General features: G+C 38.8%; 62 protein-coding genes, 1 pseudogene and 1 other annotated feature (2 of these 64 running past the window's edge). Of the genes and pseudogenes, 25 read left to right on the top strand and 38 right to left on the bottom strand.

Going from position 1 to position 57,671, the window contains the following annotated elements:
- The 3 genes from QGM71_RS14220 to QGM71_RS14210 form a co-directional block, all read left to right on the top strand.
- A protein-coding gene (locus QGM71_RS14220; protein ID WP_327608232.1) for an ABC transporter ATP-binding protein crosses the window boundary here: on the top strand, positions 1–405 show its end. The gene continues 525 nt to the left of window position 1, outside the view; the window shows 405 of its 930 coding nt (coding positions 526–930); its start codon lies off the left edge, out of view; the stop codon is at positions 403–405.
- The gene (locus QGM71_RS14215; protein ID WP_327608231.1) at positions 398–1,345 is read left to right on the top strand and encodes an ABC transporter permease; all 948 of its coding nucleotides are present in this window, start codon (positions 398–400) and stop codon (positions 1,343–1,345) included. Before QGM71_RS14220 ends, QGM71_RS14215 begins: the two co-directional genes overlap by 8 nt.
- A gap of 117 nt (positions 1,346–1,462) precedes the next feature.
- Positions 1,463–1,642, top strand: coding sequence for a hypothetical protein (locus QGM71_RS14210; protein WP_327608230.1), 180 nt, complete (start codon positions 1,463–1,465; stop codon positions 1,640–1,642).
- Between the two features lie 231 nt (positions 1,643–1,873).
- On the opposite strand, the gene arsC is transcribed toward QGM71_RS14210, so the two are convergent.
- The 10 genes from arsC to QGM71_RS14160 all read right to left on the bottom strand — a co-directional run bounded on the left by arsC (position 1,874) and on the right by QGM71_RS14160 (position 13,940).
- Positions 1,874–2,296 (bottom strand): arsenate reductase (thioredoxin), encoded by a 423-nt coding sequence (arsC, locus tag QGM71_RS14205; RefSeq protein ID WP_327608229.1) that lies wholly within the window; start codon positions 2,294–2,296, stop codon positions 1,874–1,876.
- 21 nt (positions 2,297–2,317) lie between these two features.
- On the bottom strand, positions 2,318–3,616 hold the full coding sequence (locus QGM71_RS14200; RefSeq protein WP_327608228.1) for an arsenic transporter: 1,299 nt from the start codon (positions 3,614–3,616) through the stop codon (positions 2,318–2,320).
- A gap of 27 nt (positions 3,617–3,643) precedes the next feature.
- Positions 3,644–3,976: an ArsR/SmtB family transcription factor gene (locus tag QGM71_RS14195; RefSeq protein WP_327608227.1), complete on the bottom strand. Its 333-nt coding sequence runs from the start codon at positions 3,974–3,976 to the stop codon at positions 3,644–3,646.
- 226 nt (positions 3,977–4,202) lie between these two features.
- The gene (treR, locus tag QGM71_RS14190; RefSeq protein ID WP_327608226.1) at positions 4,203–4,919 is read right to left on the bottom strand and encodes a trehalose operon repressor; all 717 of its coding nucleotides are present in this window, start codon (positions 4,917–4,919) and stop codon (positions 4,203–4,205) included.
- A 12-nt stretch (positions 4,920–4,931) separates the two neighbouring features.
- Positions 4,932–6,593: an alpha,alpha-phosphotrehalase gene (gene treC / locus QGM71_RS14185; protein ID WP_327608225.1), complete on the bottom strand. Its 1,662-nt coding sequence runs from the start codon at positions 6,591–6,593 to the stop codon at positions 4,932–4,934.
- 30 nt (positions 6,594–6,623) lie between these two features.
- Positions 6,624–8,555 carry a PTS system trehalose-specific EIIBC component gene (gene treP / locus QGM71_RS14180; protein ID WP_327608224.1) on the bottom strand — a complete coding sequence of 644 codons (1,932 nt, stop codon included), beginning with the start codon at positions 8,553–8,555 and terminating at the stop codon, positions 6,624–6,626.
- A gap of 116 nt (positions 8,556–8,671) precedes the next feature.
- Positions 8,672–9,787 carry a PQQ-dependent sugar dehydrogenase gene (locus QGM71_RS14175; RefSeq protein WP_327608223.1) on the bottom strand — a complete coding sequence of 372 codons (1,116 nt, stop codon included), beginning with the start codon at positions 9,785–9,787 and terminating at the stop codon, positions 8,672–8,674.
- Between the two features lie 211 nt (positions 9,788–9,998).
- Entirely contained in the window at positions 9,999–11,825 is a 1,827-nt protein-coding gene (typA, locus tag QGM71_RS14170) for a translational GTPase TypA (RefSeq protein WP_327608222.1), read from the bottom strand.
- Positions 11,826–11,919: 94 nt separating this feature from the next.
- A complete protein-coding gene (locus QGM71_RS14165) occupies positions 11,920–13,251 on the bottom strand; it encodes a sensor histidine kinase (protein WP_327608221.1) in 1,332 nt (443 codons plus the stop codon).
- The gene (locus QGM71_RS14160) at positions 13,251–13,940 is read right to left on the bottom strand and encodes a response regulator transcription factor (protein WP_327608220.1); all 690 of its coding nucleotides are present in this window, start codon (positions 13,938–13,940) and stop codon (positions 13,251–13,253) included. Before QGM71_RS14160 ends, QGM71_RS14165 begins: the two co-directional genes overlap by 1 nt.
- Positions 13,941–14,903: 963 nt before the next feature.
- On the opposite strand from QGM71_RS14160, the gene QGM71_RS14155 reads away from it, so the two are divergent.
- On the top strand, positions 14,904–16,163 hold the full coding sequence (locus QGM71_RS14155; RefSeq protein ID WP_327608219.1) for a S1C family serine protease: 1,260 nt from the start codon (positions 14,904–14,906) through the stop codon (positions 16,161–16,163).
- Between the two features lie 226 nt (positions 16,164–16,389).
- On the top strand, positions 16,390–17,187 hold the full coding sequence (locus QGM71_RS14150) for a zinc ribbon domain-containing protein (RefSeq protein ID WP_327608218.1): 798 nt from the start codon (positions 16,390–16,392) through the stop codon (positions 17,185–17,187).
- Between the two features lie 78 nt (positions 17,188–17,265).
- Here QGM71_RS14150 and QGM71_RS14145 read toward each other — a convergent pair whose 3' ends face one another.
- Together QGM71_RS14145 and QGM71_RS14140 are read right to left on the bottom strand one after the other, a co-directional pair.
- The gene (locus QGM71_RS14145; protein WP_327608217.1) at positions 17,266–17,949 is read right to left on the bottom strand and encodes a TraR/DksA C4-type zinc finger protein; all 684 of its coding nucleotides are present in this window, start codon (positions 17,947–17,949) and stop codon (positions 17,266–17,268) included.
- 70 nt (positions 17,950–18,019) lie between these two features.
- Complete coding sequence (locus tag QGM71_RS14140; RefSeq protein ID WP_327608216.1) at positions 18,020–18,466, bottom strand: GNAT family N-acetyltransferase; 447 nt, start codon at positions 18,464–18,466, stop codon at positions 18,020–18,022.
- Between the two features lie 180 nt (positions 18,467–18,646).
- Between QGM71_RS14140 and QGM71_RS14135 the strand changes: the two genes are divergently transcribed.
- Positions 18,647–19,522: an NAD(P)-dependent oxidoreductase gene (locus QGM71_RS14135; protein WP_327608215.1), complete on the top strand. Its 876-nt coding sequence runs from the start codon at positions 18,647–18,649 to the stop codon at positions 19,520–19,522.
- 95 nt (positions 19,523–19,617) lie between these two features.
- Here the strand turns inward: QGM71_RS14135 and QGM71_RS14130 are convergent, their stop codons facing one another.
- The 3 genes from QGM71_RS14130 to QGM71_RS14120 all read right to left on the bottom strand — a co-directional run bounded on the left by QGM71_RS14130 (position 19,618) and on the right by QGM71_RS14120 (position 20,924).
- A complete protein-coding gene (locus QGM71_RS14130) occupies positions 19,618–19,920 on the bottom strand; it encodes a hypothetical protein (protein ID WP_327608214.1) in 303 nt (100 codons plus the stop codon).
- A 1-nt stretch (position 19,921) separates the two neighbouring features.
- Positions 19,922–20,608, bottom strand: a complete 687-nt coding sequence (locus tag QGM71_RS14125) for a class I SAM-dependent methyltransferase (RefSeq protein ID WP_327608213.1) — start codon at positions 20,606–20,608, stop codon at positions 19,922–19,924.
- A 118-nt stretch (positions 20,609–20,726) separates the two neighbouring features.
- Positions 20,727–20,924 (bottom strand): cold shock domain-containing protein, encoded by a 198-nt coding sequence (locus QGM71_RS14120; protein ID WP_327608212.1) that lies wholly within the window; start codon positions 20,922–20,924, stop codon positions 20,727–20,729.
- Between the two features lie 333 nt (positions 20,925–21,257).
- Here QGM71_RS14120 and QGM71_RS14115 point away from each other — a divergent pair, with 333 nt between their 5' ends.
- The 4 genes from QGM71_RS14115 (at position 21,258) to QGM71_RS14100 (ending at position 23,813) form a co-directional block, all read left to right on the top strand.
- Positions 21,258–21,542: a hypothetical protein gene (locus tag QGM71_RS14115; RefSeq protein ID WP_327608211.1), complete on the top strand. Its 285-nt coding sequence runs from the start codon at positions 21,258–21,260 to the stop codon at positions 21,540–21,542.
- A gap of 18 nt (positions 21,543–21,560) precedes the next feature.
- Positions 21,561–21,959 carry a spore coat protein gene (locus QGM71_RS14110; protein WP_327608210.1) on the top strand — a complete coding sequence of 133 codons (399 nt, stop codon included), beginning with the start codon at positions 21,561–21,563 and terminating at the stop codon, positions 21,957–21,959.
- A 241-nt stretch (positions 21,960–22,200) separates the two neighbouring features.
- On the top strand, positions 22,201–23,172 hold the full coding sequence (gene trhO, locus QGM71_RS14105) for an oxygen-dependent tRNA uridine(34) hydroxylase TrhO (RefSeq protein ID WP_327608209.1): 972 nt from the start codon (positions 22,201–22,203) through the stop codon (positions 23,170–23,172).
- A 161-nt stretch (positions 23,173–23,333) separates the two neighbouring features.
- Positions 23,334–23,813: a glutathione peroxidase gene (locus QGM71_RS14100; protein ID WP_327608208.1), complete on the top strand. Its 480-nt coding sequence runs from the start codon at positions 23,334–23,336 to the stop codon at positions 23,811–23,813.
- Positions 23,814–24,012: 199 nt separating this feature from the next.
- Here the strand turns inward: QGM71_RS14100 and QGM71_RS14095 are convergent, their stop codons facing one another.
- The 9 genes from QGM71_RS14095 to QGM71_RS14055 all read right to left on the bottom strand — a co-directional run bounded on the left by QGM71_RS14095 (position 24,013) and on the right by QGM71_RS14055 (position 32,483).
- Positions 24,013–24,735 (bottom strand): amino acid ABC transporter ATP-binding protein, encoded by a 723-nt coding sequence (locus QGM71_RS14095; RefSeq protein ID WP_327608207.1) that lies wholly within the window; start codon positions 24,733–24,735, stop codon positions 24,013–24,015.
- Positions 24,728–25,387, bottom strand: coding sequence for an amino acid ABC transporter permease (locus QGM71_RS14090; RefSeq protein ID WP_327608206.1), 660 nt, complete (start codon positions 25,385–25,387; stop codon positions 24,728–24,730). Before QGM71_RS14090 ends, QGM71_RS14095 begins: the two co-directional genes overlap by 8 nt.
- Positions 25,388–25,417: 30 nt before the next feature.
- The gene (locus QGM71_RS14085) at positions 25,418–26,185 is read right to left on the bottom strand and encodes a transporter substrate-binding domain-containing protein (RefSeq protein WP_412081021.1); all 768 of its coding nucleotides are present in this window, start codon (positions 26,183–26,185) and stop codon (positions 25,418–25,420) included.
- A 74-nt stretch (positions 26,186–26,259) separates the two neighbouring features.
- Complete coding sequence (locus QGM71_RS14080) at positions 26,260–27,420, bottom strand: M20 family metallopeptidase (RefSeq protein WP_327608204.1); 1,161 nt, start codon at positions 27,418–27,420, stop codon at positions 26,260–26,262.
- A gap of 482 nt (positions 27,421–27,902) precedes the next feature.
- Positions 27,903–29,342 carry a proline--tRNA ligase gene (proS, locus tag QGM71_RS14075; RefSeq protein WP_327608203.1) on the bottom strand — a complete coding sequence of 480 codons (1,440 nt, stop codon included), beginning with the start codon at positions 29,340–29,342 and terminating at the stop codon, positions 27,903–27,905.
- A gap of 379 nt (positions 29,343–29,721) precedes the next feature.
- Positions 29,722–29,955, bottom strand: a binding site (T-box leader).
- Between the two features lie 47 nt (positions 29,956–30,002).
- Complete coding sequence (locus QGM71_RS14070) at positions 30,003–30,536, bottom strand: GNAT family N-acetyltransferase (protein WP_327608202.1); 534 nt, start codon at positions 30,534–30,536, stop codon at positions 30,003–30,005.
- Positions 30,537–30,564: 28 nt separating this feature from the next.
- Positions 30,565–31,116: a cysteine hydrolase family protein gene (locus QGM71_RS14065; protein WP_327608201.1), complete on the bottom strand. Its 552-nt coding sequence runs from the start codon at positions 31,114–31,116 to the stop codon at positions 30,565–30,567.
- 16 nt (positions 31,117–31,132) lie between these two features.
- Positions 31,133–31,966 carry a bifunctional hydroxymethylpyrimidine kinase/phosphomethylpyrimidine kinase gene (gene thiD / locus QGM71_RS14060; protein WP_327608200.1) on the bottom strand — a complete coding sequence of 278 codons (834 nt, stop codon included), beginning with the start codon at positions 31,964–31,966 and terminating at the stop codon, positions 31,133–31,135.
- A 31-nt stretch (positions 31,967–31,997) separates the two neighbouring features.
- Positions 31,998–32,483 (bottom strand): DUF456 domain-containing protein, encoded by a 486-nt coding sequence (locus QGM71_RS14055; protein WP_327608199.1) that lies wholly within the window; start codon positions 32,481–32,483, stop codon positions 31,998–32,000.
- Positions 32,484–32,653: 170 nt separating this feature from the next.
- Between QGM71_RS14055 and QGM71_RS14050 the strand changes: the two genes are divergently transcribed.
- Together QGM71_RS14050 and QGM71_RS14045 are read left to right on the top strand one after the other, a co-directional pair.
- Positions 32,654–33,223 (top strand): M15 family metallopeptidase, encoded by a 570-nt coding sequence (locus QGM71_RS14050; RefSeq protein WP_327608198.1) that lies wholly within the window; start codon positions 32,654–32,656, stop codon positions 33,221–33,223.
- 86 nt (positions 33,224–33,309) lie between these two features.
- Positions 33,310–33,902: pseudogene (locus QGM71_RS14045) on the top strand (VOC family protein); the annotation flags it as partial.
- On the opposite strand, the gene ytzI reads toward QGM71_RS14045, so the two are convergent.
- On the bottom strand, positions 33,899–34,075 hold the full coding sequence (ytzI, locus tag QGM71_RS14040; protein WP_327608197.1) for a YtzI protein: 177 nt from the start codon (positions 34,073–34,075) through the stop codon (positions 33,899–33,901). The pseudogene QGM71_RS14045 and the gene ytzI sit on opposite strands and share 4 nt — an antisense overlap.
- A 455-nt stretch (positions 34,076–34,530) precedes the next feature.
- Between ytzI and ehuB the strand changes: the two genes are divergently transcribed.
- The 4 genes from ehuB (at position 34,531) to ehuA (ending at position 37,732) form a co-directional block, all read left to right on the top strand.
- Positions 34,531–35,421: an ectoine/hydroxyectoine ABC transporter substrate-binding protein EhuB gene (gene ehuB / locus QGM71_RS14035; RefSeq protein ID WP_327608196.1), complete on the top strand. Its 891-nt coding sequence runs from the start codon at positions 34,531–34,533 to the stop codon at positions 35,419–35,421.
- 201 nt (positions 35,422–35,622) lie between these two features.
- Complete coding sequence (locus QGM71_RS14030; RefSeq protein WP_327608276.1) at positions 35,623–36,252, top strand: amino acid ABC transporter permease; 630 nt, start codon at positions 35,623–35,625, stop codon at positions 36,250–36,252.
- Positions 36,249–36,962: an ectoine/hydroxyectoine ABC transporter permease subunit EhuD gene (gene ehuD / locus QGM71_RS14025; RefSeq protein ID WP_327608195.1), complete on the top strand. Its 714-nt coding sequence runs from the start codon at positions 36,249–36,251 to the stop codon at positions 36,960–36,962. Before QGM71_RS14030 ends, ehuD begins: the two co-directional genes overlap by 4 nt.
- Positions 36,962–37,732, top strand: a complete 771-nt coding sequence (gene ehuA, locus QGM71_RS14020; RefSeq protein ID WP_327608194.1) for an ectoine/hydroxyectoine ABC transporter ATP-binding protein EhuA — start codon at positions 36,962–36,964, stop codon at positions 37,730–37,732. Before ehuD ends, ehuA begins: the two co-directional genes overlap by 1 nt.
- A 522-nt stretch (positions 37,733–38,254) precedes the next feature.
- Here ehuA and murB read toward each other — a convergent pair.
- The 7 genes from murB to QGM71_RS13985 all read right to left on the bottom strand — a co-directional run bounded on the left by murB (position 38,255) and on the right by QGM71_RS13985 (position 44,654).
- Positions 38,255–39,220 carry a UDP-N-acetylmuramate dehydrogenase gene (murB, locus tag QGM71_RS14015; protein ID WP_407703034.1) on the bottom strand — a complete coding sequence of 322 codons (966 nt, stop codon included), beginning with the start codon at positions 39,218–39,220 and terminating at the stop codon, positions 38,255–38,257.
- A gap of 38 nt (positions 39,221–39,258) precedes the next feature.
- The gene (locus tag QGM71_RS14010) at positions 39,259–40,071 is read right to left on the bottom strand and encodes an alpha/beta fold hydrolase (protein WP_327608193.1); all 813 of its coding nucleotides are present in this window, start codon (positions 40,069–40,071) and stop codon (positions 39,259–39,261) included.
- 14 nt (positions 40,072–40,085) lie between these two features.
- The gene (locus QGM71_RS14005; protein WP_327608192.1) at positions 40,086–40,466 is read right to left on the bottom strand and encodes a YbaN family protein; all 381 of its coding nucleotides are present in this window, start codon (positions 40,464–40,466) and stop codon (positions 40,086–40,088) included.
- A gap of 135 nt (positions 40,467–40,601) precedes the next feature.
- The gene (locus QGM71_RS14000) at positions 40,602–40,898 is read right to left on the bottom strand and encodes a hypothetical protein (RefSeq protein WP_327608191.1); all 297 of its coding nucleotides are present in this window, start codon (positions 40,896–40,898) and stop codon (positions 40,602–40,604) included.
- A 117-nt stretch (positions 40,899–41,015) separates the two neighbouring features.
- Positions 41,016–42,137 carry an IS200/IS605 family element RNA-guided endonuclease TnpB gene (gene tnpB / locus QGM71_RS13995; protein ID WP_327608190.1) on the bottom strand — a complete coding sequence of 374 codons (1,122 nt, stop codon included), beginning with the start codon at positions 42,135–42,137 and terminating at the stop codon, positions 41,016–41,018.
- A gap of 110 nt (positions 42,138–42,247) precedes the next feature.
- A complete protein-coding gene (locus tag QGM71_RS13990) occupies positions 42,248–43,273 on the bottom strand; it encodes a methyl-accepting chemotaxis protein (RefSeq protein WP_327608189.1) in 1,026 nt (341 codons plus the stop codon).
- 595 nt (positions 43,274–43,868) lie between these two features.
- Entirely contained in the window at positions 43,869–44,654 is a 786-nt protein-coding gene (locus QGM71_RS13985) for a histidinol-phosphatase HisJ family protein (protein ID WP_327608188.1), read from the bottom strand.
- Positions 44,655–44,772: 118 nt separating this feature from the next.
- Here QGM71_RS13985 and hisZ point away from each other — a divergent pair, with 118 nt between their 5' ends.
- The 9 genes from hisZ to hisC are packed head-to-tail and all read left to right on the top strand — an operon-like array spanning position 44,773 to position 52,306.
- Positions 44,773–46,023 (top strand): ATP phosphoribosyltransferase regulatory subunit, encoded by a 1,251-nt coding sequence (gene hisZ / locus QGM71_RS13980; protein ID WP_327608187.1) that lies wholly within the window; start codon positions 44,773–44,775, stop codon positions 46,021–46,023.
- Positions 46,024–46,650 (top strand): ATP phosphoribosyltransferase, encoded by a 627-nt coding sequence (gene hisG / locus QGM71_RS13975; RefSeq protein WP_327608186.1) that lies wholly within the window; start codon positions 46,024–46,026, stop codon positions 46,648–46,650.
- Positions 46,651–46,656: 6 nt separating this feature from the next.
- Positions 46,657–47,979 (top strand): histidinol dehydrogenase, encoded by a 1,323-nt coding sequence (gene hisD / locus QGM71_RS13970; protein ID WP_327608185.1) that lies wholly within the window; start codon positions 46,657–46,659, stop codon positions 47,977–47,979.
- Complete coding sequence (gene hisB, locus QGM71_RS13965; protein WP_327608184.1) at positions 47,933–48,517, top strand: imidazoleglycerol-phosphate dehydratase HisB; 585 nt, start codon at positions 47,933–47,935, stop codon at positions 48,515–48,517. The genes hisD and hisB overlap by 47 nt, the downstream gene beginning before the upstream one ends.
- Before the next feature lie 21 nt (positions 48,518–48,538).
- Complete coding sequence (hisH, locus tag QGM71_RS13960) at positions 48,539–49,144, top strand: imidazole glycerol phosphate synthase subunit HisH (protein WP_327608183.1); 606 nt, start codon at positions 48,539–48,541, stop codon at positions 49,142–49,144.
- The gene (hisA, locus tag QGM71_RS13955; RefSeq protein WP_327608182.1) at positions 49,141–49,860 is read left to right on the top strand and encodes a 1-(5-phosphoribosyl)-5-[(5-phosphoribosylamino)methylideneamino]imidazole-4-carboxamide isomerase; all 720 of its coding nucleotides are present in this window, start codon (positions 49,141–49,143) and stop codon (positions 49,858–49,860) included. The genes hisH and hisA overlap by 4 nt, the downstream gene beginning before the upstream one ends.
- Positions 49,850–50,617 (top strand): imidazole glycerol phosphate synthase subunit HisF, encoded by a 768-nt coding sequence (gene hisF / locus QGM71_RS13950; protein WP_327608274.1) that lies wholly within the window; start codon positions 49,850–49,852, stop codon positions 50,615–50,617. The genes hisA and hisF overlap by 11 nt, the downstream gene beginning before the upstream one ends.
- The gene (hisIE, locus tag QGM71_RS13945) at positions 50,614–51,255 is read left to right on the top strand and encodes a bifunctional phosphoribosyl-AMP cyclohydrolase/phosphoribosyl-ATP diphosphatase HisIE (RefSeq protein WP_327608181.1); all 642 of its coding nucleotides are present in this window, start codon (positions 50,614–50,616) and stop codon (positions 51,253–51,255) included. Before hisF ends, hisIE begins: the two co-directional genes overlap by 4 nt.
- Positions 51,248–52,306, top strand: a complete 1,059-nt coding sequence (gene hisC, locus QGM71_RS13940) for a histidinol-phosphate transaminase (RefSeq protein WP_327608180.1) — start codon at positions 51,248–51,250, stop codon at positions 52,304–52,306. The genes hisIE and hisC overlap by 8 nt, the downstream gene beginning before the upstream one ends.
- A 45-nt stretch (positions 52,307–52,351) precedes the next feature.
- Here the strand turns inward: hisC and QGM71_RS13935 are convergent, their stop codons facing one another.
- From QGM71_RS13935 to QGM71_RS13910, 6 genes are all read right to left on the bottom strand, one after another.
- On the bottom strand, positions 52,352–53,071 hold the full coding sequence (locus tag QGM71_RS13935; protein WP_327608179.1) for a SurA N-terminal domain-containing protein: 720 nt from the start codon (positions 53,069–53,071) through the stop codon (positions 52,352–52,354).
- 633 nt (positions 53,072–53,704) lie between these two features.
- On the bottom strand, positions 53,705–54,424 hold the full coding sequence (locus QGM71_RS13930; RefSeq protein WP_327608178.1) for a DsbA family oxidoreductase: 720 nt from the start codon (positions 54,422–54,424) through the stop codon (positions 53,705–53,707).
- A 93-nt stretch (positions 54,425–54,517) separates the two neighbouring features.
- On the bottom strand, positions 54,518–55,378 hold the full coding sequence (locus QGM71_RS13925) for an MBL fold metallo-hydrolase (RefSeq protein WP_327608177.1): 861 nt from the start codon (positions 55,376–55,378) through the stop codon (positions 54,518–54,520).
- 576 nt (positions 55,379–55,954) lie between these two features.
- A complete protein-coding gene (locus QGM71_RS13920) occupies positions 55,955–56,422 on the bottom strand; it encodes a DUF2188 domain-containing protein (protein ID WP_327608176.1) in 468 nt (155 codons plus the stop codon).
- Between the two features lie 128 nt (positions 56,423–56,550).
- A complete protein-coding gene (fni, locus tag QGM71_RS13915; protein ID WP_327608175.1) occupies positions 56,551–57,600 on the bottom strand; it encodes a type 2 isopentenyl-diphosphate Delta-isomerase in 1,050 nt (349 codons plus the stop codon).
- A gap of 1 nt (position 57,601) precedes the next feature.
- Positions 57,602–57,671 carry the end of a DMT family transporter gene (locus tag QGM71_RS13910; RefSeq protein ID WP_327608174.1) on the bottom strand. It continues 902 nt past the right edge of the window, so only the last 70 of its 972 coding nucleotides appear in the window; the start codon falls outside the window, past its right edge — the gene reads right to left on this strand; it ends in the stop codon at positions 57,602–57,604.

The raw sequence follows: 57,671 nt of genomic DNA, 5'->3' as shown, positions 1-57,671 counted from the left end.
ATAAGAAGGTTAGCGGAACAGGAAAATGTGGCTGTAATTATCTCCAGTCATCTTTTATCAGAGATTGAACTCATGTGTGATCGCATTGGCATTATAAAAAATGGGGAACTTGTAGCCATTCAATCGGTAAATGGTGGTGTCGATTCGGATCTGGAGACCCTAAATCAGCAGATTAAAATGGAAGTAACTCCACTCAATCAAGCAATTGATCTTATAAAAAAGCATCACAATATTGATGCGACAACTGCAAGTAATTCTCTTTCCTTCACAAGTGAAAAAGAATCTATTCCCTTAATTATTCAAACACTGGTAAACCATAATATCTCTATTTACCAAATAGGTATATCTAAGTCTACCCTGGAGGATAAATTTTTTGATTTGATTGGAGAGAATACAATTGAGTAACTTTTTCAAGCTAATTTATAATGAACTGATTAAAACATATATACGTAAATCTACTTGGGCTATGTACATCATACTCGCTCTATTAATTATCGGTCTGGGTTTTTTAACGAATACATATGAGAAAACTGCAGATAACTACGACCAGGACAATTGGCGAGAGGTATTACACGAGGAAAATGAAGTATATGTTAAAGAAGAAGAAGAGTATTTTGATGGTATGAATTCGCATCTCATTGAAGAGAACAATTATTACCTAGAGCATGACATACAGCCTACTGGCTTTGGAACATGGCAATTTGTACTGGAAAATCAGTTATTGTTATCACTAGTGAGCTTGCTTACAATAATTATTGCAGCCGGAATTGTAGCCAATGAGTTCAGATGGGGAACAATTAAGCTCCTGCTTATCCGTCCAATATCACGAACAAAAATCCTGCTATCCAAGTATATATCTGTACTGGTGTTCGCTCTCTTTACGTTGCTATTTGTTTTATTTTTTTCGTTAATTATCGGGGCTATTTTCTTCGGTCTAGATGGCCTCAATCCATCAATTGTTATAGAGAAAAGTACTGGTTTGGCATATGTTCCTGTGATTGGTGAAATTGTTTCAGGATATGGCTATAAACTAGTTAACTTGGTTATGATGGCTACATTTGCATTCATGATATCAACCATCTTTCGAAACAGTGCGCTTGCAATTGGAACTGCCATTTTCCTAATGATGGCCGGCAATCAAATTGTTGTGTTTTTCGCTGAGCGGAGTTGGGCAAAGTATATTCTGTTTGCAAATACAGATTTAAGTCAGTATACGCATGGAAATGCCCCTTGGATTGATGGGATGACTCTAGGTTTTTCCATACTAATGTTGATCATTTATTATGCCTTTTTCCTTCTTTTATCTTGGATATTCTTTACAAAAAGAGATGTTGCTGGAAATTAATTAAGCCAGTCTATTTAAACTTCACCTATTATTATGGTATAAATAGAGATAAACATATCTATAAATAGAGTGGATAGGAAATTTAGCACGATCATACCTAACATTGGGGTGTTATACGTGAAACGTTATTTGACAGCTTTCTTTATCGCTCTCAGTGGAATCATTTTATTAATTGGCTTGCGAACAGATTTCCAGTGGAATGGAATTGTATCATGGGGGTTATCTTTTATCTCCTTGTTATTCGCAGCATATTACACAAAGTACATTCCTAATGAAAAGAAGAGCAAAAAATCGTAAACTTTAGTTGCAGAAGAGACTGTGATGAGCAGTCTCTTTTTTATCTATGCTGAAATGGGCACATCCTGGTACAGTTTCGAGTTCATTGTTCCAAGCTGGTTTTTAGGTAATTGCAATTGATTTTTCAGAAATCATTAAATCCGGAGGCTCATTTCGTTGCTGTACATTGCTATTACAAAGAAATAACAAAAGCGTCAGCTGGTTAATTACTCCAACTGACGCTTTTATACGTTATTTCCCTGTTTCTTTGAATTGAATAATACGTGCCTCTATTTGATCCCGGACCCGCTCAAACACTTGCCATTTTTCTTCATCGGTACCTTCCGCTTTCGCTGGGTCATCAAAACCCCAATGCTCCCTTTTTACATGGGATGGCGTCACCGGACAATTATCCCGTGCATCCCCACATAAGGTAACTGCGAATTCTGCATTATTTAAAATTTCCTGATCAATCACGCTTGATTCCTGATCTTTAATATCAATGTCTACTGCGCTCATTGCTTTGACTGCTAATGGATTCAAACCGTGTGCTTCAATACCTGCACTTCTTACATCCCATCTTTCACTAAGGTGCTTTTTGCCAAAACCTTCCGCCATTTGGCTACGGCATGAGTTTCCTGTACACAGAAAATATAGTATAGGCTTTTTAGACAACTAAATCACTCCTCTTGATTTTTAGAATAGAATTAAGGTTAAATACAACCCGATTAATGTTATAAATAATGTTGGTATAGTTAAGATTAATCCGACTTTAAAGTAGTATCCCCATGAAATTTTCACTCCTTTTGTTTTCAGTACGTGAAGCCATAGAAGTGTCGCAAGTGAGCCAATTGGTGTAATCTTCGGCCCAAGGTCACTACCAATAATATTTGCATAAATCAGCCCTTCTTTTACTACTCCCGTAGCATTCGTGTCTGCAATGGCCAATGCGTCTATCATAACTGTTGGCATATTATTCATTAAGGAAGATAAGACAGCGGCGATGAAGCCCATTGACATTGTTGCAACAAATAAACCTTGATCGACTGCAAGATTGAGTACATTAGCAAGCAAATCAGTCATTCCAACATTTCGCAGTCCATAAACAACTACGTACATACCAACGGAGAAAAATACGATCGACCACGGAGCTCCTTTAACTACCTTAACGGTTTCAACTGCTTTACTGTTTCGACCCATCAATAAGAAAATAATGGCAACTGCCCCGGCCACAAAGGATACTGGAATGTTCAGGAATTCACTGGTAAAGTAACCAATCAGTAATACACCTAAAACTACCCAGGATATTCGGAACATCTTTTCGTCTTTGATAGCACTTCTCGGCTCTTTCAATTCGTTAGTATCATAGTTTTTCGGTATGTCTTTCTTAAATACCAGATAAAGTACCGTAATACTTGCCAGTAATGAAAAAATGTTAGGAATAACCATACGAGATGCATATTCGATAAACCCGATGTCAAAAAAGTCTGCAGAAACGATGTTAACTAAATTACTCACAACAAATGGCAGTGACGTGGTATCAGCAATGAATCCGCTGGCCATAATAAACGGCAAAATAAATGTATCTTTAAACTTCAGCGCCCGGACCATCGCCAGTACAATTGGTGTAAGAATGAGTGCAGCACCATCATTTGCAAATAAAGCAGCAACAACTGCACCTAGTACAGTAATATAAATAAACATTTTCACACCGCTGCCATTAGCTAAACGGGCCATATGTAATGCAGCCCATTCGAAAAATCCTATCTCATCCAAAACCAACGAGATGATAATGATGGCAACAAATGCCAGGGTTGCGTTCCACACAATATCTGTTACTGCAACCACATCTTCAAATGTAACAACGCCTGCGATTAATGCAAGAATAGCTCCAAATAGTGCTGAATAACCAATCCCCAGGTTCTTCGGTTGCCAAATAACTAATACAAGTGTTATTAAAAATATAAGTAGTGCTAAAACTGTTAATACATCCAATCTGTTAATCCTCCCACGTAATACAGACTAACATCCCTTAGCCTGTTTCATTTTTTCTATAAGATCAGGCTGATCAGGAACGAACTTCAACACATGTTCAACTAGTAAATAATGTGTTGTTTCTTCATTTATCGAATAATAAATCCATTGGCCTCTTCTCTCTTCTTTCACCAGCTTAGCATCTCGTAATTTACGTAAATGCTGACTTATGGATGGCTGGGACATTTCAAGTGCTTCTACTAATTCACATACACATGCCTGTTTCGTACGTAGTAAGCTGAATATAGTTAAACGAGTTCGATCACCTAGTAATTTTAAAATCGGAACCATTTCTTCCAGGGTTATTTCCGTTTTCAGCATATACATCATCCCCTTTTAGCAACTATATAATTAAGTGCTTATATAAGCATATAATATAAATATGAGGGCAGCAACCGTTTTAAGTTATTTTTTATAAAATTTACATATGCTTAATAAAGTGAGGGGCGCCCGCGCTGGACTTGGCTCTTGCTGTCAGAGCGTTTTATAGATGCAAATTAAAATAAAAAGCCGCTCTGTATACGAATAACAGAACGACTTTTCGATATTAATTTTTAATTCTTCTAGCAAAGTCCACGAATCTGAATTTATCAGGACGATGTCTTGACTCTGTATATTGAAACAAGCTTGTATCCTCTAGATACACCAAACTTTTGATAACCACAACATTTGAATAACCTTCTAAGTCCAATAGCATCCGATCTTCATCTGTTGGCTCTTCCACAATGATTTCCTTTTGGGCAAAGCTTATGCTTAAGCCCAGCTCATTTTCTAAATGCGCATAAATAGAGTTCTCACAAATAGATTCGGAAAGCATAGGTACATATTTTTCGTTGAAGTAATCTTTATCTAAAATTACCGTTTCACCAGAAATTCCACGAACGCGAAATACCTTCCAAATCTTGTGCTGTTCCTCACTACCCAACACTTTATGAACATTACTTGCCGATTCCAGGTACGATAACTCAGTGACAGTAGTTTTCGTGTCTAACCCCAGATTGTCCGTTAATTCTTTAAAGCTGACTATCCCAGACACTGGGAAATCCACTTTATTTACATCAATAACTACGGACCCTTTACCGCGCAATTTTTGAATATATCCGTTTTGAGACAGTAGATTTAATGCTTTTCTTATCGTCTCACGTGAAGTGGAATACATTCCTGTCAACTCATTTTCGGATGGTAGCATCGTTGACGTGGGCCATTCCTCTGTCTGGATTTTTTTAACTAATTCATAATAGATTGCCATATATTTTTTTTGCATACTCATACCTCATTATCTCACATAATACACAACAGACTCATAGGGTCTTAACGTTAAGCTTTTCAGTTCTAATCCAGAGTCTTCATAGTTTGAAAGCAGAATTTCTGCACGTTCAGCCTTATCTATAGGGAGATGTACTGTAACTTCTTCTGTATAGAAGTTATTTACGACTACTAAAGTCTCTTCCTCCCACTTGCGTGTATATGCAAATAGTTGTGGATTATCCTTATAAAGCAGTTGAAAGTCCCCATAGGTAATAATATCATACTTCTTACGTAATGAAATCAACTGCTGGTAATGGCTGAAGACAGAGTTCGGTTCCTCTAAAGACTTTTTAACATTAATTTCGGGGTAATTAGTTGATACTGGTATCCACGGTTCATCAGCACGTGTAAAACCACCGTTTTTATCAGCAGACCACTGCATAGGCGTTCTGGCATTATCACGGGATTTCTGTTGCAGGATTTCTATAATTTCCTGTTCAGATTTACCTTCCAGACGAAGATTTTCATATGCGTTAAGTGACTCCACATCACGATATTCATGGATTGATGTGAAATTGGGGTTAGTCATCCCAATTTCTTCTCCCTGATAGATATAAGGTGTTCCGTTCATCATATGCAATGTTGTTGCAAGCATTTTTGCTGACTTTACATGATACTTTCTCTCATTGCCAAACCTGGAAACTGCGCGTGGTTGGTCATGATTGCACCAGAACAGAGCATTCCAACCCTTCCCCTCATGCATTCCTGACTGCCAATGGGATAAAATTTTCTTCAACTCCAAAAAGTCAAATGGTGCCTTGGTCCATTTTTCACCATTTGGATAGTCTACTTTTAAATGGTGAAACTGAAATGTCATATCAAGCTCCTGACGATCTGGCCTTGTGTATAATATACAATTTTCTAGTGTGGTAGAAGACATTTCACCAACAGTCATCATGTTGTATGGCGTAAGGACTGCTTGGTTCATTTCATGTAAAAATTCATGAACGCGTGGACCGTCTGTGTAAAACCTCCGACCATCTCCATGCTCATCATTAGGAAAACGCTGATCCTTGGAAATTAAATTTATAACGTCCAAGCGAAAACCGTCAATTCCTTTCTTTGCCCAGAAGCGTATCATGTCGTACAATTTTTCTCGAAGTTGTTCATTTTCCCAATTTAAATCTGCTTGCGTCCGGTCAAATAAATGCAGATAATATTGTTCAGTCTTTTCATCAAATTGCCACGCTGAACCACCAAATTTGGATTGCCAGTTAGTTGGCTCTGCCCCATTAACAGCGTCCTTCCATATATAGTAATCACGGTATTCATTATCTTTAGAGGTCACTGCTTTCTTGAACCACTCATGCTCTGTTGACGTATGGTTTATAACAAGGTCCATAATTAATTTCATACCACGTTCATGTGTTTCATCCAATAACTGTTCGAAATCATCCATCGTTCCATACATCGGTTCAATGGTATAATAATCGCTAATATCATACCCATTATCTTTTTGCGGAGACTGATAAACGGGTGTCAGCCAAATGACGTCGATACCTAATTTTTTGATGTAATCCAATTTCTGAATTATGCCCTGAATATCACCTATTCCATTACCTGTTGTATCGTTGAAGCTTTTCGGGTAAATTTGATAAACAGTTGCCCTCTTCCACCACGATTCGCTCATTGCCTCACCTCTATATTCTAGTTGTATTAATTAGTTCCTGAGTTTACGTTTAGCGATAATATACGTAATGACAAATGGTACTACTATAACGATAATCATCCCAATTCCAAATGAAATCCAACTTTCTGGAACAATGGAAAGAATACCTGGTACTCCTCCTACGCCAATAGAAGTAGCTAATACATTTTGCATTGTAATAAATGCACCCGCAATGGATGAACCTATTACCGCAGCAACAAATGGATATTTAAATCTTAAATTAACTCCAAACATAGCGGGTTCGGTTATGCCCAACCATGCAGATATACCTGAAGTTCCAGCCAGACCTTTTAACTTTTCGTCTTTTGCTACTTTCATCATGGCAAAGGCCGCAGCTCCTTGAGCAATATTTGATAGTGCAAGAATTGGCCATAAGAATGTTGTATCCGTACTTCCAATTAATTGGAGGTCTACTGCCAAGAATGTATGGTGCATCCCAGTAATAACCAACGGTGCATAAAGCGCTCCATAAACAAGACCACCAAGAATAGCAAATTGATCAAATACTGCAACTAATCCATCTGTTACCCAATTACCAATTACAAATGTTACTGGTCCGATAATAAGGAATGTAAGAAAGCCGGTTACTAATAGTGCAACTGGGGCAACAATTAATAACTGAAGTGAATCCATTACACGTTTTCTTAGAAAAATTTCTATTTTTGCTAATAACCATGACGCAAATAAAACTGGTAGAACTTGGCCTTGGTAGCCAATCTTATCAATTTCCATTCCAAACAGATTCCAGGTAGGGATTCCGCCTTCTTCTAATGCGTCACCATATGCCCAGGCATTTAGTAAATCCGGGTGAACTAAAATCAGACCGAGAACAATCCCGAGTAATTCATTTCCACCAAACCGTTTCACTGCAGACCAGCCGATTAAAGCTGGCAAAAATACGAAGGCTGTATTCGCGATGATGTTTATCATGTCAGCTAAGCCAGCCCACTGTGGATACATCTCAATAACCGATGGTGCATTTCTACCAAAGATACCAGGGTTGGCCAGAATATTATTAATCCCCATCAACAGACCTGCTGTTACAATTGCTGGGAGAATTGGAATAAATATATCAGCAAGAACTTTGATCGCCCGCTGCAATGGGTTTTGTTTCTTACCACTGGCGGCTTTTACTTCTTCTTTAGAAGCTTCACCAACCCCTGTTTCTTCAACCATCGCAGCGTACACTTTATCAACAGTTCCTTGTCCGATAACTACTTGAAATTGCCCGTTTGTTGTAAATGTTCCTTTAACAATATCCATATTATCGAGAACGTCACGATCTACTTGGTCATCATCATCGAGGGCAAAGCGTAATCTTGTTACACAATGTGTTGCTGCATTGATGTTATCGATACCACCAACTGCTGCCACAATTTCTTCTGCTTCCTTCCCATACTGCATAGAGTTTTCCTTTTTTACCTTTCCTGATTGTTTTGCAGATTCATCTTTATCTTTCATTTTCACTTGGAAAAGCGTAGATTCTCCTGCAGTCACATGATCATCACGTACTATCTCAAAGGAATCGAAATCTGCTCCATTCGTAATGATTATTGGAGTAATGTGACTAGCTGCTTTTTCTTTTATATATTCCAGGTCGAATGTAACTAAGGGATCTCCAACTCTAACTTTATCCCCTTGCTTTACATGCGCTTCGAAACCCTCGCCGTCCAAAGATACTGTTTCCAGTCCAATATGAATCAATACTTCAATCCCAGATTTGCTTTGAAGGCCGATCGCATGTTTCGTCGGGAATAGTTGTACAACTTCGCCATCTATCGGGGCCAGTACACTTCCGTCACTGGGTTCTATTGCTAAACCGTCTCCCATCAGTTTTTGTGAAAAGGTAGGATCTGGCACATTCTCAAGTTGTATAACACTTCCACTTAGTGGGGAGTAAATTACTTCTGGTTTGCTATTCAATGCATAACCTCCTTGTATACTTACCTTACTTGTATATACATGTATTAATTAGTAGTATAACTTGTATATACAAGTTATACAAGGGCTTACAGTAAATTTAATCTCTACTTCACTCTTTAATGTAATTGGCTTTTTGGAATAGGTATGAACAGTAATTGATCATCATTTTCAGAGGGAGTGCCACGCCCGTCTGTATTATTCGTAATAATATATATTCCATCATCAGTAGCTAACGCATCACGAACACGCCCTACATCTGAGACAATTAGTTCCTCACTTTTATTCATCGGGTCGAATTTTCTCAATGCTTCTCCTCTTAGAGCAGCAAAATAAAAATTACCATTGAAATAAGTCATACCAGATGGTGCCCAAGTTTCATTCCCCGAATGAATAACAGGAGGTTCCATTCCCTCTCCTGTTTCATCTCCTTCGATAGCCGGCCATCCATAGTTACCACCTGCTTCTACACGGTTGATTTCATCATGAGCTTCTGCTCCATGCTCTGTAGCATAAAATTCTCCATTTGGCCCCCAGGCAAGTCCTTGAGGATTACGGTGGCCATAAGAATAAACGAAAGAGTTATCGAATGGATTATCTTCCGGAATAGAGCCATCCAAGTTCATGCGAAGTATTTTACCGGCTAGACTATTCAAGTCTTGTGATAATTCGGGATTAGCAGCATCACCTGTTGTTATATAGAGCTTATGATCAGGGCCAATTTCAATTCTGCCCCCCTGATGAAATTGTCCACCAGGAATTCTATCCAGTAATACATCCGTCTCCACCCACTGCTCACTTGATTCTTCAATTCTTACAACCCGTTGAAAATAGTCGTCGCCATTCTGATAGGAATAATAAGCGATTGCTTCATTTGTTTCCGGGTAGTCATCGGAGAAGGCAATACCTAAAAGTCCAGCCTCTGGTTGTTCAGCAAGATTTTTGTCAAACTGTACTGATTTTCTCGAATAATCGCCATCAGAAATTGTAACAATTGCCCCATTTCGCTCACTAACATGAATCTCGTCGTCAAGGATCGCTATTGCCCATGGTTCCTGAAGGTTTTCAGCGATGACTTTTCGGTCTGTATCCGCCGCATCTTGCTCCGGATTTTTATTTTTTTGTTCCCCCTGATGAGTATCTCGTTCTGTTGGCTGATCTGAATTTTCACATGCAGTTAATACAACTACGGCTGATACAATAAAGAAAAAATATCGAATAGCAGAACACCTCACAGTAGTTTATTTTGCTTTTAGTGTATATATGATTCATAGAAAGCACAAAGAATGGAGACTAGCTTATCCTTTACTGATGACGTGTTTTTATCTGTATACCACGAATTTTCTACACCTACTCCTTTAATTTTTACAGATTACAAATTAGTCCCTCTTAAAAAGCAAAAAACCGGCAGATGCCTAAAGGCTCCTACCGGTCTCTATACTGTTGTTATACACTTGATTTCTTTGATGCCTTTTCCCGCTCGTTTTTGTTTAAAATCTTCTTACGCAAACGAATGGACTCTGGTGTTACTTCGCAATATTCATCATCAGCAAGATATTCAATTGCTTCTTCCAAAGACATTTCTCGGGTTTTTCTAATTGTAGAAGTTTGGTCTTTATTCGCCGAACGAACATTCGTTAAATGTTTTTCTTTCGTGATATTAACAGTTAGATCATTCTCACGGTTATGTTCACCAACAATCATTCCGGCATAAATTTCGGTACCAGGTTCTACAAAAATAGTTCCACGGTCTTCCAATTGCATTATGCCATATGTTGATGCTTTGCCATTTTCCAATCCAACAAGAACACCCTCACGTCTTCCACCAACCTGACCTTTAATAATTGGTTCATAGGCTTCGAAGGTATGATTAATAATTCCATAACCACGTGTCTGTGACATAAATTCCGTAGAATAACCAATTAAGCCGCGAGATGGCACCTTAAACTCCAATCGGACCTGTCCATTACCATGGTTGACCATGTCCTGCATTTCGCCTTTTCGCGCTCCAAGTGACTCCATAACAGCCCCTTGATATTCTTCAGGTACATCTACTTGTACACGTTCGACAGGCTCACATCTTACACCATCAATCTCCTTGACAATAACCTGTGGCTTGGAGAGCTGTAGTTCAAAGCCTTCTCTGCGCATGTTTTCAATCAAAATCGACAGGTGTAACTCACCCCGTCCTGATACAGTCCAAGCATCTGGTGAATCAGTTGGTTCTACCCGTAAACTAACATCTGTCTCCAGTTGCTTCAATAAGCGTTCTTCAATTCTTCGTGAGGTAACGTATTTACCCTCACGCCCAGCAAAAGGACTGTTATTAACTACAAATGTCATTTGCAGGGTTGGTTCATCAATTCGCAACAACGGCAATGCTTCTGGATGACTTGGCGGACAAATCGTCTCACCTATGTTTATATCTTCCATTCCAGCAAGGGCTACGATATCCCCTGAGATCGCCTCTTCAATTTCGATTCGTTTTAATCCTGTAAAACCAAATAATTTGCTGATACGGAATGGTTTTTTCGTACCGTCTTCCTTCATCACAACGACCTGTTGTCCTAAACTAATCTTACCCCTGAACACTCGCCCAACTCCTATACGTCCAACATAGTCGTTATAATCAAGCAAGGTGACTTGGAATTGTAACGGCTCGTCTTCTGTATTTGCTGGTGCAGGAATATGTTCTAAGATAGTTGTAAAGATAGGATCCATCGTTTCTTTCTGGTCATCCGGCTCTAATCCTGACGTACCATTTAGTGCAGATGCGTAAACAACAGGGAATTCCAATTGTTCATCATCAGCGCCAAGCTCAATAAATAGATCAAGAACCTCGTCAATAACCTCTGTTGGTCTAGCGTTCGGACGGTCTATTTTATTCAAAACAACGATTGGTGTCAGTTTTTGCTCTAACGCTTTCTTCAACACGAAGCGTGTTTGGGGCATAGTCCCTTCATAGGCATCAACAACTAAAGCTACACCATCAACCATTTTCATAATTCGTTCCACTTCGCCACCGAAGTCTGCGTGACCAGGTGTATCCAAAATATTGATAGCAGTATCATTATATTTAATTGCTGTATTTTTTGCCAAAATTGTTATACCACGTTCTCTTTCAATATCGTTAGAGTCCATAGCTCGCTCATTCACTTGTTCATGTTCATGAAAAGTTCCTGAATATTTTAACAGCTGATCCACCAGTGTCGTTTTACCGTGGTCAACGTGGGCAATGATAGCAATGTTACGAATATCTTCTCTTAAATGCATAAAAAGTACGCTCCTCTATAATTACGGGATGTTTCAAACCATATAATTATATCATAAAATCCCTTGTTATTTAGAATTTTTTGCAAAAAAAACACTACAAATGAAAAATAACCTCAAATTTTGCTCCTCCAAGCCCAGATTCACCTACATTAATTTCTCCGCCTGATTGTTCTACAATGGCACGTGCGATAGCCAGTCCTAGACCAGTTTCCCCATTCTTACCTTTTACAAACCGGTGGAAAATATGTGGAATTAAATTGTCGGCTATTCCTTCCCCATCATCTTCAACTGTAATTATAACCGCCCGGTTCTTTTTATAAACATGAATACCTACCTGACTTTTGGCATGACGAATCGCATTAAATGTTAAATTCAATAAAGCTCGCAATAATTTTTCTTCGTCGGCAAATAATGTAATATCATCATCTACATCCTGCTTGATTAGAATTTCTTTCTCATTGACTAAAGGCATCGTCCGGTCAATAACCTGATTAATCAATTCAGATGCATCAATCTTCTTAGGGTCATAGACATCAGGTTCACTATCAAGCTTAGCCAGGAGAATCATCTCATTAATAATCGCTTTCAAACGATTTACCTCGGTTACCATTACCTCTAATCCCTTTTCTTCATCCTTTTCATCAAAAATTTTATCCCGGATACCTTCAGCATAACCCTGAATTGTCATAAGAGGTGTTTTCAATTCATGACTGGCATTTTGAAAGAATGTCTGCTGTGACTTCATATACCTTTGTAATTCCTCAGACATTTCAAAAATGCTTTGTTCGACCTCCTTAATCTCTCCAGTTGCTTGAATTCGTTCAACTTCATCAAACTGTCTTTTTTCAATCTTTTTTAATTGTTGTTTTAGTTGTGATAAAGGAGTTACTAATTTATTTGTTAAAAAATAACTAAGTAACACTGCCGCAGCTGCTCCGATAAGAAATACAATAAACAAACGGAATATAAAATTTTGTTGTACTACCTGCAAATCATTCATCGGTGTCAGTAGGATCAGTTCAAGCCCAGTTGCTTCCGGATAAACTACTATCCTTGATGTTACATATTTATCATTTCCGTATTCCCACAGCATTTCACTCGTATCTTCAAAATTATTAGCTTGAAAAAAACCAGCAGTAACCCGACTTGACATAGTTGAATAAAATACTGCATTCTGATTTCTGTCATAAAGAAATAACTGTAAATCCTGATCTTGCAGAAAATCACTATATTGCTGAATATCCTGCCTCGTACCATATCGTTCATTTAAAACATCTACTAGAATTTCACCTTTTTGTTTCAGCTGCCTTTGTTCATCCTGAATCAACAAGTCTAATATTAATGAATAAATAACATAACCAGTAACAGTCATGATGACAAGAAGCAGGGTTGTAAACGCTGCGTTTAACTGATATTGGAGTTTCATTAGTGAGCCTCTTCATTCCGCAAACGATATCCATAGCCCCATACCGTTTCCAATGGAAGCGTTGCAAACTTTTTGCGTATTCGTTTAACTAAATCATCCACAGCCCGGTCACTTCCGAAATAATCATCTCCCCATACCTTTACTAATAATTCTTCCCGTGAAAAGGCTCTATTAACATTTTCCGCAAAGATCAGCAACATATCAAATTCCTTTGTCGTTACTTCCTGCTCCCGGTTATCCCAGAAGATACGCCTGTCATTTTTATAAATGAGTAAATCATCTACTTTTATTTTTTCCTGAGTGACCTCTTCAGCAACAGGTGATTGATTTATACGTTTAAACAATCGTTTGACACGCGCGACTAATTCCCTGGGACTGAATGGTTTCGTTAAATAATCATCTCCACCTAATTCTAATCCAAGTATTTTATCAATCTCTTCATCCTTTGCTGAAATAATCACAATAGGTACTTCGCTTTCGTTTCTTATTTTCCGGCAAAATTCGTAGCCATCCATTCCAGGAAGCATAATATCCAAAATCCACATATCAGGAGGGTTAGTTTCCCAGACCTTCCATGCAGCTTCAGCTGATCCTAAGACGGTTACGTAAAACCCTTCTTTTTTCAAATAGGCTGATACAATATTTTGGATATTTGAATCGTCCTCAACAACGCCAATATGATATCGCAACAAAATCACCTTTTTCGCTAATATGATTACTCAACTTTCGCACCACTGAAATATGTTCAAACAGTTAGTTGGATTAGACTTAGAACCCAAGTCTTTACGTTACTTTTTATCATCGCATTAGATATAAAGTGCGACGTAACATCGACGTTGATTTCCACTTCAGGCAGTCGCTTTCCGCGGGCAACGCTTCAGCCTCCTCGCGGAAGGCCACCGCTGCGGGGTCTTCAGACACGTGCTGTTCTAAGCACGAGTCGACCGATTTGTCATGACCGCTGCACCTACTTTCATTCAGCGATTACTTCACTTAATCGCGCGTTCGGCTTGGTTTATTCAGCGTTCGGACCGATTTATTCAGCGATTGCTTCACTTAATCCCGCGTTCACCCCGGTTTATTCAGCGATCACCTCTTTGAGCGAAGTATATTTCCAGAGCGGTTAGCTATTCCAGTGACAAGTTACTTCGTCTTATATATGTTTTGTGTAGAAAACAACATTTCTTTTCGGTGGGACGAGTAACCGCAATAGCTTTATTAGAGAAATTTTATGTGTATCCACACTGCTTAGAGCATCAAACAAGAACAGTTAATTCCAATTAAAAGACGACGTGAGCAGTGTTCTCCAGCCTTGCTAATTCTTTCAAGTCTATTTATCAATTTCAAGCTTGCGAAAGCTGAGTGATTATATATATTTTTACATAAGTCACTGAATGTGAACACTAATACGTTTTTTTACACAATTCTTCCACACTTATACCAAATTTATCCCTTTATCTAGCTATAAAATATAACCTACAGTTAAGTTATTCTACGCGATCCCACGTATCCGAATAACTCTTAACTTTGATGGCCTTATCGGGAGCAGACTGCTTGAGCACCCCCTCTATACCCCTTGAAAAAAATGCAATGGTAAGTCTGCTGCCCGTTATTGCTGGTTAAAAACATTGGAAAGGAAGGGCGGTCATAGTATGGAAAATAATGAGAATAAGTATGGTGATACACAGAACCGTTCTGAAGAAAATAATTCAATCCCTTTAGAAGAATCCATTCACAGCAATTCAACCAAAATTAAAAAAAACTATAAAAGCAAATCAGGACTGCATATTCTACTGGCCGGTATTGTTGGTGGAGTAATATCAGCCAGTATAATTGTTTTGTTAATGACAGCGAATATTTTACCACTTCAGCATTCATCGAATACATCTGCTTCAACACAGGAAAATACGACTCCGGATATGGTGAGGACTCTAGCGTCAGATAATGCAGAGCTAGCAAGTAATATTGCTGAAGTATCCGAGGCAGTCGTAGGTGTTATAAATCTTCAGCAACAGAGTGTCTGGACTCAAAGCGAGGAACAAGGCTCAGGTTCAGGTATTATCTATAAAAAGGAGAACAACAAAGCCTACGTTGTCACGAACCAACATGTTGTTGATGGGGCAAAAGAAGTCGAAATTGCACTGAATAATGATGAACGGATCCAAGCAACTGTTTTAGGAACTGATCCTCTTACGGATTTAGCCGTTTTGGAAGTGGATGGAGATAAAATTAATACTGTAGCAACCATGGGTTCATCTGAAGATTTACTCGTTGGCGAAACAGTTGCGGCTATTGGAAATCCTTTAGGTCTGGATTTTGCGAATACAGTGACAAAGGGTATCATCAGTGGGTTGAATCGATCTATTAGCGTGGATACAAATGGAGACCGACAGCCCGACTGGATTACTGAAGTAATTCAGACAGATGCTGCTATAAACCCGGGTAACAGTGGCGGGGCATTAGTGAATTCAAAGGGTGAGGTAATTGGAATTAACTCAATGAAGGTTGCCCAGCAAGAGGTAGAGGGGATTGGCTTTGCAATTCCTGTTAACGCTGCATTACCCATAATGGAGCAACTGGAAACGAATGGGGAAATTGAAAGACCATTAATTGGAATTAGTACTGCCCCTATTAACCAAGTTCCGCCTCAATACCGAAATGAAATTAACCTGCCGGATGATTTGGCAGGTGGAATGGTAGTCGCAGAAGTTCAAGCTGGTTCAGCCGCTGAAAAAGCCGGACTGCAACAATTTGATGTGATAACTAAAATTAATGATAATGAAATTACTTCAATACTCGAATTAAGAAAGTTTCTATATTCAGAAACCAACATAGGTGACGATATTCAGTTAGAGTTTTATCGGAACGGTGAACCGGAAAAAGTTAGCCTCGAGCTGCAAAAGCAGGATTAAATTCTTAATTAGCTCACCAAATATTACTCATTATTAACTTGAAGAAGGGAAAAGTTTCCCTTCTTTTTTTATTTTCTATCGTAAAATTTATTAAGTACACTACCGGTAATTTTAAGTATTTATTAAAATATTGCATATAAACAGGGATTTTATAGACTTGTGTCGAATAGGAATACGAAAAGGATAGTAAAAAATACTATCTTAAATAGTATAGAGGAGTGGTTACATGATATGTCCTAATTGCGGACAACATACGGAGAATGCGAAGTTTTGTACAAATTGCGGTGCAGTATTATCAGCTGAATCTGAAGCTGCAGCTGCCAGTCAAACGGAGGACAGCAAGGTTAGACCTGAATCATTATCAGGGACAGAAACTCAACAGACAACAGAAAAAGATCAATCAAAATCAAACGATACCGTTGATAATCTAAAAAGTGAGGTATTTAAATTTGGCAACTATTTTTTTAATACGCTAAAGAAACCGAGCGAAGCTCATAAGTCGAATGGCACGAATATGATTTCTGGCATTGCTACTATGGTTATTTTTTCTGTTCTTTACGCATTAGGCATTCATTTAGCCAGTAGAGAAATGAGTGTAATTTTCCAAATCTCCTTTTTTGATAGCTTCATTTTACCATTACTGCAATTTATTCTTTTATTTGCCTTATTAGCAGGACTAACTTTTGGAGGTACTAAGTTTGCAGCTCAAGCTGTTTCTTTTAAAGATGTTTTAGCTAAATTTGGTGCATATTCTGTTCCTTTTTTAGTTTTATCAGTGATTGGAGGCATATTCAGTGTTATTGGTCTTCCGTTAGCTGGAACAATCTTAATCTTAAGCCTGGTAGGTCCCTTGTTGCTAGTACCAACTTTTATACTTTTGGAACAGCCTGCAGCTGGATTTGATCGAATTTATGTGTTACTTGGAATTTATATTGTTTCATTAATTATAGCGGGATTCCTGGTACAGAATATCTTCGGCGTCTTTATGGGGGGTATGATGGACGGTTTCCTGGGCAGTTTCTGAATCTAGCTCGTATTATAGGTTTCACCAACCTCTAAGAACAGGAGTACCTACAGTTCTTGTGAACGTACTCCTGTTTAACTAATCCTCCTGATTACTTTCATAATCTTCCTCGTATTTAGTATGATTTGGCATAACGCCTTGAAATTTACCATCTCGATCTGCAGCCAAAAACCCCTCTAAATCTTCTGCATTTCCTACATTTTCTTCACTATTGGGATACATTTCATTATAATGATCCTGGTCTCCATATAAATCTGATGGTGTATCAGAAGTACCATAGCGACTTACCTCCTGCCAGGCGTCCTCAGCATCATAATTTACTTGTTCTTCTGCTGTTACTTCATCGGGATTTATATTCGGGCTGAAGACTTCTTCTTCAACTGTTCGACTCTGTTCAAATGTATTATCCGCAGCATGTTCCACGCAACGATCTGCTGTGGGCACTGCCATCAAACGATCATAAGGTATATCTTCCCCACATTTACTGCATATACCATAGGTCCCTTCTTCGATGGCATGAAGTGATTCATTGATCTCTTCCAGCTCTTTTTCAGCATGTTCGTTTAAAGCAATATCCTTTTCTCTTTCGAATAATTCTGTACCCATGTCTGCAGGATGGTTATCGTAATTGGAAAGCTCACTCATTGACTCTTTAACCAGTTCACGAGTCATACCAAAATGGTCCTGAACATGATTTATTAATTCTGTTTGGCGTTCTAGTAATACAGCTTTAAAGTGCGATAATTGCTCGCTTCTGATCATGAAGATCATCCTCCAATTTATTGATACTAATTAATAATTATACTATGTGTAAAACCTTTAATATGATTCTTTATTTTCTCTCCCAAATCATGTCAATATGAAGAATGTTATCCTCCAGATAGCTGTCCGAGACTTGTTTGAATCCCAAGTCTTTATAGAACTCTTTGAGGTAGACCTGTGCCTGAATCTTAATTTTGTCCTGACCCCAATCCGTTGTTACATAGGAAATTGCTTTTTGCATAATTTGCTTGGCATAACCTTTTCTCCGGTACTTTTTTACTACCATAACTCTGCCAATTGAAGGTTCAGCATATTTACTGTTGGCTGGAAGTATACGGACATTGGCTGCAACCTCATCATTAATTGTCAAAAAATAATGAATGGACTGTTGATCATAATTATCTAATTCAGGATAAGCACACGTTTGTTCCACTACAAACACATCGATTCGCGCTTTTATCAGCTGATATAATTCCTCATTTGTTAACTCGTTAAATGACTTTATATGCCATTTCATTTTCCACTACACTCCCTGTAATCCTGAGTTCATTGACCCCAAATTGATATTGATTATTGTACACTTTTTAACTATTTTTATCATTTCGAATACGCGTAATTCAGATGTATTTTTATATCAGGAAGGAATTAAGGAAGATTCTGTCGAATTTAGAACTAGAATAGAAAGGGGGAATATTCCATGGTAACAAACAAAACTAAAATCGGTTTCATAGGAACTGGCGTTATGGGAAAAAGCATGATATTAAATTTAATCCATGCTGGCTATTCCATAAGCATTCATACAAGGACGAAGCAAAAAGCTGAGGAACTAATAAATAATGGCGCAACCTGGAGGAATTCTGTTGCCGAATTATCCCAATCAGCTGAAGTGATAATTACGATGGTAGGTTATCCATCTGATGTCGAGGCGGTATACTTTGGAGAAAACGGCATTCTGGAGAATGCTAAACCCGGTACCTATGTAATTGACATGACAACTTCCAGTCCATCCTTAGCAATAGACATCTTTAACCAAGCACATCATAAGGGTATTTATGCGCTTGATGCACCTGTTTCAGGTGGAGATGTCGGCGCTCGAAATGGCACTCTAGCCATAATGGCGGGTGGTGATCAGCAAACCTTTGATACCATCTTGCCTATATTTGAAGTTGTTGGCCACAATATACTTTTACAAGGTAATGCAGGTGCTGGTCAGCATACAAAGTTAGCCAATCAGATTACAATAGCCTCGAATATGATCGGCGTTTGTGAAGCCATTCTTTATGCAAAAAAAGCCGGTCTAGACCCTGAACGTGTATTAAAAAGTATTACAACAGGTGCTGCCGGAAGCTGGTCATTATCCAATCTTGGGCCACGGATGATTCAAGGCGATTATGCGCCGGGTTTTTATGTGAAACATTTCATTAAAGATATGACGATCGCACTTGAATCCGCAGAAGAAATGGAACTAACAACACCCGGTCTTTCACTTTCATTAGAACTATATAAGGAACTTGCAGAAAACGGTGAAAATGACAGCGGCACACAGGCGCTAATTAAACTTTTTTCAAGCTAAGTAAGGACTTGGTAATATGAGTTAATGAATCGAGCGCAGAATTGTTATTCGCTCGATTCACTTAGCCTCATGCTCTGGTTACTAATGTTCAGCATCTATTTATTTTTTCTTTTTTCTATTTCTCCTTGTACAAGGAAAGCCAAATCATCATTTCCGAATAATTGCAGCACATTCAGCACTGCCAAATCGGATATCTCATCGGAATCTTTTGCTGGCACAGTTAATTCCAGGGCTTCTGTTAGCGCATTATTATTTATTTGATTCGGGTAAGCATTTTTGTACAACGTCCCTGGATCAATATCATTATTAATGCACCACTGCGCATAGATTAAAATCATCATCTTTTCATCTTTTTGGTAGTTTTCTATTATCTGTCTTTCCATTTCACTTTTATCCATATTATTCACCTACTTTTCGCAGCATAAAAACCCACATAAACGTTAATGCCTGCCTTAACTCCATTGGCAAGTCTTTATAATGATGCTCTTTAACACCTTCTTTATATACACCAAATCCATCAACATAATCCAGCCCGTTTTCAGAAGCAAGTTTTTGAAATTCCCATGGCATCATGGTATTTGCAATCGACTTTTCTCCATATACGCGTGGGTAACTAGTAGTTCTTGGACCTGCCGTAGGACCAAGCAACCCCACAAACAGAAAACCGTCTTTTCTTAAGACTCGTTTCACTTCGTTTATGGCTTCGTAAGGCACTTCCGTCCATTCAAGTACGTTAATGGCCATAATTCCATCAAAACTGTTATCTTCAAATGGCAAGGAACCTATATCACTTTGTGAAAACGTAATTTCCTCTTCTGCTAATTGCTGCTGGGCACGGGTAATCATTTCACTGGAAAGATCCACACCTGTAACACTGTAACCTGCCAAATGCAGCCTGAGGGAACCATACCCATCCCCACACCCTACATCGAGAATTCCGCTGCCTTTTTTAAGATTCTTTTCAATAAAAGGTACAATGTCCTTCCTACTACCACTATCCCACATGCTTTTACTTCGTTCATTCCAAAAGGCCGCCCTGCTGTCCCACTGGGATTCTGATTCTTTCTTCCAATTAAATGATTTCATTGCGCTGCCTCCACTTCTAATACATAGCTAACCTAAGATTTCGACATAGGTTTAAGTTAATCCTTCATAACCAAAAAAAGGTTTATCTCAACATGAGATAAACCTTTTATATTCTCTATTATAGACGAGTTACATTAGCTGCTTGTGGTCCACGGTTACCTTCAACGATTTCAAACTCAACTTCTTGACCTTCTTCAAGAGTTTTGAAACCTTCTGATTGAATAGCTGAGAAATGTACGAATACATCGTCCCCATCTTCACGTTCGATGAAACCGAAGCCTTTTTCTGCGTTAAACCATTTTACTTTACCAGTCATTTAAATGACCTCCTTATACAAATATCGTGCAAAGCAATTGAATCTTAAATACTTTTACACCACTTTGATAAGAGATCGTAAAGGTATTATTCAAATTTCAATTTTCTTTTGCTCTTATAACTTTAACCTTATCCAAAAAAAAATGCAAGTAATTTACAGGTTTTTTATAAAAATTATGCAGTAAAAAATCCGACTGTACGCCTACAGTATTTTCTCATTAAAATAGTGTTCTATTGCACAAATACCCATTTTCTTTATAACCACGGTAAACGCCCTGCCCGATATAGACTAATTCTATATAGTATCCTATGACCTCAGAAAGGAGAGATGACTATGACAAAAGAGAACTTGAACGGCAACTTAAACGAAATATCAAAGAGTTTGATTAACATGCATGTATCTGACTTATTAAACAAATACAATATTTCTAAGGAGAGTAATAAACTTAGAAAACTTTCTAATACCGAAAAAACGGAGCTTGCTGATTCAGTCAGAAATCTCCAAACACAAGCAGAAGCTTTTTTAAATGATACACGTAATAAGAATGGAAAAATAATAGCTCCTACACCAGAATCTCTGCGGAGAAGATTTGACAAAATCCAAAGAAATAAAAAGTAAATTTAAGGAGGGATATTTATGAGTAATAACACAACAAAATATTCAAATAAAGTAAGCCAGTTTGCTAATCAGATTTCAAAGCTGGAGCAATCTTCGAAGGAAGCAATCTTCGTTATTGATTCCAAAGACGTTACGGTTGATACCACGGACACACAAGTAGCTGTTTCATTGCAGGCTGCTCTCCAGGTAGCTATTGCTATCGTAATCAATATCTCCATTGAAGATGATGCACGAGCATCTAAAATTACTGAAGAGCTTATGAGTTATTCAAAAGTGGATCAGTCCAATAAACAGTTAATTGTAGTTGAAGGTTCTGAGGGAGTAACAGTAACTACAACCGATACTGATGTTGCAGTTTCCATTCAAGTTCTACTTCAAGTTCTTATAGCCTTGGTTGGGCAATTAGACCTTTTTTAACCTTGCAACCGCTAAATTATCAAGGAAGAAACATCTAACTGCCTCAAGAACATCTTATGCTTTCTTTGGGTGAATGACACTAATAAAGATAACTAATGCTAACCCTATTTGTACGGGGTTAGCATTTTTATGTTGAAATTCAGACTAATACTTGATAAAATATTATCTTGCAAGATTATAAAAAAATACCGACTACCAAACATTTATATCTTGCAAATATGAATGATAGGTGGTAATAGATATGGAAAGCAGTAAAAGTTATCAGGTTTTATTGTACTATAACTATGTTCACATTGAAGATCCCGAAGGCTATGCTAAAGAGCATCTTCAATTTTGTAAGGACTTAGAGTTAAAAGGAAGAATCCTTATTGCTCACGAGGGAATCAACGGTACCGTTTCTGGAACTGTTGAACAAACTGAAAAGTACATGACAGCAATGAACAATGATCCGCGTTTTGCTGATATGGTATTTAAAATAGATGAGCATGAAGGACATGCGTTTAAGAAAATGCATGTGCGTCCACGCAGTGAGTTAGTAACACTTCGCTTAGAAGATGATATTAACCCATTACAAACAACAGGTAAGCATTTATCCCCAAAGCAATTCTTTGAAGCAATGCAGGAGGAGGATACCGTTGTTATTGATGCACGGAACGACTATGAATATGATCTAGGTCATTTCCGGGGTGCAATTCGCCCAGACATTGAGGCATTTCGCGAATTACCTGATTGGATCCGGAAAAATAAGGACCAAATCAAAGGTAAAAAAGTCTTAACCTACTGTACTGGTGGTATCCGATGCGAAAAATTCTCCGGTTGGTTAGTCGAAGAAGGCTTCGAGGATGTAGGTCAGCTCCATGGTGGTATTGTTACGTATGGTAAGGATCCGGAAGTTCAAGGTGAATTATGGGATGGGCAATGCTATGTATTTGATGAGCGAATTGCAATTCCCATCAATCGAAAAGAACATGTTGTAGTCGGCGTAGACTATTTCGATGGAAAACCTTGTGAACGCTATGTAAACTGCGCGAATCCTGTATGTAATAAACAAATTCTCTGCTCAGAAGAAAATGAGCATAAATATATGCGTGGCTGCACACATGAATGCAGGGTCAGCCCACGAAACATGTATGTGAAAGAACATGATCTAACAGAAAAAGAAATCAATCACAGACTTGAGTTACTTGGTGAAAGCATGATACAGGAAGCGTGAAAAAAGACGGCCATAGGGTCGTCTTTTTTTTAGTAGGCAGCACATTTGAAAGAGGAAAGGAGAATGCGGACTTCGTGAACGGAATAGCGCACAATTTTAAATCCATTATTTTGACAGGTTATCACTCCATTGCTATCCTTTGGGAAAGGAGGTCCATACACATGAGTGTCTATGATTTTTCTGCTAAAACAATGCTTGGGGAAGATAAACCCCTATCTGATTATCAAGGCAAAGTACTTCTTATCGTAAATACGGCAAGTGAATGTGGATTTACTCCACAATTCAAAGGACTCCAAGAGCTGTTTGAAACGTACAAAGATCAAGGCTTTGAAGTACTTGGCTTTCCATGTAACCAGTTTAATAATCAAGATCCTGGTTCAGATTCCGAAATCTCTCACTTTTGTCAGAAGAACTATGGTGTGTCCTTCCAAATGTTCAGTAAAGTTGACGTAAAAGGCGAAAACGCTCACCCGCTTTTTGTCTATTTAACTGAAGAGGCGAAGGGGATGCTGACGAAGCAGATAAAATGGAACTTCACGAAGTTTCTGATCGACAAAAATGGTAATGTAATTGACCGGTATGCTCCACAAACAAAACCGGAAAGTATTGAGAATGATATCGAAAAAGTGCTGAACGCCTAATAAAAACACGCAATGAATTTAGTGAATAAATTCATTGCGTGTTTTTAGTTCTACTGGAAAGGTCTACACCACAGTTTATATTAACAACTAGGTGGGCGGAGTAAGCGCAAAATGCTTCACTGAAATATACTGCCCTGCTTTTGTACCGAGTAATGGGCAGGTACAGGTATAGTCCCAATCTTTCAGTAAACAACCTTCATTAAAGTACTTTAGCCAGAAAATCCTTTGCACGTGCAGTTTTGGGGTGATTAAAGAAAGTTGCTGGCTCGCCTTCTTCCATTAAATTCCCGTCATCTAAAAACATAACTCGGTCAGCAACTTCTTTAGCAAAGTTCATTTCATGTGTAACAACGACCATGGTCATCCCTGTGTTCGCCAAATCCTTCATAACGTCCAGCACTTCTTTAACCATTTCGGGATCCAGTGCAGAAGTGGGTTCATCAAATAACATGATATCTGGTTCCATTGCCAAGGCTCTTGCTATAGCAACACGTTGCTTTTGTCCTCCGGATAATCTATTTGGATAAGCTTCCTCTTTATCGGTTAAACCAACTTTTGCAAGCAGCTGCTTCGCTATATCCTCTGCATCCTCTTTTTTTGTTCCTTTTACTTTTTGTGGTGCATAAGCTACATTTTCCAACACTTTCATATGAGGAAATAAATGAAAATGCTGAAAAACCATCCCAATATTTCTTCTAACTGCTAACTTATCCACATTTGGATCTGTTATTACTTTTTCATCTATTTTAATTTCTCCAGAAGTGGGCTGTTCCAATAAGTTCAGACACCTTAAAAAGGTTGATTTACCAGACCCGGACGGCCCAATAACAGCTACTACTTCTCCCTGTTTTATTGTTGTCGTAATATTTTTCAATACCGTGTTTTTGCCAAATACTTTTGTTATATTTTCTGCTTTAATCACTTTGTCTGAGCCTCCGTTCGATAACTTTACCGATCTGCGTCAGTACATAAACTATTACCCAATAAATTAAACCAGCAAATAGTAATGCCTCAAAATTACGGAAAAGCCCTGCGCCGGCTATTTGAGCCCGCCGCATAATATCCAAATAACCAATAGTGGATACAAGTGCAGATTCCTTTGTCAGGGTAATAAATTCATTCATTAATGCTGGCAGAATATTTTTAAACGCTTGTGGTAAAATGATGTTCTGCATCATTGGTTTGTAAGGAACACCTAGTGCCTCTGCAGCTTCTGTCTGTCCTTTATCAACCGCCAATATTCCACCACGGATTATTTCTGATACATATGCCGCAGAATTTAATCCAAATGCCAGTACTGCAGATAAAAAGGCGGATATATCATACTCTGTTAACTGCGGTACGGCAAAATAAATAATCATTAATTGCAGAATTAACGGAGTTCCCCGAAAAATCGATGTATATGCATCAGCTACCCATTTCAATAAAGGTTTCTTAGTAATCTTACATAATGCCAGTAGTATTCCTAGTATAAATCCAAACACAATTGACACACTTACAAATTTTAATGTGGCCCATATCCCCTCTAAAATAAAAGGAATATAAGGCACGATTTGGGCAAAGTCCAAGTTCATGCCTTAACACCTCGTTCCTCTCTATAGCTGTTATTTATCGTCTGATAACCATTTATCTTTTAACTTTTGCATTTCTCCGTTTTCTTCCAATTCATTTAAAATATCATTTATATCGTCAACTAAGCCCGCATCTTTTGGAAATGCAATTCCCATACCTGGTGAACTAGTTGTAGGATCATCAAATCCAGTAACACCTTGTTCCTCTATATAGCCAACGGCAACGGTCTTGTCCATATAAGCTACATCAATTCTATTTGAGTTTAGTTCCTGTATTAAAAGTCCAGAATCGTCAACCTTCTTAATTTCAAAACCATATTCTTCTCTCAGTGCTTCAGCGCCTTCTTCCTGGATAGTCCCAAGCTGCACACCGATGATTTTTCCCTTCAGGCTTTCTAGATCATCAATATCTGAATCAGCTTTCGTTAAAAACATTTCACCGGAATGATGATATTCGTTGGAGAAGTCCACATTTTGCTTACGATTTTCCGTTGCAGTCATTCCCGACATTACCATATCAACACGGCCGGACTGTAAGGCACCTATTAATCCGTCAAATTTCATATCCTCAATTTCAAGTTCATATCCTAACTCTTCTGCAATCAACTTCGCTAAGTCTATATCAAAACCTTCAAAGTCTCCTTTTGTATCACGTGATTCAAATGGCGGAAAGTCTGCTGATGTGGCCATCTTCAGTACCTTCTTATCTTCAGCCTTGTCAGATCCAGAGCTAGCTTCATTGTTTTCTCCACAAGCTGCAAGTAACCCGATTAATAAAACAAACATAATAACTTTAACCATTGAAAATTTCATACATCTCGCTCCCTCATATTTATACTTTTATTTGTATTTTTATACATTATAGTGAATAAAAATTAGTGCTTATTTTTAAATTCGGATCTTATTTTTTCCAGTAAAGATTTATCTGTTATAACATCATACCCCGTGTTGGCTAAAGCCAGTGCTCCAAGAGCAATAGTTTTATGCCCCTCTTTTGTTACTGTTTTATCGGCGAATTCCTTTGTATGAGCAATCAATCCTTGTTCATTCAACCCGATATATGGGTGAATCGCTGGAATAACCTGACTGACGTTCCCCATATCAATAGATCCGTAGCTTAATTTTGATGAATGAATTGGTTGATTACTGATTTTCCTAAGGTTATTCGTAAAAGTCTCCGATAGTGTCTGGTTCGTAATCATATTGTCATAGCTTAATTCATAATTGGATACTTCCAATACTGCACCTGTCATCAGTGCTGCCCCATGAGCAATGTTTGTTACTTTATCCACAACTTCATTTAAATATCTACGCTCTTTTGCTCGAATATAAAATTGGGCAACTGCTTTATCGGGAACTACATTTGCAGCGACGCCACCTTCTGAAATAATTCCATGCATCCGCACATCTGATGTAACATGCTCTCTTAGTGCATTAACACCATTAAATAATTGAATAACACTGTCTAATGCATTAATTCCCTTTTCTGGTGAAGCTGCTGCATGAGAAGATTTCCCCGAATATGCAAACTGCACGGCATCCATTGCAAGTGAATCACCACTCTCATATGACTGATCACCAGGATGAACGATCAATGCAACATCAATATTGTCAAAAATCCCTTCATCACTCATTGGAACCTTTGCACCATTGGTTTCTTCTGCAGGCGTGCCCAGAACTACAACACTACCTCCTATTTCACTTAATATTTTACTTAGAGCAACTGCTGCCCCAACACTCATTGTCCCAATCATGTTATGGCCACACCCATGTCCAACCCCTGGCAATGCATCATATTCAGCTAAATATGCAATCGTTGGTCCAGGTATTTCACTTTTAAATTCAGCTTTGAAAGCAGTCGGTCTATTTACAATTCCTGTTTCTATCGTAAATTTATGTTCCGCTAAATAATTAGTTAATAACTTCATAGATTCGTATTCTTGATCCCCTAGCTCAGGATTGTTATATAGATAATCACTCATATCCCATAACTTATCTTGTATTTTATCTATCTCTTCACTTATTTTACTTTTCATATCGTCCTCCGCTTTGATGTATATTTATGAATTAATATGTATATTTATACCACAGTATCTATAGTAAATGCAATAGTTTTTTTAAAAAAAGTTATATTGCTGCACCTATTTCACCGCTTCTGTGTACGAACAAAGGCGCAGGGCACCCGATTATTGCCGTACGACCTGCGCCCGCGCACCCGAGGGTGGGTCGACGTTGCCGTGCAAAGCGGCGTAGTTAGTCGATCTTCCACTACCCGTATGAGATAAAGGAAACATGCCCCTTCATAGGGGTATGCCGACGTTGGGCGCAAAGCCCGGTTTTAGTCGGCCTTCCTTATCCGTAGCGAATCGATGTTGAGTTAGATTAAGGAGGAGCCAAAAGGGCGCTAGGCAATGGGCGCTTGCGCCGGACGTGGCTGTTTAATTGTAAGAATTAATTGCATCCAAAAATTTCCTATGTATAGAAAAAGGGCGCCATGATCGGCGCCCCCTCTTCTATATTAATATGCTTTAGCCCAGTATACTAATTCTTTTGCTTCTGTACCACAGCATACACATGTATCTGAAACAGATTCCTGTTCAAAAGGGATACAGCGTGATGTTGCTTGTGTCTCTTCTTTAATTTTTTCTTCGCAGGCTAGTGCGCCACACCACATTGCTTTAATGAATCCCGGATTTTCATCAAGTGTTTCTTTGAATTCACCCATATTCTTTACAATGCTGGTTTTTTCCTCACGATGCTTAGCTGCTTTATTGAACAAATTCTGTTGAATCTCTTCCAAAAGTACTGGTAAGCGATCCTCAAGTTCTGTAAGTGCAATAAATTCTTTCTCGCCCGTATCACGTCGAACCAGAACAACTTGTTCTTTTTCAATATCTTTAGGTCCCATTTCTATACGAACTGGAATACCCTTCATCTCATACTCATTAAATTTCCATCCTGGCATTTTGTCACTGCCATCAATACCAACCCGAACAAGGTTTTTCAATCGATCACGTAACTCATACGCCTTGTCCAGAACACCCTCTTTATGTTGGGCGATTGGAACAATCATTGCTTGTGTTGGTGCAATGCGTGGTGGAATTACTAGCCCGCGATTATCCCCATGCACCATTATTAGTGCACCAATTAAGCGTGTTGTAATTCCCCATGATGTTTGGTGAACATGCTTGCTGTCACCATTCTCATCTAAATACGTAATATCAAATGCTTCTGCAAAACCAGTACCAAAATGGTGTGATGTACCAGATTGCAATGCTTTTCCATCATGCATTAAGCTTTCAATTGTTAATGTATAATCTGCTCCAGCAAACTTCTCTTTATCTGTTTTGCGCCCTCGTAAAACAGGAATCGCAAGGTGATTTTCAACTACATCAGCATATACACCGAGCATTTTATCCGTTTCTTCTGCTGCATCTTCATAGGTTGCATGTGCTGTGTGGCCTTCCTGCCATAAAAATTCAAGAGAACGCAAGAATGGACGAGTCGTTTTTTCCCAGCGAACGACATTGCTCCACTGATTATAAAGGACTGGCAGGTCACGATAGGAATGAATATTTTTCGAATAGTATTCACAGAAGAGCGCTTCCGAGGTCGGACGTACTACTAGACGTTCTCCTAATTCCTCGTCTCCTCCATGTGTAACCCAAGCCACCTCTGGCGCAAATCCTTCCACATGGTCTTTCTCTTTTTGTAACAAACTTTCTGGGATGAATAATGGGAAAGATACATTGGAGTGACCAGTTTCTTTAATTTGACGATCCAGCTCATCGCGGATGTTTTCCCAGATGGCAAAACCTTCTGGCTTAATAATCATTGTTCCACGAACAGGACCATAATCAACTAAATCAGCCTGTTTTACCACGTCTGTATACCACTGTGCGAAATCATCTTCCATAGCTGTTACTTTTTCAACAAACTGCTTATTTTTCTTACCCATACTGAACACCTCTTTATATAATTTTTTCTTAGTAAACACAACAAAGGCGCAAGCGCCCGGTTATTGCCGTACGACCTGCGCCCGCGCATCGCGGGTGGGTCGACGTTGCCGTGCAAAGCGGCGTAGTTAGTCGATCTTCCACTACCCGCATGAGATAAAGGAAACATGCCCCTACATAGGGGTATGCCGACGTTGGGTGCAAAGCCCGGTTTTAGTCGGCCTTCCTCATCTGTAGCGATTCGATGTTGACTTATCGTAAGGAGGAGCCGGAAGGGCGCTAGGCAATGGGCGCTTGCGCCGGATGAGGCTGATTCGGATGTTAACTTATCCACAACCTCAAAATTTTATAGTTCTTAGACAACAAAAAATCCTCCATCCGAAAAGGGACCGAGGTTTGGTGGTACCACCCTTGTTTGCAATGTTTTCAATAACATTACACACTTAGCTTGATAACGGTAATGAACCGCGCACATCTTAACAGTATGATTATACATACCTTTCTGACGGCGAACTCAAAGGCAGGTTCTAACTTGTGTCTTTGGAAAGTCCCAGCAACCATTTCCTCTCTGAAAAAGACAAATCAAATTATACTAATCCTTATCGATGCTTCGTATAGTATATTTCTAAATATATAGGGATGTGAAAGCAAAGTCAAGGGCACTACTGCAGGGTTTTCTCGTATATTGAAAACTTATCCTCCGCTTCGCCCACATGCCCAACAAATCGGTATCCTGCTTTTTGATAAAAACGATTCAAAACGGGATTATTCGCGATACAGTCCAATCTTAAAAAACCGCCCTCTAATTCAATGTTTTCTTCGATCCAGTTCAACGCTTTCCAGCCAATCTGTTTGTTATGGTGATTTTTATGTACAGCTAATCGGTGGATATAATAGGCCAGATCATCGCGTTTTCCCCACATAGCTACATCCCAGCTGTTCTGCTTCGAAGAAAAATTAAAGGTGGCTACCGGTTCGTCTTCAGCAGTTAGGACAACATAGGTAATACCTTCACGGATATCCTCTTCGATCTCCTCTATAGTAACATCATTATGCAGATGCTCCCATTGAGAAATACCCTTATCCTCCAACCAGCTTGCCGCATCGCGTAAAATCTGAAAAACTAATGCACTATCTGATACTGTAGCTTTTTTTACTTTATAATTATCAAATGTACTATTTCCGAAAAACTCCACGCTTAACGCACCCCCCCTGCTTAAATTCCTAAACTACTTTAGCACCTAACGTATTTGTAAAATGGCCCAGCGCCCAATCATGTCCTGCTTCATTAAAACTGGCAACAGCGTCCTTATGAACCACAATAGAAAACCCTTTATTGTAGGCATCGATTGCAGTATGCAATACACAAATGTCCGTACAGACACCGATTATATGAACTTCTTCAATTCCACGTTCACGTAATTTAATTTCTAAGTCTGTACCTGCAAAAGCACTGTAACGTGTTTTGTCAAAGTAATATACATTTTCTTTATCCTTGATATTGTCATATACATCTGCCAGTTTGCCGTACAGCTGACGACCAGATGTACCTGCGATATTATGCGGCGGAAACAAGGCAGATTCAGGATGAAGCGCGTCTCCCTCATTATGTTTATCAATAGCGAAAGCTACAAAATCACCTGCCTTCACAAATTCCTCTGTCAATGATACTACCTTTTCCTCAATTGCCTGCCCAGGCTCCCCGCATGTGAGTTTCCCATCTTCCGCTACAAAGTCATACGTGTAATCAACATTAAGTAAAACGCGTTCCCCCATTTTTTCTCCTCCTAGTTTAAGTTATTTCACTCACTATAATCTTATGTGCTTCCCCATTATTTCTCATGGCAGCATGATAGGTTGGACCGACCATATCTGTATAAGAAAAACCATGTTCAATTGCTGTTGTAACAAAACTTTTAGCCATTAACACAGCATCTGCAATGTGGTTCCCTTTAGCTAGATAGGCTGCTATTGCTGCTGAATACGTACAACCAGCTCCACTCGTATTGACGGTATTAATTCTGGGTGCTTCATACTGTTTAATAGTCTTCCCATCATACAATATATCAATAGCCGGACCTTCCAACCTGCCACCTTTGACTAATACATAGTTAGACCCTAACTGATAAAGATCCACTGCAGCTTCCCTTAAGTCAGCAACACTGTTTAAGGCTCTGCCACCTAACAGGAGTGAGGCTTCAGGTATATTTGGTGTCATTATGGTAGCTAACGGCAGAAGTTTCTCCTTTAATGCCTCAATTGCATCATCCTCCAGAAGCTTGGAATCCAATTTTCCAACCATAACAGGATCAACTACTATATTTTTTACCGGATGTCTGTTTATAAGAGAGACTGTTGTTTCGATAACTTCCTTTGAAAACAACATTCCTGTCTTCAACCCGTCTGCACCTACTTGCTTCATGGCTGTGTGAAATTGGGCTTCTATTGCTTCTATTGTTTGGGGGTGCACATTCTTGTCCGTTTCCGGATGCCTCCCAACAATTGCGGTAACAACACTCATACCATAAACATCAAGCTCCTGGAATGTTTTTAGATCCGCTTGGATACCGGCACTTCCCCCAGCTGCAGATCCTGCTATTGTAATAACTCGTGATGGATACTTCATTTGCTTGCAAATCCCCTTATTCTTAATAAATTTAAAATAATAGTACGACAATAAACCATACAATCATAATGAATTGAATTACAACCTTTGCAAACGCTCCCCCCAAGAAACCGATAAGTGAGCCGATTGATGCCCGTAATGCTTCATTTGGGGTTTTGCTTTGAGTCATTTCAATAAGAAATACGACTATAAAAGGAACAATAAGTATTCCAAAAGGCGGGATAATGAAGGAACCGATAATTACAGCAAATGCTGCTCCCATCTCACCTCGTTTACTTCCGCCAAATTTTTTGACGAAGTAACTATTTGCAATAATGTCGGCACAGATCAGAATTACTGTAAATACGCTCATCGCAATCCAAAACAAGATAGTAAGTTCATTGGAATTCAGTACAAAATGATAAAGCAGGAAACCTATCCATAAAACAAGTACTGATGGAATAATCGGAAAGATTATCCCTGCAAAACTTACAATAAATAATGCGATAATAATAATCCATATAATAATATCCAGCATTTCATCCTCCTACTAATAACAACACGGGATTCTTGTTACTATAATAATACGTTTATCGCTGACTATTATCAAACGTATTTAAATGAAATAATAAGTATAATTATGGTGTCACTACACTGCGATCTGATAAAATGATGGTAAGGAACTTAATTAGAGGGGAACTTCACAACATGAAAGGCCTTGTAAAAATAATACAAACATGGACTTTAATTATTATATTCATCATATTACTTATCAGTTTTTATAACCAAATGGAAGAAAATCATCTAGACCTTGGAAAGGATGCTCCAATTCCAACCGATTTGCACCCAGTAGTAGAGGAAAATAAAAATATCCTTATTAAGCAGGCTGCAGCTATTGAAATTGATGTTGTTATTACAGAAGGCACACGATCAATCTCAAGACAAAACAAATTATTTGAACAAGGCAGATCAACAGGTGGAAACATTGTAACCCATGCAAAAGGTGGAGAATCTTATCACAATTACGGTTTGGCAATTGATTATGCGTTAAGAAACTCAAATGGGGAAATCATCTGGGATATTCATTATGATGGAAATAACAACGGGGAGCCGGATTGGTTTGAAGTTGCTGAACTAGCAAAAGGTCTAGGCTTCGAATGGGGTGGAGACTGGAGTAACTTCAGAGATTACCCCCACCTGCAAATGACGTTCGGGTTAAGTATCAGTCAGCTTCAAAGAGGACTGCGCCCGGATTATGAAGAGAACACAGAAGAATAAGGCACAAGCAAAGACACTTTTTTAGATGAGATATCTGTTGGAATTAAAAGGATTACACCACGTATCTGCAATCACAGCAAATGTAAGAGACAAACATAGGTGTTAAAGGAGGAAAAGTATGGAAACACAGTCCGGTACCTGCTGAGAAGGGAATTATTGGTCTGGGCCCTAGCAAACTGACAGTAAAGAACCCTGCTCCAACGATTACCATCCTTACAGAAATCCTGACATTTAAACAGGTGGATAGTTACCCTTCTTCAGTGGATGGGCAGCAGGATATTCTCGTTTTTTCTACAGGTAAAGGTGGTACAGGTGCAGAGGTCCATCTTGAAGTACGAAAGGATCTCCCACCAGAAAGACCAGGTCGTGGAAGTGTTCACCATGTGGCATTTCGTGTAGAAAGTGAAGAAGAGTTAGCTGAATGGCTGAATGGCGTAATCGATTAAAGCAACAACGCATTCCTAATTCCGGGGTAGTTGAGCGCTACTATTTTAAATCTCTTTATTTTAGAGAACCAAACGGCATCCTATTTGAGCTCGCTACCGACGGGCCACGGTTCATGACAGACGAAACGAAGGATCAGTTAGGTGAGTCTTTAGCCTTACCACCATATTTTGAAGAGCAACGCAAAGAAATTGAAGCAAAATTAGATCCATTATACACGAAAAGATCGCACTAAAGAGTACGATCTTTTTCTTTTATTTCCTGCTTAGAAGAATCTGATTCCTCCTCATCCTCTGTTGGCAAAGGATCAACCTTGTGTCTGTATGCATACCCCTTGGAGATTGTAATTAGAGACAGTACAAGTACCATCAAGGTGATAGCAATTCCTACAATATAAATTGTCGTCATTAAAAATACTCCTTTATTTATGTGTTCACATAGCTTCGCTGATTTGAAACAACGTAACTAATTACTAGTTCCCATGGTACCTTGTTTCCTTCTGTTTTGTCTATTTACTACTATTAACAATGCATCTAGATTGCAAGATTTTTTATTTCAATTTTTGGGTATTTAGAAGTAAACGAGCTTATAATGAAGCAAATTTCTATATATTCATGTCTCATTCAATTCTCTAGAGAATATGGTGATTAATTGCAAATTATCTAATAATATTACGTTTGTATCAAACGTAATATAACTATACCATTACACTATGACTGCTTTAGTTGTTATAATTCATTCTGGCATTCATCTTTTTTTTAGCATCAACGAGGTGATTAATACCTAGTAAAATAGTCATTTCATCACTTAAAACATAGGTTACAATACTAGGTTTTTTAAATTTAGAAAGGGAGGTCTTTTAGATGAAAAAAATAATACTTACATCATTTTTGGTCTTAACACTGATTTTCTTAGCTGCTTGTGGTTCTGATGAAGAAGCAGCTGATGACGGTGGTAACGGTGAAAATGGTAAATTGGCAGAACTGCAGGAAGCAGGTAAGGTGACCATTGGCTTTGCCAATGAAAAACCGTACGCCTATGAAGAAGATGGAGAATTAAAAGGAGCAGCAGTTGATATTGCAGCGGCTGTCTTCAAAGAGCTTGGAATTGAGGAAATGGATTCTCAACTGGCAGAATTCGGTCAGTTGATACCCGGTTTAGGTGCTGGGCAATTTGATGTCATAACTGCTGGAATGGCAATCAATCCGGATCGCTGTGAAAATGCTGCATTCGGTGAACCTGAAATGAAGTACGGGGAAGGTCTTATTGTTCAAAAAGGAAATCCACTAGGTCTGGAAAGCTATACAGATATCGCTGATAACCCAGATGTTACAGTGTCCGTGATGGCGGGTGCTACTGAAAATGAATTCCTTAAATCTGAAGGTGTAGACGAAAGTCAGATTCAGAGTGCACCAGATATTCCTGCTACTTTTTCAGCTGTTGAATCTGGAAGAGCAGATGCAACAACAGGCACAGAGATGACGATTAAAATGGCCCTTGAATCGGCAGATACCGAAGACTTAGAATTCGTAGAAAGCTTTGAGCAACCTGACGTTGAAGGTGTTCCAAGTTATGGAGCAGCTGCATTTAACTTGGATAACACAGATTTACGCGATGCTTACAACGAAAAACTTGCTGAATTAAAAGAAGACGGAACAGTTGCAGAGCTATTGGAAGCAAACGGTTTTAGTGAAGAAATGAATATGGTCGAAGAAGATGCAACAACTGAAAGAGTTTGTAACGGAGAATTATAATTCGGTAAATAAATTCCGTTAATATAGGTGAAATAACTCCATAGGGTCGGCTCCCTCTCCCAAGGGGGTTCGACCCTTTTAGATTCCCTGAAATACTTTTTTGACTGCTAGATTGTCAGATTCTAAAGGAATTTTTTCATAATACGATTACATAAAGGAGTGATTTAAATCAGTGCTATAATTGATATTTTCCCAGTGCTTATGAAAGGAGTAAATATTACTATTACGGTACTCCTTGCTTCTGCATTCTTTGGCTACTTGTTTGCATTTATTGCAGGTCTATGCCGACTTTCACCTAACCTTTTACTTCGAAAATTCACCGGGTTTTATGTAGAAATATTTCGTGGAACATCATTAATCGTACAGTTATTCTGGTTATATTATGCTATTCCTATGCTATTCGGAATACAGCTTGGCAGCAATTGGTGGGCCGGTGTAATAGCTATTGCTTTAAACTACGGGGCTTATATGTCTGAAATAGTCCGCGGCTCTATTCTTGCTGTAGCTAAAGGTCAAACCGAAGCTGCAACTGCACTAAATATGTCGCGGTTTCAGCGGATGAGACTTGTCATCTTTCCACAGGCAGTGCGGATGATGCTACCCGAGTTTGGAAACTACCTTATCCAAATGTTAAAAGCTACTTCATTAGTTTCGTTAATTGGTATGACTGATATTTTATACTACGGAGGCATTTTAAGAAGCTCCGACTTATCGCAAGCACCTACTGTTTATCTGTTAATTCTTGTATTTTACTTCATCCTTGCGCTTCCATTAATTTGGTTAACGCGCAAAATGGAGAGTATATCGAAGAAAGGGGTGGCTAGTCAATGAATAATTGGAGCTGGGATGTATTCTTTGATGCCCTTCCTATCGTTGTCCAAGGTTTAGGGATTACAATTGGATTGACAATCGCATGTTATTTATTTGCATTAATATTTGGCTTTGTATGGACTTTTCTTAGAAGGATACCAAATAAGCCGCTTAATTGGATCGTCACTTGGACTATGGAGTTTATTCGTTCCACCCCACCACTTGTTCAACTGTTCTTTATTTATTACGCATGGCCAATGGTACCTGTGGTAGGCATGGCACTTGATCCGTTTACAAGTGCTGTCCTAGGACTGGGAATCCACTTTAGCACATATATCGGTGAAGTTTACCGTTCAGGTATTGAAAGCGTGGATAAAGGCCAATGGGAAGCTTCTACAGCATTGAATTATTCAACTGGGCAGAAATGGATGAAAATTATTTTGCCCCAAGCAATACCACCTACCATTCCAATGCTTGGAAACTATCTTATTATTATGTTTAAAGAAGTACCGCTGGCATCTACAATTGGTGTAGTGGGAATTCTGCATATGGCTAACAGCTATGGAGCGCAGTATTGGACGTACTTAGAACCATTAACCATTGTAGCTATCTTATTCTTACTATTGAGCTACCCTTCTGCAATCCTTATTAAAAAGTTAGAATTAAAAATGAATCGACGTTTTGATAAAAATGCAGTAATAAATACTAGTGATAAAGGAGCGGTTATGTAATGGCTGAACCAATTGTAAAATTCCAGGATGTACACAAATCCTTTGGCGATGTAAAAGTTTTAAAAGGAATCGACCTAGATATCATGCCTGCAGAAAAAGTTGCAGTTATCGGACCCAGTGGATCTGGTAAAACAACTATTATTCGAATGTTAATGACCTTGGAGGAACCTACATCCGGAAACATAATTGTCGATGGTACGAACTTATGGAAAATGGAGAAAAACGGAAAGCTTGTTGAGGCAAATGAAAAGCATCTGCGCGAAGTACGCGGTGATATCGGGATGGTCTTCCAGCACTTTAATCTGTTTCCGCATATGACAATTTTAGAAAACTGTATGACTGCCCCTATTCATGTAAAAAAAGAAGACAAAAAGTCCGCACGCGAAAATTCAATTGAGATGCTGGAAAAGGTGGGACTTGGAGATAAGCTGGATAACTATCCGAGCCAGCTGTCAGGTGGTCAAAAACAACGTGTAGCAATGGCACGTGCATTAGTTATGCGTCCTAAAATCATGTTATTTGATGAAGTTACTTCAGCACTTGATCCAGAGTTAGTTGGTGAAGTACTAGAAGTTATTCGTGACATTGCAAAAGACGGCGAGATGGCTATGGTACTCGTTACACACGAAATGGACTTTGCTCTTGACGTTGCAGATAAGGTTTTATTTCTGGATGAAGGTGTAATTGCGGAGCAGGGGAGCGCAAGCGAAGTCATTGAGCACTCTGCCAACGAGCGTTTGAAGAGCTTCCTGCATCGTTTTAGAAGTTAAATTTTTCTTGAGCGCCTGTTTGGGCGTTTCCTGCGATGCTTACGGCTTGCCCGCTGACCCTGCCTTCATTCAGCGATTGCTCCACTTTTTCCAGCGTTCGGCTTGCTTAATCCCGCTGTTGGACCGATTTATCCAGCGCTTTTTCAGCTTTATCTCGTGTTAAACCCGGTTCATTCAGCGGTCAACCCTTTGGGCGTCAAAACCGTCCGATCTGGTACGTGTGCAATTCGACCGTTTTGGCATGATCGCGCATCGGTGAGACCCCGCAGTGAGACAGCACACGGAGGCTCACCAGCCGCCCCGCGGCAAAGAAAGCACTGTAAAGCGAACAAAGTGAAGCTGAGCAGATGTTGCACTTGTACTCGGAGTGGTGAAAGCGACTGTCCGGAGTGGAAATTAACATAGCAGTTACGTCGTATTTTATATCAACTATGACTATTAAAAGCAACAATTTGTAATAAAGAAAACAAAAAATGAAAAGCTGTGACATCTATAAGTGATGATCACAGCTTTTCATTTTATTTAATTAGGATCTTCCCCAATAATCTTCACTTCTCTTTCCAGATTAACATCAAACTTCTCTTTGACAGTAGCCTGCACATAATGAATTAAATCAATATATTCACTGGCTGTAGCCTTATCTTTATTAACAATAAAGCCGGCATGTTTAAGTGATACCTGTGCTCCACCAATTTGTTTTCCCTGCAAATCACTATCTTGAATCAGCTTTCCTGCAAAGTATCCTGGTGGCCGCTTAAATACACTACCACAAGATGGGTATTCCAATGGCTGCTTTGATTCTCTTTTATAGGTCAAATCATCCATAATTGCTTTAATAGCTTCATAATTCCCATTTTCTAAGGAGAACGTAGCCTCCAGCACTATATAGCCCCTATCGGGAATATTACTAGTTCGATAATCCAGGTCGAGTTCTTCTGCCTTCAGTGTAAGTTGATTTCCTTCTCTATCCACCACAATAGTACTTTCAAGTACATCTTTAACTTCCCCACCATATGCTCCTGCATTCATGAATAGGGCTCCACCTACAGATCCAGGAATCCCGCATGCAAACTCCAGACCAGACAGATTCTTAGTAAGCGCTTCTCTTGATACATCTATAATTCTGGCTCCACTTTGTGCAACGATGGTTGTAGCATTAGTCTTTACTTGTGTCAATTTTTGTAAATTCATTACAATACCACGAATACCACCATCTTTTACGATCAGATTAGAGCCATTTCCAAGTAAAGTAAAATCTATTTTTTCTTTATTTGCTAATTTAACTATTTCCTGTACCTGTTCGTATGTTTCTGGTTTTACCAGGAAATCTGCTTTCCCCCCTAAGCGTGTGTACGTATGATTCATTAAATCTTCATTCACCATTACATTTCTTTCATCTGTAATGTTTATTAATTTATCGTACATATGATGATCATTTATCACCTGTATCATTCCTTTAGAATTATTCCAATTATTTTTACGAATCATTTTACGAATCTGATAGGTGTTTCACTCTATATTGTAAGTTATTGAAACTCATCTTGCCACAGAAAAGAATAAATTAACTTGTCTACTTGTTCATTTTCGTGTAACGCGCTATGACCTAAATTATCATCTTCAATAATTATCTCTACCAATTGATCACTCGATATAACTGTTCGTATCGCTTCCACACTTTCTGGCACTGCTACTGGATCTCCTGTGCTGCCTATGTTTAGCACTTCTACATTAGTCGGAAATGTACCCACTTGTAATAATTGAAGCTCTGCAGAATCCGGTTTTAAGTCTGTTGCGGCTGCATCCCGGTTAATTTGAAAATATTCATCCTTGTATATGCCATCAAATGGACTTCCGATAGCTACAATTTTGTTAACGCTTGGGTATTCTTCCTGTTGATATTGCTTAGCATACTTTAGGGAAACAATTCCTCCCATTGAATGCCCAACAAGGTCCACTGAGTCTATAGAATAATCTTTCTTCATTTTTTTTAGCGCAGTGGCCAACCACTCGGCACTATTTGAAAAACCTGCACGGTTATCTTCGAATAGCACTTGAATAAAAGCTGGTTTGTCTCTTCCCTTATTAAAATTATATTCATTTACTTCACCATCAGAAGTAACGTAGTATATCAGTGCTTTAGTTCCCCAATTATATTTTGTTTCGAATCGGTCAAGCATATTACCAAATGACTTTAACGTACCTTTATATCCATGAACAAAAACCGTTGGCTCTCCTGAATAATTCTCTGATTTATTATTATTCAACAGAACTATAACTATTGTTATACTAGCTAACAGTAAAAAGCTGAATATAAAAGTATATACATATTTTTTCTTCAAGAGATCTACCTCATTTACGTACTTTTATACAGTGTCTTTTGTTTTAGAATAAACCACGTGAAAAAGGACGCTATTAAAAACAGCAGTAGTTTAACCATAATTAAGGGTACCACAAAAATGATTGTATATAACATGGATATCCATAATAAAGCTACACCTACTACTTTTGCTTTTAACGGTATACCTTTTCCTGCTCTGTAATTTTCAATATAGGAACCGAAATATTTATTTGTTATCAACCAGTGATACAACCGATCGGAGCTTCTAACATAACAAGCTGCTGCCAACAGCAGTAATGGAGTGGTAGGGATCAGCGGCAAAAATATCCCTGTAATCCCTATTCCCAACGCAATGGAGCCGCTAATAATTAACAATGTATTTTTTATATAATTCATTTACTTCACCAGCCATACCTTGTCTTTTACCTTATATTATAGCATTCTAAACTACGTTTTTCCTTCATCTGTAAGTACAACTTGTGAATAGTTAGCAAAAAACCTGGAACCATTTTACCGGTTCCAGGTTTTTAATTAACTTGTCATAGTATTTGCTACTGCCTCTGTATCTTCCATTTCTAATCCGATTTGCTGATTTTGCCTGTTTAAGTTTTCAACGGTAGCGCTCATTTCCTCAAGACTTGCAGATGCTTCTTCAATAATTGCCGCCAACTCACTCGTAGAAGAATCTACTAATGTTGAATTATCCTTAACTGCCACAGCCAGGTTTTCAAAACTCAAAAACTGTGTATGAAGCTGACTTAGATAATTCGCAAGCTCGGCAAACGCACTGTTTACATCCCCTGTTTTTTCAAGATTACCAACAACCATCGACTTGCTGCCTCAATAGAAGCATTTAATGCTATTGAACCTCTCGCCACTTAACGACCTTGCGGTAGTTTGAAGTGGGAGATTCCTAAGAACACCAGCGTAACCGCCAATTATCTATTAGGCTATCCCCGCAGTTCCTGCGGTTAGAAGTCTTATCGCTTCATTTTTAAGATTCATACTTGCATTAAGATCACGATCGTGATGCGAGTTGCAATGACTGCAAGTCCATTTACGTAGCGCAAGATTCTTAACGTCTTTATTACGGTTGCCACAACCTGAACATAGTTGGCTTGATGCGAAATTCTTCGCAACCACTACAACTTGTTTACCATACCAGTTTGCTTTGTATTCAAGCATGGTACGAAATTGTGACCACGATACTTCACTAATGGCTTTTGCTAACTTATGGTTCTTTAGCATGTTTGACACTTGCAAATCTTCAATGCCAATAATGTCGTGGTTTTTGACAATATCAGTAGATATTTTATGCAAATAGTCATATCTTGCATTTGCTATTTTTTCATGAAGCCGAGTGACCTTAATCCGTTGCTTATGCCAGTTGAATGATCCTTTTCTGCGTCTTGAAAGAATACATTGTGCTTTCGCTAACTTTTTTTCCAACGTACGAAAGAATTTAGGGTTCTTGAATACTGTTTCGTCTGAAAGAATAGCGAAGTCTTTCAATCCAACATCAATACCAACAGACGAATCTGTTTTAGGTAATTCATGTACTTCTGTTTCAACTAGTATAGATACAAAGAATTTACCGCTGGGATTACGTCTAACAGTTGCATTGAGGATACGACCTTCCACTTCACGACTTTTTGCGAATTTAACAAGACCAAGTTTAGGTAATTTGATTTTGTTATCAACAACCGCAATATTACCGTTAGTGTGCTTGGTTGTGTAAGACTGTACTCTATTCTTTTTAGACTTAAATCGTGGTGCTTTATTCTGTTTCTTGAAAAATCGTGAATATGAATCAGCGAGGTTTTTCAATGAGGATTGAATGGCAATGCTGTCAACTTCTTTTAACCATCCTAATTCTTTCTTTAGTTGTGTTAGTTGAGAAGAACATACGTTATACGTTAAACCTTTACCTGTTTCTTTGTATGCACGATCCCACTTATCTAAAAAATAATTGAACACAAAACGGCTACTTCCGATTGTTTTAGCAATTAGAATTTCCTGTCCTTTGCTTGGATAGATACGAAACTTATACGCTTTGTTGACTAGCATCAAATTCACCTCGCTTCCACAAGAACATTTGTTCCTATTATACCATAGCGAGGACCGTTTTGGCTAACGCCAACCGAAATTCATCTCCCCTTACCGCTGGGCTCTGCCCTTCACACGCTTGAAGAAGGAGTCTTCTTTCGGAAAGACGATAAATTGGTCTGTTGACTTACGTTGATAATGTCCTGCGAAAAGGTATTTGTTTCGCTGATTTTGCTGGATAGTGATTCGAAAGCCTGACTAAGTTCATCAATATGTAGACTGAATTCTGCCATATTTGTTGATAAGCCCTTAGACAGGGAATTACCATTGACAGCTATTTTTGCCGACTTTTCAAACTCACCTTTAAGTACCTTTGTTTCGTCCAGTATGTAGACTATTTGCTGAAGAGTATCCTGTGAGCTTTGCGCGATATCGGTGATCCTTTCATTTTGTACCGTACTGCCAGTTGCCACTTCAGCTATTGCTTCTGTTATTTCTGATTGTGACTCAATATTTCCTTGCACCTTTATATTTACACTTTTTACTTTCGCTATAATGTCATTCACATTTTTCTCTAATTGTTTTCGGGCGATTTCTTTTATTTCAGCATCTTTTTCACTAGTTAACAATAACTCCTCTGTGTGTTTGAATTGCTTTCTGTTCATGTGTATAAGCATGAATGACATAATTCCAGCCAATAGATATGTTAATAGTGTCGCTGCGAGATTCGACTGTAACATGTCCACATCTGCCGCCGTAGCATTTAACGCGTTTAGAATCAATAAAACAAACCCTGTTAAATAACCAATTAAAAACACAGATTGTGTCAAATGGACAGTAGACAAAAATAATAAAAAGAATAGGATTAATGTTTTTGTCAATTCCCCTCCAAACAAAATGATGGAAGCAAAAATAAAACCATAAACTGCTATAACCAATACATATTTATAGATCATGTCGTTTTTAACCATATATTTAACAATCAAATAGCTAGTCAATAAAACAATTAGTTCTATTCCATAAAAAATACTTTTACTAAAATCTGCTTGTACAATTGTTAGTATAAATGCACTTACAATTGATATGGAAAATGCAATTAAAACAAAGATATTTTTCTTTCTAGTATCCGATAATTTTAAAGCATCAATAGCCTTCATGCTAAATCCCCCTTGAAGTCAACTCTACTACTATTATCGGATGTTAATGCTATATTCTGTAGTTTTAGTTAGGTTATTCCCTAAAATATTGGAACTATACCTGTACATGCGATTACCCGGTATAAAAGATAAACCCGCTCTGCGGTGTTTTCAGACACGTGCTGTTCTGAGCAGGAGTCGACCGGTTTGGCATGACCGCTTCACCTGCCTTCATTCAGCGATCGCTTCGCTTAATCCAGCGTTCGGCTTGCTTAATTCAGCGTTTAACCCGATTTATTCAGCGCTTGTTCAGCTTAATCCCGCGTTCAACCCGATTTATTCAGCGATCAACCCTTTGGTCGTCAAAACCGTCCAATTTTGTACGTGTGCGACTCGACCGGTTTGGCATGACCGCTGCACCTGCCTTCATTCAGCGATCGCTGCGCTTAATCCCGCGTTCGGCTTGCTTAATCCCGCGTTCAACCCGATTTATTCAGTGATCAACCCTTTGGGCACAGTGTATTTTCCGCAGTGGCAGCTAACAATCTATTCCAGAGTTACATCGTCTTTTATAGAAAAAGCGACAAACTACGAGAATGAGCCTTTTAGTAATTACTTAAATGGAATGAAATAAGGGTTTTCGACCTTCAAATGTTGAAACATAAGAAAACCCGATGGATTTCAAAAGTTCAAGAGAGTCCTTTACCCCGAATCCCACAGTAGTTTCCACATGCGAATCCGATCCAACTGTGATGATTTCTCCACCACACTCTTTATATAACTTTAGGATATCCGAGCTGGGCATCCCGTTCTCCAATCCATAGCGAAAACCAGACGTATTTATCTCTATCCCTTTACCTGCATAGATAATTTCCTGGAAAATCGATTTTATGATGTCATGGAAATCATATTTACTATTTTGCTTTGTATACCGCTTAACCAAATCTAAATGGCCCAATATATTGAATTCTTTATAGTTCTTCACACAATACAGCAGTTCATTATAATAAGCTTCATAAGCTTTATCCACCGTTTTATTTTTGAAGAAGTCTCCTGAGTGAAGATCCTTTTTCTCAGTTGTATGCATCGAACAAATAACAAAGTCGAAGTATTCTTTATTCAACAACTCATTGTATCGCTGCAATAGATGCGGCTGCACACCAATCTCCAATCCCTTCTTAACACTGATCCTGTCAGCATAGACAGACTGCATTTCCTTTATCTTTTTATCATATGCAGCTAGATCAAACTCAAATATTATTGACTTATCGGGATACTCATAATCAATATGCTCGGTAAAGCAAATCTCCTTCATTCCAAATTTAATAGCTTGTTCTATTGTTTTTTCCATTGGAGTCTCACAATCTGCCGAAAAATTACTATGAATATGGTAATCAAACATTTTAAATTCTCTCCTTAGTGTTGACTTTTTTCTCTATAGTTATTAGAATACTATATAACTTTACTAAGATAAAGCGATAAAGCAATAAAGTGATAAAGTGTTTGGAAGGAGTTTTTAGATGAAACCTTTTATTGGCGATTCAAACAATAATAATAGTGTTAGAGATTTTCAAATAAGAGAAGAGCTTATTAGTAAGTTGAAAAATCGCTTTACTACATATGGATATAAACAAATCCGAACCTCAACCTTCGAATATTATGATTTATATTCATCCATTACTGGTACAGTAAATCCGGATGACATGATAAAAGTAGTTGACTCCACAGGAAAAGTATTAGTTCTTAGACCTGATGTGACCATTCCCATCACACGAATGGCAGCTTCAAATAAGCAATCCGCATCAGATAAATCACGCTACTTTTATGTATTGGATGTATTTCGTCAATCCTACGAAAAGAACACCCAAAAGGAAAGTACCCAAGCTGGCATTGAATATTTAGGTAATAACTCAGCGGAAATTGATGCTGAAGTAATTATGCTGGCTATCCACACTTTAAAAGATATAGGTTTTTCAAATTTCAAGATAGAAATCGGTCATGCTGGTTTCTTCAAGGAACTGATCACGCAAGCCGCATTATCATCAAGTGAACTTGCCCATTTACAAACACTCATTCAGTCAAAAAACACTGCAGAAATCGACCCATTCCTGGCTGAATTGTCTATTCCAGAAAGCTTGAGGGCTGCTATAAGTGTGATTCCAATGATGTATGGGGATCCAAAATTAGTAATAGAACAGGCTAAGATGAACTGTATGAATGAAAACATGCAATCGAAGCTGCAGAACCTTATCGATGTATTTGAAGTCCTTAAAGACTACGGGGCAGATGATTCTATTGTTTTTAATCTTGGACTGATCAATAATATGAATTATTACTCAGACATTATATTTCAAGGTTTTATAGAGCAAGTCGGAAAACCTGTATTAATGGGTGGAAGATACGATAACCTGAGCAAGCAGTACGGTACTCCCCTACCTGCAGTCGGGTTTGCTTTCGAAGTTGATCTCATGCTGGATGCGCTTCTTCAACAAGGTTTATCTACGGAGGAGGATATGCAGGTAGACATTATAATTTATTATGTAAAACAAAAACAAAGGGACGCCTTAGAGACTGCATATATCTTGCGTGACAGAGGCTATCAAGTCTTAACATTTTCAACGGACAGCCACAATCAGAACAGCGTATCTGCTGTCTGGACAATACGTTACGAAACAAACCAGGAATTGCTCAGCTCAGCTACCAGTAATCAACTATTATCTGATTCTCATGAACTGCTGCGGTTGTTTCCAGGAACAAAGGAGGATCTATAAGTGGATACCATAACAATTGCCCTTGCAAAAGGACGAACGGCTGAAGACTCAATTACTCTCTTAAATGATATTGGTATATATTTCAATGATCTCCACGAGAAAAGCAGGAAACTTGTTTTCTATAGTACCGACAAGGCAATCCGATTAATTTTTGTAAAAGCTGTAGATGTTCCCACCTATGTTGAAAAAGGATCCGCAGACCTGGGAGTTGTGGGCAAAGACAATATTTTGGAGGCACAGGCTGATGTATATGAAATGCTGGATTTAAAGTTGGGAAAATGCAAATTTGTCGTTGCTGGAGACCCTGATCTCGAGCTCGGTACCATCCAAAGACTGAAAGTGGCCTCAAAGTATCCGATTATAGCTAAGAATCATTTTTTAAAAACAGGTCAATCAATTGAAACGATTAAGCTGAACGGTTCTGTAGAGTTGGCCCCTCTTATTGGGCTCGCTGACGTAATTGTAGATATTGTTGAAACCGGGAACACATTGAAAGAAAACGGCCTGTCGGTTCTGGAAGAAGTAGAAAATATCAGTACACGATTAATCGTTAATAAAGCTAGCTTTGCTACCAAATCGGATAGGATTCAATCATTTTTAAAAAAACTAAAGTCAGCCCTGGAGTGATAGTTAATGAGAATACTTACATTCAAAGAATTTATGTCCACAGAAAAGGACAGTTATTCTGCAGCCTATGAGGAAGAGCTTGATACTTCTGTATTGAAAATAATCAGGCAAGTGAAGGAATATGGTGATGGTGCGATTCGCTCGTATACTGAAAAGTTTGATCGTGTTAGGTTAGACAATTTCGTAGTATCAAAAGAGGAATTCGCTGAAGCGAGAGATTTAGTCAGTTCCAGCTTCCTGGATGCAATAAAACAAGCGAAAAAAAATATTACAGACTTTCATCAAGAACAAAAAGAAAAATCCTGGTTTATAACTAAAAACCAAGGAGTCATGCTAGGTCAAAAGGTCACTCCTCTAGAAAAAGTAGGTGTTTATATTCCCGGGGGAAAAGCAGCTTATCCCTCCTCGGTCTTAATGAATGTGATACCTGCACAACTGGCAGGAGTGGAGCAACTAGTTATTACTACCCCTCCTCAACCAAACGGCAAAATAAATCCACATGTGTTAGTGGCTGCCCAAGAAGCTGGTGTGGATACTATTTATAAAGTAGGAGGTGCTCAAGCAATAGCAGCTCTCGCATATGGAACGGAGACAGTTGAAAAGGTTGTAAAAATTGTCGGACCAGGAAACGCCTATGTCGCCCGGGCGAAAAAATGGGTGTTCGGTGATGTAGCAATAGATATGATTGCTGGCCCTAGTGAAATCTGCATAGTTGCAGATGAAAGTGCTCCTCCAAGCTATATAGCAGCAGACTTGTTATCACAGGCAGAGCATGATGAATTGGCAAGCTCAATCTGTATAACTACGAGTAGGGTACTAGCTGATAGCATATTGATCGAAATCGAAAAACAGGCAGCTGCACTTGAACGCAAAGATATTATCGATAAATCACTGGATAGTAACGGAAAAATTATTGTAGCTAAAGACCTTACTAACGCTTTTGAAATCGTTAACGAAATTGCACCCGAACATTTACAGTTAATGATCAAAAACCCTACAGAAGGTATGTATTCTATTAAAAATGCGGGAGCAATATTTCTTGGTAACTTCTCCCCCGAGCCTTTGGGTGATTATATTGCTGGACCTAATCACACATTACCAACAAGTGGGACAGCCGCTTTCTCCTCTCCACTTGGAGTATATGATTTCGTGAAAAAATCAAGCATTATTCATTATTCTCAGGAAGCACTGCTGGAAACAGCTGATCATATTATTAAACTGGCAAACACTGAAGGTCTAACAGCACATGCAAATTCAATCCAAGTTAGAAAGGATGATTCAGATGCGAACACACAGCATTACCAGAAAAACAGCAGAAACAGCGATTGAATTAGAATTTACGATTGATGGCTCAGGGAAGTCTTCGATTATTACAGGGGTTGGGTTTTTTGACCATATGCTTACGTTGATGACCAAACACGGATTATTTGATCTTCATGTAAAGTGTGAAGGTGATTTAGCTGTAGATCAGCACCATTCCGTTGAAGATATCGGCATAGCATTGGGGCAGGCATTTTCACAGGCGATCGGAACTAAAGAAGGTATTACACGTTACGCAACCGCTACTGCACCAATGGATGAAGCACTCACTTCCGTTTCATTGGATATCAGCGGCCGATCCTATCTCGTATATAATGTGGATGGATTAAAAGACAAGGTCGGTAACTTTGATACCGAACTAGTAGAGGAGTTTTTCCAAGCATTCGCCAGTAATGCAGGCGTTACGCTTCATATTAACACCGCTTATGGAAGGAACACACATCATATTATTGAGTCTATCTTTAAAGCATTTGGGCGTGCACTCGATCAAGCAAGCCAGAAAAATCCACGAATCCAAGGGGTTCCCTCTACTAAAGGAACCCTCTAAGCAGAAAGGAAGCATAGAGATATGATCGCTATTATTGATTACGGTGCCGGCAATATTAAAAGTCTGCAATTTGCTTTAGCAAGACTGAATATAGATTCCTGTTTAACCACTGACAAGCAAACAATTGAAAACTGTAAAGCTATTATTCTACCAGGAGTAGGAGCATTTAAGGATGCAATGGAAGCTATTAACGATTTGAACTTAGGCCCTGTATTAAAAGAAGAAGCTGGCAAGGGTAAACCGATACTGGGTATCTGCCTGGGTATGCAGCTATTTTATGAAGCAAGCTTTGAGGATGGCCAATGGACTGGGATCGGACTTCTTGAGGGTAATGTTAGTCGCATCGACAGTTCCGTTAAGGTGCCACATATTGGCTGGAACACGATAACAAAACATGGTGACAGTCCTTTGCTCAACAACATATCCAGTAACGCTTACGTCTACTTTGTTCACTCGTATGCAGTGAATACATACCAGCAGAATTCACTGATAGCCAGCACCAACTATGGTGGAACCATTCCAGCTATTGTACAACAAGATAATATTATAGGTATGCAGTTTCACCCAGAAAAAAGTGGGGCGGTCGGGCTGCAGTTACTACAAAATTTTGGGGAGATGATATCATGATTCTTTTTCCAGCAATCGACATTAGAAACGGCAAGTGTGTGCGTCTTATACAAGGAGATTACAACAAAGAAAAAGTGTATGGCGAATCACCAGTAGATATGGCTGCACAATGGGCAAGTCAAGGAGCCAAGTATATTCATATCGTAGACCTGGATGGAGCAAAAACTGGGGAATCTGCCAATAAATCAATCATTAAATCCATTGCGGAGCAGATAAGCATTCCGATTCAGGTTGGCGGAGGCATCAGATCTTCAGCAATTATTGAAGAATACATTAATGCAGGAGTTGACCGTGTCATCATCGGCACAGCTGCTATTAATAATAAAGATTTTTTGCAGAAAGCTGTAGAGCAATATGGCGAAAAAATTGCAGTATCCATTGATGCCCGTTCTGGCTTTGTTGCGACTGACGGGTGGACTGAGACAAGTACTGTAAAGGCTATTGACCTTGTACAAGAGTTAGAGGGACTTGGTGTACAAACAATAATTTATACAGATATTTTAAAAGATGGCATGCTGCAGGGCCCTAACTTTACAGAACTTGAAGCGATCAATAATGCTGCAGCTGTAAATGTAATTGCGTCTGGTGGTGTCACAACAATTGAGGATATTGACAGATTAAAAAACCTTAACCTGTATGGAGCTATTATTGGCAAGGCTTTATATGATGGCACATTATCCTTCCAGGAGATTGCAGGTGACAACAATGCTGGCTAAACGAATTATTCCATGTCTAGATGTAGACAAAGGACGTGTTGTTAAAGGGAAAAAGTTTCAAAACATTCAAGATGTAGATGATCCTGTCCAATTAGCAAAAAAGTACAATAACGATGGTGCAGATGAACTTGTATTTTATGATATTACAGCTTCCAATGAGGAAAGGGATATTTTCCTTGATATTGTTGAAAAGGTTGCAGCTGAAATTGCAATCCCATTCACCGTGGGAGGCGGCATTCGAACAGTGGAGGATATTCATAAAGTTCTCCGATCTGGTGCAGACAAGGTATCAATTAATAGTGCTGCTGTTACGAATCCGAACCTTATAAAAGAGGCAGCATTAAAGTTTGGATCCCAATGTATTGTGTTATCAATAGATGCTAAGCAAACAGGCAACAGCAAGTGGGATGTCTATATAAATGGTGGCCGAAAAAACACTGGTTTAGACACTCTAGAATGGGCAAAACGTGGAGAAGAGCTGGGGGCCGGCGAAATTGTCATTAATGCAATCGACACCGACGGAGAAAAGGGCGGTTATAATCTAGAACTAATAAAAGCAGTTGCAGACTCTGTAAATATACCAATCGTCGCCAGTGGTGGTGCTGGAACCCTTGATCATTTTTCTGCTGTATTACAACCAGGTTATGCTGACGCAGCACTCGCAGCCTCTGTCTTTCACTACGATGAGATTCCTGTACCTGAGTTAAAAAGATATTTAGATAATAATAATGTCATCGTGAGGAGGAATTCATTATGAAAATAAACATTGACCAGCTTTCCTTCAATGAGGATGGACTGATACCAGCAATTGTACAAAATGCAGAGACAGGAGAAGTTTTGACATTAGCTTATATGAATCAGGAATCTTTGGGGAAGACCATTCAAACAGATGAAACATGGTTTTTCAGCAGAAAACGCCAAAAACTATGGAACAAGGGAGAAACCTCCGGTAATAAGCAGGCTGTAAAAAACATCACCTATGATTGTGATGCTGATTCGCTTTTAGTCCAGGTTGAACCCTTAGGACCAGCATGCCATACAGGTATGGATTCCTGCTTTCACAACTCGCTATATAAAAATAGCGACATAAGTAATAATGTATTCCCACAATTGATTACTAAAATAAAAGAGCGTCGTGCAGAACCTAAACAGGGGTCCTATACAACCTATCTTTTTAAAGAAGGCATTGATAAAGTACTGAAGAAAGTCGGCGAAGAAGCGAGTGAAGTCATTATCGGAGCTAAAAACAATGACAAGCAGGAAGTAATATGGGAAATTGCTGATTTAAGCTATCACACACTTGTTTTGATGGAGATCCTGGATATTTCTATCTATGATATAAAAAAAGAGCTACAAGCACGGCACATCCAAAAAGAGGGTAAGTTAAGTGAGTAAGTTTTGGAGTGAAACAGTGAAGAGATGTGTACCCTATGTACCTGGAGAACAACTTAATGATGCAAATATTGTAAAGCTGAACACGAACGAGAACCCTTATCCACCGTCACCAAAAGTAGTGGAAGCCATTAAAGTGGAAGCAGAGCGGAAACTAAACCTGTACCCATCCCCTACGGTTGATCAACTGCGGACTGATATCGCAGAATACTATGGCTTGTCAAAGGATAACATTTTTGTTGGGAACGGTTCGGATGAAGTCTTGGCTTTCTCCTTTCTCGCCTTTTTTGAAGCTGGAAAACCAATTAGGTTTCCGGCGGTTTCATACAGTTTCTATCCAGTATATTGCAAGCTCTTCAATATTTCATACGAAGAGGTTAAACTTAACCGGGATTTCACACTGCCGGTTGAGGCTTTTTTCCAGACGGATGGTGGGGTCATCTTCCCCAACCCGAATGCACCAACAAGTATATATTTAGAAATTGATGCTATCAAAGAAATAGTAGAGAACAATCCTGATCAAGTAGTAATTATTGATGAGGCTTATATTGACTTTGCCTCCGAATCTGCCGTATCACTTATTAATACGTATAACAATTTATTGGTCATTCAAACTATGTCAAAATCCCGTTCACTTGCTGGGTTACGTATTGGTTTCGCCCTTGGAAATTCTGACCTGATCGAAGGATTAACTCGAATAAAAGACTCTTTCAATTCCTATACACTTGATCGGTTGGCAATTGCGGGAGCAGAAGCTGCAATCAAGGATACGAATTACTATAAATCTACAACCAGGGAAATTATTCATACAAGAGAATGGATAACAGCAGAAATGAAAAAGCGTGGATTTCACATTCTTCCTTCCCAGGCAAATTTTATATTCGTAAGTCATTATAATAAGCAGGCAGAAGAATTATATGCAGCACTTAAAGACAGGAATGTATTAATAAGACATTTTAACAAACCAGGGATAGATAACTATCTTCGAGTAACGATAGGTACAAATAAAAACATGGAATTGTTCTTAAACAAATTGGATGAAATCCTTGCATAAATGAACAAAAGCATCACCCAAATGGGCGATGCTTTTGTTCATTTATTAAATTAGAGTTTCCACTTCCGCTTGCTCTTTTAACTCTTCTACTTTAGCCTGAAGCACCTCTTGAACTTTCTGATCTGCAATCTGATCCTTGATTAGCTCTTCTACCTCTTCATATTCTCCAACTTCTTCACCTTGCTGCTCTCTTACCTGTTCATAGTACTCTTCTGCTTCTTCGTCTGAAACTTCAATTTCAAGTTCAGATTCAATATATTTATTTGTAATTAAATCATCTGCCAACTGCCTCTTAAACGATTCCTCTGTTAATTCGAACTGTTCTAAGACTGCTGTCAGCTGCTCGCCATTTTCCTCTTTTAGAGTCTCAAATTCTGACTCCACTTCTTCTTCCGTTACATTGAGTCCGTTATTTTCTGCATCCTGTCTTATTAACTGTTGCTCCACAAGTACATTTATGGTTTGCTCTTTTAATAAATCATTATCACTGACATCCTCGCCGTATTCTGCCATTTGCATTTTCACCTGTGTATAAATGGGATTGTAACGGTCACCATTAATCTCGGTGCCATCCACGGAAACCACAGCAGTATCTTCATCAACTTTTTCTTCATCCGTTACACCTACTTGCTGCTCACCAGATTCCACACCCGCTTCTTGATCCGGGTTTTCCGCTCCTTCAGTTTCCTCAGCAGAATCGTCGCCACAAGCTGCCAGTAGTATAGCTAAAGTTAGTACAATGCCTAACATCATCAATTTTTTCATAATGTTGTTCCCTCATTTCTTTTCATTGTCCCCTCATTCAAACATACATAGGGCACTGATTTCAAGGGGAGCCATCGCTCACACTTTTGATGAATGCCTTTATATCAGTCTTTAGAGGGCTTGTTACGTTTACATAACAATATAAATTCAATTTCCTAATTTCTGCCACAACCGCAAACAAAAAATAGTGGGCAATCCACGTGATTGATGGATTTCCCACTATTCTAATTTAAAATTTAGTTTAAGCTTTCGTCAATCTCATTCAGCATCTCTGCTACAGAAATTAATCCGCCACCTGAAAGATACCAGTTCATAGGTCTACCTTTCTAAATACATAAATTAACTTGTATTAATAATAATTATTAGGATAAATTAAATCTAACTAAGAATGATATTCATTATCAATTAGGCTACAATTAAAGTATATCACAATGGATACATGCGTCAATACTAATCAAGCTGTTTATTATTTCAATCATGCAGTTCAGGGAATTTTGTGACAATCCATCCCCATTTATACAGGAAAATTAAAAAAAGCTTAGTGAGCAAATAAGTAGGCTCACTAAGCTTTTTTAACAAATTTTATATCTTTGACGGCAGAAACCCCCTTCAAATTGCGTAGCAATTGGGGGTTCAATCGATCGACTCACAGCCGTCATCTGTACAGTACGTTGTTTCCGATTTCTTAGGGTTTAATGATTGTAAGACAGGCTTATCATTCTCTTCTTCCCATACTTTTTCCAGCACCTCAGAAAATACTTCTGGTGGTTGTGCTCCTGAGACTGCATATTTTTCATTAAAAACAAAAAACGGTACTCCTTGTACGCCAATTTGACGTGCTTGCTCTTCTTCTGCGCGAACATTCTTTGCAAAGTCATCTGCTTTAAGCATATCTGTGACTTCTTTTTCATCCATTCCTACTTCTTTAGCTAGTTCAACCAATGTTGCATGATCACTAATAAGTTTTGAATCGGTAAAATATGCATCCAGCAGGCGCTCTGTCATCTCATTTCCCAAACCATGCGTCTCTGCATATTTTGTAAGACGATGAGCATCAAATGTATTGGTATGTTGCATTGCATCGAAATTATATGTTAATCCTACTTCAGCTGCTTGCTTACCTAGATCATTATTCATACTTTTTGCTTTCTCAACAGACATATTATACTTACCAGCAAGCATTTCATGAATATTTTGTTCAGGGTTGTGTTTAGCGTTCGGGTCAAGTTCATAGCTTCTGTATTCAATCATAACCTTTTCTTTAGCAGAAAAATTTTCAACAGCGTGTTCTAATCTACGTTTTCCAATGTAACAAAATGGGCAAACAAAATCAGACCATACCTCAACTTTCATAGCTACACCTCATTTCTGAAAATATTGTAGCACAGGTCTACCCAATGATTAAAACATTGTGCTTACAAAAAAGCCTGCTGGAGGATATTTCTTTTAGTGTTTATTATTGTTATCTACATAGCGTCCATAGTCCGGGATCGCTACCTGAGCAAAATTCTCAACAAGTTTATTTAAACCCTCTCTCAATTTTTCCCCTTTCATCGAAGTTCCATGTCCTGGTACCACTATGTCCGGTTCTAAAGATGCTAATTGTTTAACGGATTCCCAAGCGGCAGTCCAATCGGTAGTTAGATATCTTGGTGGGCCATTTACTTCCTCCCGCTGAAACAATACATTATAGAAAGAGTCCTGCCTAACGGTAATAAAGGCATCTCCCGACAGTAGCAGAGAATCACTTTCACGGAAGAACGATACATGGCCTGGGGTATGTCCGGGGGTATGCACCCATTTCCAACCCTCCAAAAATGGCAGGCTGTTGTCCGCCGGCAATGGTTGAACAGCATTTCCAAGATTGATTGATTCGTTAGGATAAATGCCAGATACCTTTGCTAAAAATCCACCTTCCACGGAAGAATCTGGTTCTGGGTAGTTTTTTTCTCCTGTTAAATAAGGTAATTCAAGTTCGTGTGCATATACAGGGACGTCCCACTCCATAATTAAATCACTTAGTCCGCCTACATGATCAAAATGACCGTGAGTTAGAATTATTGCTGCTGGCTTACTTTCTCTGCCAAAGCGGTCCACCACGACAGATTTAATCTCGGGTGCAGCATTAGGCAATCCTGCGTCAACTAGCACCCACTCTTCTTCTTCAGGTAAACCAATAAAACTAAAATTAGCAATTTGGTCTGTATAGTAGTAAATATCTTCCTTTACCTTAAACCCTCCGCCACTAGTTATAGAAGTCATTGGAATAAAGTTAGTATGCTTACCTTCGTTCATCTCTTGATCCATGATTTTAATTGCCTCCTAGATTTACAAGCTGAACTTAGTATTTGAAAGAACTATAAAAATAACCACTCCATTTACGAGTGGTTATTTTGTAGGGCTGTTTTCTAAAAGATTGTTGCTTTTGATATAAAATATATAAAAGACGAAGTAACTGCAATGTTGATTTCCGCTCCGGGCAGTCCCTTTCCGCGGGCACGGCTTCAGCCTCCTCGCGGAAAACCACCGCTGTGGGGTCTTCAGACACGTGCTGTTCCCGCAGGAGTCGACTGCCCTACGCTCCAATCAACAATCACAAAAAGCGAGAATTTATGAATTAAAGTAATAGATAAATATATAACAGAGCACAACACTAGCAGAGGAAAGGCTCACCAGCCGCCCAGCGGCAAAGAAGACACTGCGAAAACGAACAGCGTGAGTTTGTCGCACTTGTACCCGGAATGGTGTAAGCGAAGTGTATTTTCCGTAGCGGGGTGAGACAGCCACTCTCAATAACAGCAGAAATCAAATTTTCACTATGTCGCATTTTATATCAACTGCGACAATTAAAAGGAATAAAACCGGCGAATAACCCTTTTTGTACTAACTGTTTACAACATTATTATATGTCTTCTTATCCTGAACCGATCCATCCTGCTTATAAATAGTTAAAGAGGTTCCTTTATTTTTTGCTATTTCTCTGGCGCGTTCTATAGCATCATCCTTTTTATCAAATACATTACTTGGTCTTTCGGCGCCACTTGATTTCACTGCCCAACCGTCTTCATGTGCTACTACTTGCTCGCCCTCATCTAATCGTTCTGGATTATTTTCATATTTTTCACCTTCAGCGGAACGCTTGGTGGGTTTACCACTTCTTTCGTATTCATCAAGTTCCTCCTGGCTTGCATTCTCACTCCATTCTTTTGCTTGCTCAATGGCAATGGGAATCGCCCTTCCTTCTTCATATCCCTCATCCACCATGGAGTTTGCAATATCAATTGCTTTCTTTTTTGTTATATCATTCAAGTTTTTCATAGATGAAGGGTAATCATTTAGTGTCCAAGGCATTTATAGTTCCTCCTTTAATGCTTTATAGTATTTTATATACCCTCCTATTTGGCTAGGAAACCTCTTATTACTACTACATAGAAAAGATGCTCATCATTGGGATGAGCATCTTTATTAAGACTTTCTTATTAATTATCCAGTAATGATTTCCCCATAATAGTTACACGATTGGTATTTTTCAGTTCACATAATGATTTCACACCTATACCGAACATAGTCATTTTTAATTCAAGCTCAATTTGTTCCATTCTTTGTATGACGGCTTCATCCGATTCTGTAGCTGCTTGGAGTAATTGACGAGCAAACCCAATAATATCTGCGCCAATGGTTACTGCTTTAGCTGCATCAACACCTGTCTTCATACCCCCGCTGGCTACGAGTGGGACTTCTGGTAGTTTGCTTCTAACTGAAACGATAGAGTCCTTTGTTGGTAATCCCCAGTTATTAAATGCTTCTGCCGCAGCCTTTTTCAGAGGATCCTTTGCACGAAGTTTTTCCACTTGACTCCAGGATGTTCCTCCTGCGCCTGCTACATCAATATAAGTAACCCCTGCACTGTGTAACTTTTCTGCTACTGTACCATCAATGCCAAACCCGACTTCTTTCACACCAACCGGAACATCGATTACTCTACAGATTTTTTCTATTTTAGGTAAAAGATTTTCGAAATTTAAATCTCCTTCATCCTGTACCGCTTCCTGAAGGCTATTTAGATGCAAAACGAGTGAATCCGCTTCTGTCAGGTCCACAATACGCTGCGCCTCTTCTGGACCATATCCATAGTTCAACTGGACAGCCCCCAGGTTGGCAATCAATGGTACTGTAGGTGCTTGTTTACGAATTAAAAATGATTCTGTATGTGCCCCACTTTCAAGTAATGCCCTAGTAGAACCAAGTGCTACTGCCCATCCTTTTTCTTCGGCAGCTAGTGCAAGGTTTTGGTTTATTTGTGCAGCAAGTTCAGAACCACCAGTCATTGAACTCACGAGAAATGGTGCTTTTAAATTCTTATCCAGAAAGCTGGAATCAAGCTGGATATAGTCAAAGTTAATTTCCGGTAATGCATTATGTATAAATGTAATTCCTTCTAATCCAGTTGATTTATTGACACCTTCCACGTTATCGTTCAAGCAAAGTCTGATATGCTCGGTTTTCCTTCTGTTGATTCCTTCTTCCACTTTAAGTGCCCCCCTTTTTAGTTAACACAGCAACACCTTCAAAGTCGGCCATTTTCCGCTGCATGCGTTTA

The sequence above is a fragment of the Virgibacillus tibetensis genome (assembly GCF_036026595.1).
GTDB classification, from domain to species: domain Bacteria; phylum Bacillota; class Bacilli; order Bacillales; family Amphibacillaceae; genus Virgibacillus_P; species Virgibacillus_P tibetensis.
The sequence above is the reverse complement of the archived record's forward strand: the minus strand, read 5'-3'. Positions and strand labels throughout refer to the sequence as shown.

Coding starts and splice junctions, on each gene's coding strand:
- QGM71_RS14030 (WP_327608276.1), top strand. CDS start 35,623: ATGAAAGGAGTAAATATTACTATTACGGTACTCCTTGCTTCTGCATTC.
- proS (WP_327608203.1), bottom strand. CDS start 29,342: ATGGGTAAGAAAAATAAGCAGTTTGTTGAAAAAGTAACAGCTATGGAA.
- hisF (WP_327608274.1), top strand. CDS start 49,850: ATGCTGGCTAAACGAATTATTCCATGTCTAGATGTAGACAAAGGACGT.
- murB (WP_407703034.1), bottom strand. CDS start 39,220: ATGATTCGTAAAAATAATTGGAATAATTCTAAAGGAATGATACAGGTG.
- QGM71_RS14115 (WP_327608211.1), top strand. CDS start 21,258: ATGACAAAAGAGAACTTGAACGGCAACTTAAACGAAATATCAAAGAGT.
- QGM71_RS14120 (WP_327608212.1), bottom strand. CDS start 20,924: ATGACTGGTAAAGTAAAATGGTTTAACGCAGAAAAAGGCTTCGGTTTC.
- ehuB (WP_327608196.1), top strand. CDS start 34,531: ATGAAAAAAATAATACTTACATCATTTTTGGTCTTAACACTGATTTTC.
- hisH (WP_327608183.1), top strand. CDS start 48,539: ATGATCGCTATTATTGATTACGGTGCCGGCAATATTAAAAGTCTGCAA.
- trhO (WP_327608209.1), top strand. CDS start 22,201: ATGGAAAGCAGTAAAAGTTATCAGGTTTTATTGTACTATAACTATGTT.
- QGM71_RS14130 (WP_327608214.1), bottom strand. CDS start 19,920: ATGGATAAAAGTGAAATGGAAAGACAGATAATAGAAAACTACCAAAAA.
- tnpB (WP_327608190.1), bottom strand. CDS start 42,137: ATGCTAGTCAACAAAGCGTATAAGTTTCGTATCTATCCAAGCAAAGGA.
- QGM71_RS14140 (WP_327608216.1), bottom strand. CDS start 18,466: ATGAAATGGCATATAAAGTCATTTAACGAGTTAACAAATGAGGAATTA.
- QGM71_RS14135 (WP_327608215.1), top strand. CDS start 18,647: ATGGTAACAAACAAAACTAAAATCGGTTTCATAGGAACTGGCGTTATG.
- treR (WP_327608226.1), bottom strand. CDS start 4,919: ATGCAAAAAAAATATATGGCAATCTATTATGAATTAGTTAAAAAAATC.
- hisIE (WP_327608181.1), top strand. CDS start 50,614: ATGAAAATAAACATTGACCAGCTTTCCTTCAATGAGGATGGACTGATA.
- hisA (WP_327608182.1), top strand. CDS start 49,141: ATGATTCTTTTTCCAGCAATCGACATTAGAAACGGCAAGTGTGTGCGT.
- ehuA (WP_327608194.1), top strand. CDS start 36,962: ATGGCTGAACCAATTGTAAAATTCCAGGATGTACACAAATCCTTTGGC.
- QGM71_RS14090 (WP_327608206.1), bottom strand. CDS start 25,387: ATGAACTTGGACTTTGCCCAAATCGTGCCTTATATTCCTTTTATTTTA.
- QGM71_RS14110 (WP_327608210.1), top strand. CDS start 21,561: ATGAGTAATAACACAACAAAATATTCAAATAAAGTAAGCCAGTTTGCT.
- QGM71_RS14080 (WP_327608204.1), bottom strand. CDS start 27,420: ATGAAAAGTAAAATAAGTGAAGAGATAGATAAAATACAAGATAAGTTA.
- hisB (WP_327608184.1), top strand. CDS start 47,933: ATGCGAACACACAGCATTACCAGAAAAACAGCAGAAACAGCGATTGAA.
- QGM71_RS14055 (WP_327608199.1), bottom strand. CDS start 32,483: ATGCTGGATATTATTATATGGATTATTATTATCGCATTATTTATTGTA.
- QGM71_RS13930 (WP_327608178.1), bottom strand. CDS start 54,424: ATGAAAGTTGAGGTATGGTCTGATTTTGTTTGCCCATTTTGTTACATT.
- treC (WP_327608225.1), bottom strand. CDS start 6,593: ATGAGCGAATCGTGGTGGAAGAGGGCAACTGTTTATCAAATTTACCCG.
- QGM71_RS14050 (WP_327608198.1), top strand. CDS start 32,654: ATGAAAGGCCTTGTAAAAATAATACAAACATGGACTTTAATTATTATA.
- typA (WP_327608222.1), bottom strand. CDS start 11,825: ATGCATTTAAGAGAAGATATTCGTAACATTGCTATCATTGCCCACGTT.
- QGM71_RS14085 (WP_412081021.1), bottom strand. CDS start 26,185: ATGGTTAAAGTTATTATGTTTGTTTTATTAATCGGGTTACTTGCAGCT.
- QGM71_RS14155 (WP_327608219.1), top strand. CDS start 14,904: ATGGAAAATAATGAGAATAAGTATGGTGATACACAGAACCGTTCTGAA.
- QGM71_RS13920 (WP_327608176.1), bottom strand. CDS start 56,422: ATGCCTTGGACACTAAATGATTACCCTTCATCTATGAAAAACTTGAAT.
- hisD (WP_327608185.1), top strand. CDS start 46,657: ATGAGAATACTTACATTCAAAGAATTTATGTCCACAGAAAAGGACAGT.
- QGM71_RS14065 (WP_327608201.1), bottom strand. CDS start 31,116: ATGGGGGAACGCGTTTTACTTAATGTTGATTACACGTATGACTTTGTA.
- QGM71_RS13985 (WP_327608188.1), bottom strand. CDS start 44,654: ATGTTTGATTACCATATTCATAGTAATTTTTCGGCAGATTGTGAGACT.
- hisZ (WP_327608187.1), top strand. CDS start 44,773: ATGAAACCTTTTATTGGCGATTCAAACAATAATAATAGTGTTAGAGAT.
- QGM71_RS14005 (WP_327608192.1), bottom strand. CDS start 40,466: ATGAATTATATAAAAAATACATTGTTAATTATTAGCGGCTCCATTGCG.
- QGM71_RS14000 (WP_327608191.1), bottom strand. CDS start 40,898: ATGGTTGTTGGTAATCTTGAAAAAACAGGGGATGTAAACAGTGCGTTT.
- QGM71_RS14165 (WP_327608221.1), bottom strand. CDS start 13,251: ATGAAACTCCAATATCAGTTAAACGCAGCGTTTACAACCCTGCTTCTT.
- QGM71_RS14195 (WP_327608227.1), bottom strand. CDS start 3,976: ATGCTGAAAACGGAAATAACCCTGGAAGAAATGGTTCCGATTTTAAAA.
- QGM71_RS13990 (WP_327608189.1), bottom strand. CDS start 43,273: ATGAAGGCTATTGATGCTTTAAAATTATCGGATACTAGAAAGAAAAAT.
- ytzI (WP_327608197.1), bottom strand. CDS start 34,075: ATGACGACAATTTATATTGTAGGAATTGCTATCACCTTGATGGTACTT.
- ehuD (WP_327608195.1), top strand. CDS start 36,249: ATGAATAATTGGAGCTGGGATGTATTCTTTGATGCCCTTCCTATCGTT.
- QGM71_RS14100 (WP_327608208.1), top strand. CDS start 23,334: ATGAGTGTCTATGATTTTTCTGCTAAAACAATGCTTGGGGAAGATAAA.
- QGM71_RS13935 (WP_327608179.1), bottom strand. CDS start 53,071: ATGAAAAAATTGATGATGTTAGGCATTGTACTAACTTTAGCTATACTA.
- thiD (WP_327608200.1), bottom strand. CDS start 31,966: ATGAAGTATCCATCACGAGTTATTACAATAGCAGGATCTGCAGCTGGG.
- QGM71_RS14125 (WP_327608213.1), bottom strand. CDS start 20,608: ATGAAATCATTTAATTGGAAGAAAGAATCAGAATCCCAGTGGGACAGC.
- QGM71_RS13925 (WP_327608177.1), bottom strand. CDS start 55,378: ATGGATCAAGAGATGAACGAAGGTAAGCATACTAACTTTATTCCAATG.
- QGM71_RS14145 (WP_327608217.1), bottom strand. CDS start 17,949: ATGATCAGAAGCGAGCAATTATCGCACTTTAAAGCTGTATTACTAGAA.
- QGM71_RS14150 (WP_327608218.1), top strand. CDS start 16,390: ATGATATGTCCTAATTGCGGACAACATACGGAGAATGCGAAGTTTTGT.